The following is a 49,504-nucleotide window of genomic DNA, read 5'->3' as shown; positions in this document are numbered from 1 at the left end:
TGGAAAATTAAAATGAAGAATATTAAACCTAAACCAGTAAAAAAGGCACCCATCAAAAAGGCCATTTGTTTATTTTGTTCTTCAATCTGTCCGGTGTAATCAATCTTTACACCATCTGGTTTTTCAGTAAAACCTTGCATCTCATTTCGAATCTTAGATACAATAGCGCCAGCATCCGTAAAACCTGGAGCTAAAGCGGAGTAAAGTGTAACAACACGCTTAACATCTTTATGTTTTATGGCACTAAAACCAGAGTTATTAGATTGTTTAGCAACAGTAGAAACAGGTATTTCCTTTATCTGTCCAGAAGCCATATCTCTAAAGGTTATTTTCTGATTGAAAATAGCACTAGTATTATATCTGTTTTCTGCATTAAAGCGCACATAAATATCATAATCTTCGCCGTCTTCTTTGTAAATACCTGCTTTTGCACCAAAAATAGAATTACGTAATTGTTGTCCAACCTGACCCGAGGTTACTCCTAACTCTCCAGCTTTTTTTCTATCAACAATAACCTGCATCGAAGGCTTTGATTTATTCACGTCGATTTTTAATTCATCAATACCTTGGATATTCTTAGAGTTTATAAAATCACGCATTTTTTCAGCAGTCGTTATGATCTCTCCATAATCTTCACCTTCTAATTCAACATTTATGGGATATCCGGTAGGCGGACCAGCGGCATCCTTTTCAACGGAAATCGATACCCCTGGATAAATATCCTTAAGGCCTTCTTGAATCTTTTTAAGCAATTCCTGACTATCTGCTCCTTTTCTAAATTTAAATTCACGCATGCTAGCGGTAATTTTTCCTCTATGCGGCATTTCTGCAGCGGAGCCACCATCTGTTTGTGGATTCCCTGCACCTTCTCCAACTTGAGAAACAGCACTTTCGGTTAAGAAATTAAAATCTCCATTTTTATAAACGTCTTCATTAATGATATTATAAAAACGTTCTTCAATCTCTTTAGTAATGGCATTAGTTTTCTTAATATCTGTTCCCTCTGGGTATTCTATATAGGCAATAATCTGATTAGGTTTATTTTCTGGAAAGAATTCAACTTTTGTACGCTGACTTCCAACGGAAGCTCCAAAACCAACAAATGCTATAATTAATAAAACAGAGGTTCCTATAGTAATGAATGCCGGTTTTTTTCCACTTAAAGCAGCACGAAGGGTTTTTTCATAGAAACGCTCCCATTTAGGTAAAATATTGTTTTGAAAACTGTTGGCCCATTTTCTTAGGAATAATCTATATATCCATAATAAACCAACATTGACTATCATTAAGGTTCCTAAACCTCTATATGCACCACCAAAAATTAGAATTAACAAACCGAGACCTCCAATAATTGCTGAAATTTTAATTATGTTTTTTAAAGGCATGTCTTTATCTTCAGTGGTCATAAACTGAGATACCAAAACGGAGTTAAAGAATATGGCAACAAATAAAGAAGACCCTAAAACAACAGATAGAGTAATTGGAAAATATTTCATGAACTGTCCCATAACGCCTGGCCATAGGCCTAACGGAATAAATGCAGCTACTGTTGTTGCTGTTGAAATGATGATAGGAAATGCTATTTCGCCAATACCTTTTTTGGCAGCTTCAATACGGCTCATGCCTTCTTCACTCATTAATCTATAGGCATTTTCTACCACAACAATACCGTTATCTACTAACATACCTAGGCCCATAATTAACCCAAATAGAATCATGGTGTTCATGGTATAACCCAGTAAGTTCAATATCATTAGAGACATAAACATGGACATAGGTATTGCAAAACCTACAAACAGGGCGTTTTTAAATCCTAAGAAGAACATTAAAACGGTTACAACTAGAATAATTCCGAAGATAATGTTATTAACTAAATCATCTACTTGACCAATAGTTTTTGAAGACTGATCGTTAGCAATGGTAACTTTTAAATCTGGCGGAAATTTATTTTCAATAGCATTTTCAACAATTACCTGAATTTGTTCTGCAGCAGCTACCATGTTTTTTCCCGCTCGTTTTTTTACATCCAGCATGACAACAGGCGCGCCAAACTCTCGGGCATAAGTTGTTTTATCTTCGTCTTTAAATGTTACTTTGGCAACGTCTTTAAGATAAATAGGGTTATTCTTTTCAGACTTTACCACAAAACTTTCTAATTCTTTAGGGTCCTCTATTTCTCCTATAATTCTGATAGTTCTGCGTTGGCCGCTAGTAATTAAATTACCTGCAGACATCGTCATGTTTTCTCTACTTATGGTATTGATAATATCATCAAAACTGACTTGAGCAGCCATCATTTTATAAATATCTACAGCTACTTCTACTTCTTTTTCTTGAGCCCCACGAATATCTACTTGTTTAATTTCTTGAAGCCCTTCAATTTCATCTTCAAGATATTCGCCGAATTCTTTAAGTTTATCTACGGGATAGTCTCCAGAGATATTAATATTAAGAATTGGGATTTCTTCAGACATACTTAAGTCGAAAACATTTGGTTCCACTTTAGCACCATTAAATATTGGCCAATCTTCACCTGAGGTTTCCGAATCTACTTCGTCTTTAATTTTTTGTTTTGCAGCTTCAACAGGAATATTTTCATCAAACTCAACTATTACAATGGAGTAATCTTCTTGCGAGGTTGAGGTGATTTCAACCACATTACTAACCGTTTTAAGTTTGTCTTCAATAGGGTCTGTAATGAGTTTTTCAATATCTTCCGCTGTGTTTCCAGGGTAAACCGAACTAATGTAGATTTTAGTTTCTTTAATCTCTGGAAAGCTTTCTCTTGGCATACTAAAATAGGCACTTGCACCAAGAAATAATATTAGCGCAATCAACACATACATGGTTGTTTTGTTGTTGATGGCCCAAGAGGATAAACCAAACTCCTTATTTACTTTTTTATTCTTTTTATTTTTGGTCATTGGTTTTAGTCTTTTTTCATCCTCTTAAAAAAGATGATTTTTAATGTTATTAAACGGAATTAGTATAATCTGGATTTATGTCTGCTCAGCAATTCCAAGTTTATTCAACTACAAGAATTTTAACTTCTTGACCATCTTTTACACTACGAGCACCTTCATCAATAATTTCTTCGTCATTTACAATGCCGGATAGTACTTCAATATAGTCGCCTTGAGTTCTACCTGTTTCAATAAACTCACGTTTTACCCTAGCTTTATTTTCAACCTTATTAGTAATGGTGTAAACATATTGTTGTCCTTCTGCATTTTCTGATATAATACTTTGCGGAATTAAAATGGCTTTTTTATTAGTATAATCATTGATTTTAAGTTTTGCTGTAAGATTAGGTTTTATAGCAGTATCCTTATTAGGAATAGCAACTTCTACCCTAAATGTTCTGTTTGCAGGATTGATAAAATTACCCGCTTGACGTACTTTAGCATTTATTTCTTTACCTAAAAAAGGAAAAACTACGTTTACTTCTTTTCCTTTAATAATATCTGAAACATAGCGTTCAGGAACATCAGTTTCAATGTACATATCATCTAAATTTACAATTCTAAATAATTGGGACTGACCCGGTGCAACAACACTACCTTGGTCTGTTATAACATCGTCAATAGTGCCTGAAAATGGTGCACGAACAACTGTTTTTCCTATTTGTTGTTGTAATTGTTTTGTAGCTTCAAGCTGTGACTCATAGGCTGCTTTTGCTTGTAAATATTGAATTTCACTACCTATTTTTTGATTCCATAAACGTTCTTGACGTTCAAACGTTGTTTTTGCTAAATTTGATTGAATTTTTAATTGTGATAATTGTTGACTTAAACCGCCATCGTCAATTTTAGCTAATACTTGTCCTTTACTTACTTTTTGTCCTTCTTTAACATAAACACCAGATAGTACACCAGAGAATTCAGGGTAGATTACTAGATTCTGATTTGTATTTACATTCCCTTGAAGTTCCACAAAGTGATTAAAAATGGATTCTTTAGCATGAAAAGTAGTTATTAATGGGATTTTTTCTTGAGGATCTAAAATCTTAATTGTTTTTTCTAACTGTTTTAATTGTACTAAAATTTCTTGAGCTGAAGCATCTAATTCTGTTTTCTTTTTCCTGATAAGCTCTAAATTATTAGTAGCAATAATCTCTTCAACAGATTTTTTCTTAACGTTTTTGCAAGATGATAAAAGAAAGCTTACTAATATGAGTGAATATATATATTTCATGTTTGATTGATTTTAGTTGTTAATAGTGTTTAATACGGTTTCTAATTCAGCTTTTTTATTAATAACATCAAGCATCGCTTGAAGGAATTCTTGTTGAGAACTGTATAATTGTATTTGTGCTTGCCTTAAATCAAAACTTGATACTATGCCTTCAAAAAACTTGATTTGATTTTTTTGTTCTATACGTTCAGCGAGGTTTAAATTTTGTTTTTTGTTGTCATAATCTTCTATGGCGAACTGATAATCACTTTTAGAGGAAGCTATTTGAAGTTTCAGTCGTTGTTCAGTTTCAATAAAATCGTCTTCAGATTTAGCAAGATTAATTTTAGCACGTTGCGTTGCTGCACTTCTTCCTAAAGAACTAAAAACGGGAATGTCCATACTAACTCCAAATAGTGAGGATCCAAACCATTTTTGGTTTTTACTGGTAAAATTAAAACTGTCATCATAACCTTGGTAGCCTCCATTAACAAAAGTATTTAATGTTGGAAGTGCCTTGCTTTTTTCGAGTTTAAGCAATAGTTCTTTTGATTTTTTATTGTTTTCAGCAATAAGATAGTCAACCGTATTCTCCACATTAGCATCCGATTCAATTAAATCCAATGACATGTTTTTCAAAGACAAATTTTCCAGACTATCGGTAACTACTGTATTATTATAAACATCAAGCCCTAAAGTAATGTTAAGCATTTGGTAGGCCAAGGTTTTTAAACGTAAGGTGTTTTTTAAAGCGCTTTCAACACCAGATAGTGTGATTTGTAATTGCTCGACGCTTTCTTCTTCTTCTAATCCATTTTCATAAATTTTGGTCAAGTCATTAAGATTGTTTTTAAGTACTGCTTTGTTTCTCTCAAGAATAAGAATGCTTTGTTCGGCTAGTAATACGTTACCGTAGGCATTAATCACTGATTTTCTAACTCCTAAGTCTGTTTTTACTTTAGCATTTTTAGAGATTTCTAAAAATACTTTAGCCGCTTGTAAACCAACTAAATATGAGCCATCAAAAATCTTTTGATTTAACGTAGCAACAGCATTTACACTTTGTTTTGTACCGAAGGTTACTTCTGAGAATTCACCTGGATTACCGCCAAAAAATTCCGCAGGAATCAATGATACCTGTTGTTTTAAAAAGTTTTGATAACCTATTGAAGCATCAATTTGGGGTAAACCAGTTGCCGTAGTTTCCCATTTTTGTTGTTTAGCTGCCTCGATATCACGTTGAGCATTTTTTGATGTCCTATTGTTTTCTAAAGCAAAGATTATTGCTTCTTTTAAAGAAAACCTTTGTTTGTTTTCTTGAGAAACGACCGTTATAGAAACTAATAAACTAAAAATTAAAATTAGTTTGTTCTTCATTTTTATGATTGATTTGATGTTATAAATTTGTTTAATATTTGTAGTCCTTTTTCAGTAACTATAGCTCTTAAATGATATTCTAGGTAGCTTTCCATTAAGTAATCCATAGTATATGTCTCTTGCGGAAAAATAGAGTGGTCTTTTATCCCTGTCATCCCATTAAAATACATTCTAGAAATAAAATCAACGTTAATTTTGGGTCTAAATAGTGTGGTGTTAACGCCTTTTTGAAGGCTCTCTTTTACCGATTCATGCATCTTTCCAAACTGTTTCTGTTTTAAGACATCATATATTTGTGGGTAATATTTTTTAAGCTGAAATTGAGGTGATGATTTCTCATTCTTTAGATGATGCATTACAAACATTTTAATATCATATAATTCTTCAATAGGATTGTTTGACTCATCACAAATACCATCAATACCATCACAAATAGTTTCAAAGAGCCCAAAAGTAACTGCTTCTACAAGCTTTGTTTTGTTTGAAAAATGAACATAAATGGTTTTTTTAGATATGCCCATTTCTTTTGCGATATCATCCATAGTAACACTTTTAAAACCAAGTGTTATAAACAGATCTGCTGCTTTATGTATAATATTTTCTCTCATATTTCGGGCAAATATACTCATGGAAACTTTAAAAACAAAAAAAGTTTCCAAAGTTTTATGTTTTTTTTAACACTTAAATTAGTTTGATACTTTTTAATATGATGAATTACTTTATTTTTGTTTTATGCTTTCAATAGAAAAATACCAAGAAGAGTTTGTAAAATATTTAGAGGAATATTCTAATTTTAAAGAACCAAAAGGTCTTTACGAACCCATTGATTATATATTAGGTTTAGGAGGAAAAAGACTAAGGCCAGTTTTAACCTTAATGACTGCTGATATTTTTAACGGCGACTATAAGAAAGCATTAAATGCAGCTCTAAGTGTTGAAGTGTTTCATAACTTTTCTTTAGTTCATGATGATATTATGGATGATGCGCCATTGCGTCGAGGAGAAAAAACGGTGCATGAAAAATGGGATATAAATACGGGGATTCTCTCTGGTGATGCCATGTTAATTATGGCGTACCAGCTTTTTGAAAATTATGAATCCACGACCTTTCAATCGCTAGCAAAATTATTCGGTAAAACGGCTTTAGAGGTTTGTGAGGGCCAGCAGTACGATGTGGATTTTGAAACAAGAAACGATGTTACTATACCCGAATATTTAAAAATGATTGAGTACAAGACAGCAGTTTTGGTTGGTGCTGCCATGAAAATGGGAGCTATTGTGGCTCATGCATCAGAGGATGACCAAAATAACATCTATGAATTTGGTAGAAATTTAGGTATTGCATTCCAGTTGCAAGATGATTATTTAGATGCTTTTGGAGATCCTAAAACGTTTGGAAAACAAGTTGGTGGTGATATTATTGAGAACAAAAAGACTTATTTATATCTTAAAGCTTTAGAATTTTCAAATGAAAGTGACCGCTTAGAATTAAGTCAATTATTTGAATCTAACCCTGAAAATGTTAATACCAAGATTGAGTTGGCGAAACAGTTTTTTGTTTCTACAGGATCAGCTCAAGCCACAAAAGAAGCTATTGAAGAGTTTACAAAACAAGCCTTTTCAGGATTAGAAGCATTAAATATTTCAGAAGATAAAAAACACTTGTTAAAAACTTTTGGTAATAATTTAATGAATAGAACAGTCTGATGCAGTTACCAAATACGTTTGAAAGTTTAATTGAAGAAGCCAATCAATTAGATCTGTATAGAAAATTAATTCTTCAGCTTAATAAAGATTTTCTTTTAGCTAATATTGATTTAGATTTTCACGAAGAAGTCTTGCCATCAAGTTTAAAACTGATACTTCATGATACGGTTTATAAACTCATACAAGAAAAATTTACCGAATATTTAAATTTACTTTATATTATTGATGTTCCAGAAAAACAAGTAAAAGCTTTAGACGGTGATGATGTCTTTAAATTATCTGAAGAGGTCTCCTTTTTAATATTAAAACGCGAATGGCAAAAAGTGTGGTTTAAAAAGCACTATTAATTTTTAAGTAGGATAAATTTGTCCTATTTAAAAATTCTTTATATATTTGTCTCAAATAAATTAGCCGAATGTTTTCAAAAGCTTGCGAATATGGTATTAAAGCTGCAATTTTTATTGCAACAAAATCTTATGAAGGTAAGCGTGTAAGCCCTAAAGAAATTTCTGCTGAAATTGATTCGCCTCAAGCGTTCACTGCTAAAATTTTACAAGCCTTAGTAAAACACAACATTATAAACTCTGTAAAAGGGGCTTATGGTGGTTTTGAAATTGATAAAACAAATATTGGTAACGTTAAGTTATCCCAAATTGTAAATGCTATAGATGGAGATAGTATTTACAGTGGATGTGGTTTAGGCTTGGAGAAATGTGATGAGAATCATCCGTGTCCTGTGCATGATAAATTTAAAGGAGTTAGAGATGAACTTAAACATATGTTGGAAGAAACTAATTTAGAAGAATTAGCACTGAATATAAAATCAGGAGCTTCATTTTTAAAGCTTTAAAAAAAATTTGAATATAAATAGGATAAATTTATCCGAAATAAATAAAATAGTCATGGTAACATTACAAAAAAATTTAGAAAAACAAATAGGGCAATTCGTAGCCGAAGATTATAGAACAGCGGCTGTTTTTTCAAAATATAAAATTGATTTTTGCTGCAACGGTAATAGAACAATTAATGAAGCTTGCGAAAAAAAAGGACTAGATAGCAACGTTTTATTAGATGAGTTGGATAGCGTTTTAAATGCTAAAGGAGAACAGTCCATAGATTACAAATCGTGGCCGCTAGATTTATTAATTGATTATATTGAAAAAAAACACCACCGTTACGTAGAAGCAAAAATTCCAGTTTTACGTCAGTTTTTAGATAAATTATGTAGTGTTCATGGAGAGAATCATCCAGAATTATTTCAAATAAATGAACTGTTCACAGCATCGGCCAGCGAGTTGGCAGCGCACATGAAGAAAGAGGAGTTAATACTATTTCCTTTTGTTAAAAAAATGGTGAATGCTAAATTAGAGCAAGGGGCAGTACAATCGCCACAGTTTGGAACCGTTGAAAGCCCAATTGCGATAATGATGCAAGAACATGATAATGAAGGCGAACGTTTTAGACAAATTGCAGATCTCTCCAACAACTATAATCCACCAGCTGATGCTTGTAATACCTATAAAGTAACATTCGCTATGTTGGATGAATTTGAAAAAGATTTGCACTTACACATTCACTTAGAAAATAATATTTTATTCCCTAAGGCCATAAAACTAGAGCAACAATTTGTTTAAATAATAGCTAGAATGGGTTAAACCGTTTTGCTAGTTTGTGATTTATAAATTCCAGAAAGGGCAACTTTTCTGGAATTTTTAATTATCAATATATTGTATCGGGTGACTGTATTTATTATTTAGAAAAAGATTAAAAGTCTTTCTTTTTTGATTTGAATACAATTCTTAAAACAGGTAATATCACCCAAGCTGTTAGCATTATAAAGGACACAATTAAACCAAAACTAGTGCCGAAGAATTGTTTAAAAATTGCTCCGGTATAACCAAGTAATGCAGAAATATCGAGTTTTAAAAGAATAAGTGTTCGTGATAAATCTATGGGATTAAGCATGGTGCCAACTAATGAAAGTTTATCTAACGGATAGTCTTCAAATAATATAAGAGACATTAAAAAAATGCCATCGTAGATAATAGCTAGAAATAGCCAAAGCAAGATAGCATACCCAAAACCTTTAATTTTATTTTCATTAGATAAGGCTATGTTAAAAGCGAGTGCTGTAAATATTAATGTTAGGAATGTTCCTGTAATAAGTAATAAAGAGAAATCCCAAATAGCAGATGATTTAAATAGACCATAAAAAATAAACGGAATGCCTAACCCTAAAATTAAACTCATGGACAGAGAAATGGCGACACCAAGATATTGTCCTAAAAATATGGATGATCGTTTTAAAGGTTGTGCCAGTAATAACTCCGTAAATTCTTTAGAATTATAGTAGTACATGACGCCAAAAATGGTTCCTATTAATGGGACTAAAACAATAATAACATTCATTAAAGTGATAACTGCTTTGGAAAGGTCATTGTTTAAAAATAACAGTACACTACCAAGCAATAAATAGAATGAAAAATACACGTAACTCCAACGGCTACGAATTAAATCGTAAAAACTATATTTTAATATTTTAAGCATGGTTTTCTGTGAGTATTGATGCTATTGCATGTTCGAAATCTTGTTGATTGGTCTTGGTTTTTAATTCTGAAATTGAGCCTTTAAAGTAGATTTTGCCTTCTAGAATAAATACAATTTCATCTGAGACTTCTTCAACAAAACTCATAATATGAGAGGTAATGAGTATGGTTTTGCCTTTGGCTTTTTCAGCTTGAATTAAACCCTTTAACCTTATCAAAGAAATGGGGTCTAATCCTGTTGTAGGTTCATCTAAAATAATTAATGGACTATCAAACATAAAGGTTAGGACTAGGTTTACTTTTTGTTTAGTTCCTCCGGAAAGATTACCTAGTTTTTTATCTAAAAAGGGTTCAAGCTTAAAAAGTTGTATTAAGCGTTCATCTTCATGAGTAGGTTTGCGTAAATCTTTAATCATTTTAATTAATTCCTTAACCCGAAGATTACTAGGGAAGTTGGCAATTTGGGGTAAATAATCAATTTTATGTCTATAATCTGAATGCTGCTTAATGTTTTCTCCTAATACAGTAATATTGCCTTTGTTAGGAATTACCATGCCTAAAATTGATTTTATCAGTGTGGTTTTACCGGAGCCATTTGGTCCTAGAACTGCAAAAATTCCGCCATCAGAAATGGTTAAATCAACACCACTTAAAACTTGATTCTTTCCAAATTTTTTATGTACATTTTCAATTATTACCATGTTAATTTTTTTATTTGTGGGTTGTTGTCCAATAAATCATCTGGTGTAAATACAGGTGATACTTTTTCTGAAAAATCAATAATATCTATAAACATACTGCGCAATAAAATGATAGTTTCTGGTGTACGATTTACAATGTATGAAAATAGTTTTACTGGTCGGTAAGGCACATCCCCAATGCCGTTTTTGTCTAGGTCGTAACCCGTGTAATTACTCCAATAATTTTTATCAAATTCATTGTCGTTCACATTGCTATTGTAAGCAATATCAAAAGAGTTGTACAAAAAGTTGTTTTCTGTAAATTTATTAGTGTAACATGCACCTTTTACCTTAACTGCCCAACCATTATTAATAAAAGTATTTTGCTTATAATTGATACGGTTTGAGCCTTCTATATTAATGCCAATGGTATTGTCTTCAAAAGTGTTGCCTTCAATTTCGCCGTCATTTATTTCTTTAAGTAACATACCGTAAGAGGCCGTCCCCCAATTTTCTTTAAAAATATTGTTGTACATTTTAATACGTTTTGAAAACATTACAGCTACACCAGCTCCATTATTTTCGAACGTGTTATCTTGATAAGTATCGTCGTTAGAAAACATAAAGTGTAATCCGTAACGCACATTTAGTGTACTTACATTATTTTTAATTAAACAATCATCAGAAAATTCTAAATAAATACCATCTCGAACATGCTGTACAAAATTATGTTCTATTTGCACATTTTTACTATACCACAACTGTATGCCATTGCCTGAATTGTATTCTTCCACAGCATCACCAATTATTTTATTATGAAACACTTTTCCGTTTCTTGATTTTTCAATATAAATTCCGAAGAACAATTTCTCTAAAACTAAATTCTGAATGAGAAAGTTTTTGCTTTTTCGAACTCTAATGGCTGCATAGTCTTCGGTATAACTTGTGCCTACGTTAATTATGAATAAGCCATCAACCGTAACATTATCGGAAATAATGGTGATAATTTCACCTTTTAGTTCACCGTCAATTACTGGGTATTTCTCACCAATAATAGTTAATGGTTTATTGACAAGAATATCATGTTCTTTATAAGTCCCTTTTTTAACTATAATGGTATCAAAATCTTTAGCTTGTATTATCGCATCTTTTATAGACGAAATAGGGCAGGTTTTGCAAACCTCAATAGTTTGGGCAATAGTGGAGCTAGCCATTAAAATGGCAGTTAGAAAACTGAATAAATTTCTCATGATTACTAGTCTTTAAATTTTACTAGTAAAGTTTCCCATGTATACAAATCACCTCCTTTTTCAGCTTGAAATGTCTCAGCATCTGTCTTGTTTTTAAATGCACTAAGAAACGCTCCCATTGGACTTGGGATATTGTCGCTTATTAAAAACGTAGCTTTTGTAGCATCAATTAAAGCTTCAGGTTCTGTGTAATTGTTAGACAAGTACAATTCAATTTCAGAAGTGTCAAAATCTTCCATGAAGTTAATCAGGCATTCGGTGGCATCGAATTTATAGACTTTCCCTTTTTTGGTAACTACTTCTGCAGCATGAACCTTATCGACTATGGTCATTTTACAAAAGTGACAGCCATCGCCACCATAATCTATGGCCTTTGGAGACACATTACAATTTAAAAATAACAAGAGTAATGCAAGAGTTGAATAGTGTTTTGGTGTTTGCATTGTTTTAGTGTTTTATTGTTTTTTTTGACATCTATGCCGTGGATTTATTTTTCTTACCTACAAAATAAGCTAAAAATCCTGAAGCAATACCTAATCCTAAAAATAATGCACCAAATTGTGGATAAGAATGTGCTTTAAAGTTTAAGATGTCTTTAGTTCCAAAAAGCGGAGGTTGAAAGCCCATAACAGTGCCATCTTTGTTGGTAAACTTCATAATGGCTTTGGGGTCTAAATTATGTCCATAGTCATGTTCCCATAAATAGAAATCGTACATGCCTGCAGCACTTAAAACAAGCATTAGTATAAACCATCCTAAAAACCATTTATAGTTGCCTTTCCAACCAATAAGCAAGCCTATAAAACTTGTTATTAGTATTCCTGTTGGAAAAATTTTGAATTCGGGAATAGCCTCGGGAATATACTGCATACCCACATAATGATTCATTAAATTAATGTTTTTAATGTCGTGTGGATGAACATCAGAAAAATCATTTACATGGATATTCATTGCTAATGGTGTAGGATACTGAGGTGCTTCTAGAGTAATTCTCCAAAGCGGAAAAAGAAACAATCCTAGAGGTAGCAATGCGGCTACAATCATAATTATATTTTGCTTTTTCATAATTCTAAGTCTATGGTATTTTATATTTTTAGCATTAAATGATAAAGGCGAGAGCGAAAAGTCCACTCTCGCCTTAGTTAGAGAAATAAACACTAAAACAAAATCCCTCTAAGCTTTAAAAACTGTTTACTCTATGTCTTCTCCCATTGACCAAATTAATGGTGTGTTAGCATTTGCAGCCGATACTCTTATGTAACCTTGCATTTCTTGGTGTAATGCAGAACAGAAATCAGTACAATAGAATGGCCATACACCAACTTTTGTTGGTTCCCAAACTGAGGTTTTAGTTTGTCCTGGCATAATTAATAATTCAGATGTATTTTGTCCAAGTACAGCAAAGCCGTGAGGTACATCAAAATCTTGTTCTAAATTGGTGACGTGGAAATAAACTTTATCTCCTAATTTAATACCTTCAATATTATCTGGTGAGAAGTGACTTCTAATAGTCGTCATATAAATATGAACTTCATTACCTTTTCTCACTACTTTAGTGTCGTCATCAGATTTAGCAGCATAAGGGTGCTTGTTGTCTTCTAAGTCGTAGATTTTCTGAGAACGTTCCTTTATAAGATCTGCTCGCATGGCTGCAGCATAGTGAGGCTCTCCGTGTGTTGGGAAATCTAAAAGTAATTCCATTTTATCACCGGAAATATCATATAATTGTGCAGAGTGCTCCATTTCTGGACCAGTTGGTAAGTATCTATCTTTTGTGATTTTATTCATGGCAAACATGTATTTACCTTGAGGTTTTCCAGAGTTTCCTCCAGGAATGGTTAAGTGACCAACAGAGTAATAGGTAGGTTTTCTATCTATAACTTCCCAAGTACCTAATTTCCATTTTACAACTTCAGAAGAAATAAAGAATGTTGTGTAAGCGTTTCCTTTTCCATCAAACTCGGTATGTAAAGGTCCTAATCCTGGTTGCTCTACTGAACCTGCTAAAACATCTTCAAATTTTAAAATTGGAATTCCATAAGCTTCACCATCAAACTTTTCACCTTCAATAGCAGCTAGCATTTTTGTAAATGAATGAACCGTTAAGTTGGCAGATAATTTACCATTACCTACAATGTACTCTCCAGAAGGATCAACATCACAGCCGTGAGGTGATTTTGGTGTTGGTAAGAAATATACAGCTCCAGGAACTTCTGAAGGATTAACTACACGTACTTCTTTTTTCATAGTAGAGGTTGCTGTGTGTGTATGCTCATCATATACATTATGTGCATAATCAGCTGGCATCATAGTTCCACCGCCATTATTTACGTATTCTTCAATTTTTTTCCAGTTTACAGCAGCAATAAAATCTTTATCGTTTTGAGATGCGTTAACCTCCAATAAGGTACTTGCTTCTTCCGTGTTATAAGTCGTGAAGAAGAACCATCCGTGAGATTTTCCACGTCCAGGGTGTGATAAATCATAGTTGAAACCAGGCATTAGTACTTGGAATTTTATATCCATATTACCCGTTTCTGGTGCTACACTAATAAATGATAAGGCCCCTTGAAAATTACCCTTATATTCTTTTATTGGCATATCGCGTTGTGGAATTGGTACAGAAAAACGTGTACCTGCAACTACATACTCTGTATTTTCAGTAACAAATGAAGAACTGTGGTTACCTGCACTATTTGGCACTTCGATAATTTCAGTGGTTTCAAATGTTTTTAGATCAATTTTTGCAATTCTAGGTGTGTTGTTTTCATTTATAAAAATGAAACGACCATCTATTTCTCCCGCAGTTTGCGAAATGTCTGGATGGTGAGAATCTCCCCAAGGTATAAACCCATGAGAAGTATTCAACATTGGTTTTGTTTCTTCTGAATAACCATACCCAGAGGTTGGAAATTGAGAAAACACAGGGATTTCCTTAAACATTCTTCCAGATGGTAAACCGTAAACTGTTAAGTTACCGCTATAACCACCAGAGATAAAGGCATAGAATTCGTCGTATTCACCCGGTGCTACATATACTTTTTCTGCTACGTTACTAGATAAGGCACCAGATTGACCGTTAGTTTTGCCTGAGTTATTACAACTTGTAAATGCAGCAAAAATCATTGCAATTGCAATAGTTGATGTTAGTCTTTTTTTCATTTTAGTATAGTTTTAATTAGTGTTTATATTATTCAGTTGGTGGTAATAGAACTTTATCGATGACATGAACTATTCCATTTCCAGCTTTTACACTTCCAAGTATTTTTGCGCCTCCAATCATAGGTTCACCATCTACAACATCAATTTTTACATATTGGTTGTTGGCCTGACCTAGTTTTTTAAATTTCTTTAAAAAGTCTTTAGAATAGTTTCCAGGAGTAACATGATACTTTAAAATATTAGCTAGAGCATCTTTGTTTTCTGGTTTCAATAAATTTTCGACGGTACCTTCTGGTAAAGCTGCAAAGGCATCATTAGTAGGTGCAAATACCATTAAAGGTCCAGCATTTACTAAAGCGTTTTCTAGAGATGCTGCTTGCACAGCTGCAACCAAAGTAGTATGGTCTGGAGAGCCAATGGCTATGCTTAATACTGTTGGTGTACTTTCATCGTCTGTAATAAATGCCTGCCCCGTTTTTTTATTTGCCGTGGTTTCAGCCTCTGTAAACAATGAGTTCGTTGAAGCATCTTGGGTTTCGTTTTTGCACGCAGCAAATGCTAATAAGCAGAATACGCATATAAAAATTTGTTTAAGTGTTTTCATCTATCTTGGTTTTTAGTTGGTTTTAGTTGTTCCCGTTATTATAATGTTCTAAAATATTCTAATACAGCTCTGGCATCTTCTTCTGATAAGTTTTGATTTGCCATTGGTGATCCATTAAACTCCATAAGTAATTCTTTTGCTAATGGGTCTTTTTTAACCATCTCGTCGGGGTTTAAAATCATATTCATAACCCATTCTGGAGATCTACGTTCAAAGATCCCTGCTGGTGGAGGGCCAATGAATTTTTTATTAGTTCTGTGGCAAGCTGTACACATTTTTTTAAATACATCAGCACCGTGAGTTACCATGGTCTGATCTATCTCTGCGTTTAAAGCCATAGATGTAATAGGGCCAATACCTTTATTGGATAAGTCTACTCTTTTTGAAGCTGGAATAGTTTCAGCTTTTTTTACAACTTTTTCTGTGGCTTCCTTTTTTTCATAAGAGAACCCTTCCTTCTTTTTTTCTTCTTTACCACCGCAACTAATTAGCAGTAATACAAATAATCCCGTTACAATGTTTAGTGCTTTTGTCATAAGTATTAATTTTATGAAGCAAAATTATGGTGTATTCACAGAAAATAGTATGATAAAAATCATATTTAAGATGAAAATATCTTTTTTAATTTGTACTTAATTTAAAATATTAATTGATGCTCTCGAAATCATCAAAATATGCTATTAAGGCTGTATTGTTTTTAGCGATACACAGTAGTGAAGAAAATAAAGTTATAGTTAAGGATATTGCTAAACCTACTAATGTTCCGCAAGCTTATATTGCCAAATTATTGCAAGAATTGGTTAAAGCGGAAATAGTGACTTCTGTTAGAGGCCCAAAAGGAGGCTTTTATTTAAATGAAACCAATTTGGGGCATTCAATCATGAGTATTGTAAATGTAATAGATGGTGAGGATAAGCTAAATTCTTGTATGATGAGTTTAGAAAAATGTAATGAAGAGAAACCCTGTCCTTTACATTTTGCCTTAAGCGATTCAAAAAGTCAAATATTAAAAAGTTTAAGATCTAAGACTATTAAAGATGTTGTAAAAGAAGTTAAATTAGGAGCATCTTTTCTTCCGCTCTAAAAATAGAATCTAACAAAAGGCGCCCAAGCGTCAGCATAGATGCTTTTTTCATCGTCATATAAAACGTCATATCTAATTCCAAAAGTGACATTGCCATTTCGGTAACCTGCACCCAGATATAAAGCCGGTATCCAGTAATTATCATCAGTAATATTCAAATTACCATTGTAGCGTCTATTAACATTAAGTTGTTCAAATTCTGCTGAAAGTTGTAGGCCTTGAATTGGATTATAAAGCCCAATTAAACTTCCTCCCAAAATAGTTGATTTGTAAAAACTTTTTTGATTGTTAAAAGTGGCATTTAGCCCCAAACCAAGTGAAACGTTTTTGTCAAATTCATAAATGCCACTAGGTGCAACAGTTGCACTGAAAAAGTTGTCTCCAAAGTTTAACCCTAGTCCGCCACCAAAGCGCACATGATTCCAGAAATTGCTTTTGATTTCTTGAGCTTTGATATTTTGAAAGCAACAAGAGATTATAATTAAAATAAGCGCTGTTTTTTTATTAATTGATAGAATTAAATTCATGAGAATGAGTGATAGTTAAAAACTTAACAAGTAAAAGTGAATTCGTTAAATATGTGATATAGGCCATAAATATAGTTAAAGAAACATGTAATTTTGGTAAAAGTTGTATTTTTGAAAAACATTTTGACTAACCTACACGGGATTAAAAATAGCAATGGATAAATTTTCATTTTTAAATGCAGCACATACAGCATATTTTGCTGATTTATACGAGCAATATCTACAGAACCCAGATGCGGTAGAACCAAGTTGGAGAGCCTTTTTTCAAGGGTATGATTTTGGTAGTGAGAATTCCGGTTTAGATGGCGAGTTTATTGAAAGTGTTTCAACCGAAATACCAGAACAAGTTCAAAAAGAATTCAATATTGTAAGGCTTATTGATGGATACAGAATGCGGGGGCATTTGTTTACAAAAACGAATCCTGTTAGAGAGCGAAGAAGCTATTCCCCAACTTTAGAGATTAGTAATTTTGATCTTTCTGAAAGTGATTTAGATACCGTTTTTAATGCGGGAGAAATATTAGGAATCGGCGCTAAAACCTTACGTCAAATCATTACGCATTTAGAAAATATTTATTGCAGTTCTATTGGAATGGAATATATGTATTTGCGTAATCCTGAGGTTATAAAGTGGTGGCAAGAGCAATTAAACAAAAATGATAATCAGCCTAATTTTTCAGTTGAAACTAAAAAATATATTCTTTCAAAACTAAATCACGCGGTTACGTTCGAAAACTTTTTGCAAACTAAATATGTGGGTCAAAAGCGATTTTCGTTAGAAGGGGGAGAATCTTTAATTCCAGCTATTAGCAACGTACTTTTTTATGCCGTTGAAAAATTTGGTGTTAAAGAATGTGTTTTAGGAATGGCACATAGAGGGCGTTTAAGTACACTTGTAAATATTTTTAGAAAACCAGTAAATGAACTTTTTAGCGAATTTGATGGTAAAGATTTTGAAGACGAAAGCATTGATGGTGATGTAAAGTATCATTTAGGATTGACTTTGGATAAAACCTATCAAAACGGAAAAAGCATTAAAATGAATTTGGTTCCAAATCCATCTCATTTAGAAACTGTTGCTCCTGTAGCCGAGGGTATTACTCGAGCAAAAATTGATGCTGATTATGGTGGTGATGATTCTAAAATTTTACCAATAATTGTGCATGGGGATGCTGCTATTGCTGGACAAGGAATTGCTTATGAAGTGGCACAAATGAGCCAATTGAATGGTTATAAAACGGGAGGAACTATTCATATCGTTGTAAATAATCAAATAGGCTTTACAACTAATTATTTAGATGCCCGTTCAAGTACCTATTGTACCGATGTTGCTAAAGTAACCTTATCGCCAGTATTGCATGTTAACGCCGATGACGCTGAAGCAGTTGTTCACGCGGTGGAAATGGCCTTAGAGTATAGAATGCGATACAAAAAAGATGTTTATATTGATTTATTGGGTTATAGAAAGTATGGACATAACGAAGGTGATGAGCCTCGTTTTACACAACCAAAATTATATAAGGAAATAGCTAAACACGCTAATCCATTTAAAATATATTCAGATAAATTAATTGCTGAGAATACAATTGATAAGGCATATTTAGATAAAATTGTTTTAGATTTCAAAGCCACTTTAGAACGTGAATATGAGAAATCTAAACAAGTAAAGTCTTCTAAAGTTAGAGAGTTTATGCAAGAGCGTTGGACAGATTTTGAGCGCGGAAGTTTAGAAGACATGCTTGAAGTAGAAAATACGTCTTACACAAAAGGTAAATTGGAAAATATATCTAAAATAGTTTCAACCGTACCAAAAGGTGTTAAGTTTTTGCGTAAAGCCGTAAGGATTTTGGATGGTCGTGCAAAAATGGTTTTTGAATCCGATACACTAGATTGGGGAATGGCTGAAACATTAGCTTACGGAAGTTTACTTGAAGAAGGATTTAATGTGCGCATTTCAGGTCAAGACGTAGAACGCGGAACGTTTAGCCACAGACATGCTATTTTACGTGATGAAATATCTGAAGAACGAATCAATCTCTTAAACACCAATCCAGAAAATAAAGGTAAAATGGATATTTATAATTCCTTTTTATCAGAATATGGTGTTCTTGGATTCGACTATGGATATGCTATGGCCAATCCTAATACCTTAACTATTTGGGAAGCTCAATTTGGAGACTTTAGTAATGGTGCTCAAATTATTTTTGATCAATACTTATCAGCAGCAGAAGATAAATGGAAATCACAAAACGGTATTGTTGTATTATTACCACATGGATATGAAGGACAAGGGTCTGAGCATTCATCTGCAAGAATAGAACGCTATTTGCAGTTATGTGGGAATGATAATATGATTGTTGCAGATTGTACTACACCTGCTAGCATCTTTCATATATTACGACGTCAAATGAAACGCGATTTTAGAAAACCTTTAATAGTTTTTACACCTAAGAGTTTATTGCGTCACCCTAAAGCCACTTCATCAATAAATGAATTAGCTAATGGTAATTTTGAAGAGGTTATCGATGATATAATCGATTCAAAACATGTAAAGAAGTTAGTTTTTTGTACAGGTAAGTTTTATTACGATTTACTAGCCGAAAGAGAATTGTTGGAAAGGAACGATGTGGCTTTAGTAAGAATAGAACAACTATTTCCTTTGCATTTGGAAAGAATTCAAGAAGTCATTAACCGGTACCCAAATGTTGAGAATTATATATGGGCACAAGAAGAACCAAAGAACATGGGAGCTTGGAGCCATATGGTACAACGTATGGATTTGGTTAAATTAGAAGTTGCATCTCGACCATATAGTTCAGTACCTGCGCCAGGATCAAGCACTAGGGACAAAAGAAGACAACGTCGCGTTATTGATGAAGTGTTTAAAAATTAAAAGAAAAAGAGAATCTAATTGATATACAATTAAAATTATAAAGAATGATTTTAGAAATGAAAGTGCCTTCGCCAGGGGAATCTATTACAGAGGTAGAAATAGCAGCATGGTTAGTTGAAGATGGAGATTATGTTGAAAAAGACCAAGCAATTGCTGAGGTAGATAGTGATAAAGCAACTCTAGAATTGCCAGCTGAAGTCAGTGGAATTATAACCCTTAAAGCGGAAGAAGGTGATGCTGTAGAGGTTGGTGCAGTAGTATGTTTAATTGATACTAGTGCTGAAAAGCCTGCAGGTGATGAAGCTCCAAAAGAAGGATTGAAAGAAGAAGCACCTAAGGCTGAAGCACCTAAAGTAGTAGCTGTTGAAACTAAAACCTATGCAACTGGTTCTGCGAGTCCGGCTGCTAAAAAGATTTTAGCTGAAAAAGGCATGGATTCTAGCTCTATTTCTGGAACAGGTAAAGATGGAAGGGTGACTAAAGATGATGCTGTAAATGCAGTACCATCTATGGGAACACCTGCAGGAGGAAGCAGAGGTGCTTCAAGAAGTAAAATGTCTATGCTGCGTCGTAAAGTAGCAGAGCGTTTAGTAGAGGTGAAAAACACAACAGCCATGTTAACTACGTTTAACGAGGTTGATATGTCGCCTATTTTTGCATTACGTTCAGAATACAAAGAAACTTTTAAAGCAAAACATGGTGTTAGTCTAGGGTTTATGAGTTTCTTCACTTTGGCCGTAGTTAGAGCTTTAGAGATGTATCCAGCAGTAAACTCCATGCTGGATGGAAAAGAAATGTTGTCATATGACTTTTGTGATATAAGTATTGCCGTTTCTGGGCCAAAAGGATTAATGGTTCCAGTAATTAGAAATGCTGAAAACTTAAGTTTTAGAGGTGTTGAATCTGAAGTTAAACGTTTAGCAATTCGTGCAAGAGATGGTCAAATTACGGTTGACGAAATGACTGGAGGAACATTTACTATCACAAACGGAGGGGTTTTTGGAAGTATGTTATCTACACCAATAATCAATCCACCACAAAGTGGAATTTTAGGAATGCATAACATAGTTGAACGCCCGGTTGCTATTGACGGTAAGGTTGAGATAAGACCAATTATGTTCGTAGCATTATCATATGATCATAGAATTATTGATGGAAAAGAAAGTGTCGGTTTTTTAGTAGCTGTTAAGGAAGCTTTAGAAAATCCAGTTGAATTATTAATGAATAATGGTGTTAAAAAAGCTCTAGAGCTTTAGTTTTAATAAAACTTTATAAAAAAGGGTGTTGCATTATTTGTGCAACACCCTTTTTTAGTCAAGGCCTAACGCACCAAGTCGAGCTATATAAAATATACAGTAACATTAATAGTGATAACTATTACAACTAGAATGGTTAATCCTATAAATAAATATTTATTAAAAGTATTATCCTCTTTTCTCATTTTGAGTTTTTAAGTATTGGATTAAATTTAAAAAACTCATCACCATTATAGTGCAGAGTAACTAAAAAATTCTCTCTCAAAAGAATTAATTAATAGCAACTGTAAATCTAGTATGTATTAAGGAGAAAAAAAATACGCACTTCTGCATATTTTTGAGGCTTCTTTGTTGTGAAAGAAAGTTATATACAAAACGAAAGCTCTAAATCATTACAATTTAGAGCTTTCCTAATTCTCCCTAAGAACTAATTAATAGCATTGTAAAGATAAACTGTTTAAGTGATATAGGAAATACGTACTTCTACGTATTTTATAATTTCAATGGTCAGTATTACAAAAAATCCTTATTTTAAGTAGCCCAAATAGAAAGGGAGGTAGCTTTATTCTCTAATTTAAGTTTATGTATAATATTACTGCGATGTTTATCTACAGTTCTAACAGAAATTGATAATTCATCAGCAATATCTTGACTTGTTTTATTTTGTGAAATCAGCTTAACAATTTTTAATTCAGCTCTGTATGGCATTCTTAAGTCAAGAATGGCGATTTCTGGTTTAAATTTAACAATAGATGTTTCATTTAGATTTAGAGAGCCGTTTAAATTACTATTAATTTATAATTTTAAATATAGATACTTCTTTTCATAATCTATAACCCCTTTTGCTTTTTTTAAAATATCTGCACCAATAATGCCGTCAACAGGTTTTGAGTTATGATTAACAAGCGCAGTATTTACATGAGTTAGATTAAATAAAACTAAAACAACTTTATTGTTGGTCCACTTTCCAATTTTAACTTTATTTTTATTTGATGTTTTAGTCTCCATATCAATAGCTCCGGCCCCTGCAGCTTTAATTAAGGAGTCTTCTGCTTTAAGTTTAAATGTTTCAATAGCTTCAAACCCGACACAAGAACTTGATGCTCCTGTATCTAAAATAAACAATCCCTTTTTTCCATTTATGGTGGCTTTTATTTCAAAATGATTTGTTTTGGTGAGGTGTAATTTTACCTTGGTATAGCCTTTTTGCTCAAGAAATTGTTGCAGCGTTTCCATGTAATTAGTTTTAAACAAATATAATCATGTAAAAACGATTATTTTTACAGAATGGTATAACATAAAATTTTGACTTTGATTATTACAGATACCCACACACATTTATATAGCGAAGCTTTTGATGAGGATAGAAATGAAATGATTAATCGTGCTATTGAACAAGGTGTTTCTAGGTTTTTTATTCCAGCTATAGATTCTACATATACAGATTCAATGTTTCAGCTTGAAAAAGATTATCCTGAACATGTTTTCTTAATGATGGGTTTGCATCCAACACATGTTAAAGATGGTTATAGAAAAGAGCTTAAACATGTGGAGGACATGCTCGCAAAACGAAAATTTTATGCAGTAGGTGAAATTGGAATTGATTTGTATTGGGATAAATCAACCTTAGATATTCAGAAAAAAGCATTTAAACATCAAATTCAATTAGCGAAGCAATATAAACTCCCAATTGTTATTCATTGTAGGGAGGCTTTTGATGTCATTTTTGAAGTTTTAGAAGCCGAAAAAAGTGATGATTTATTTGGGATTTTTCATTGTTTTACAGGAACTCTTGAACAAGCACGTCAAGCCATTTCTTATAACATGAAATTAGGAATAGGTGGTGTGTCAACTTTCAAAAATGGAAAAATAGACCAGTTTCTAAATCAAATAAATGTAAATCATATCGTTTTAGAGACGGATGCACCTTATTTGGCTCCTGTGCCCTACAGAGGTAAACGTAATGAAAGCAGTTATATATTGAAGGTTTTAGAAAAGCTATCAGATATATATAATATTTCTCAAGAGGACATTGCAGAAATAACGACTCAAAACTCAATAGATGTTTTTAAAATTTAAATCATGATTAAATCTAAAACAAGTATACTCCTTATATATACAGGTGGAACCATTGGGATGGTAAAAGATTTTAAAACGGGCTCTTTAAAAGCCTTTAATTTTAAAAACCTTTTAGACAGAATTCCAGAATTGCAACTTTTAGATTGTAATATAGATACAGTAACTTTTAAAAAACCAATAGATTCGAGCAATATGAAACCAGAGTATTGGGTGCGAATTGCCGAAATAATTGAAACTAATTATAACAAGTTTGACGGTTTTGTAGTATTACATGGAAGTGATACCATGAGTTATACTGCATCGGCTTTAAGTTTTATGCTGGAAAATTTAGCAAAACCTGTGATATTTACCGGGTCTCAATTACCTATTGGTGATTTACGCACAGATGCTAAAGAAAATTTAATCACATCTATTCAAGTGGCTTCAATGCAATATAAAGGTAAGCCCGCAATTAAGGAAGTATGTTTGTATTTTGAATATAAATTATACAGAGGTAACCGGACAATCAAACTTAATGCAGAACATTTTCAGGCGTTCGCTTCCTTGAATTATCCCGATTTAGCTGAATCTGGAGTGCATCTAAAGATTAATTATGAATATTTATTTAAACCAAATCTTAGAAAGAAACTTAAGGTTAATAAAAATTTAGATGAGAATATTGCAATTTTAAAATTATTTCCAGGTATTTCTAAGGCAGTTATAGAAAGTGTGCTTAATAGTGCAAATTTAAAAGCAGTTATTCTTGAAACGTATGGTGCAGGAAATTGTACTACCGAAAAATGGTTTATTGATATTTTAAAAATAACCATATCACAAGGCATACATATTATAAATATTACGCAATGTTCTGGTGGAAGTGTTATGATGGGGCATTATGAAACGAGCAGTACCTTGCTAAAAATTGGTGTAATCTCCGGAAAAGACATCACTACAGAAGCTGCTGTCGCTAAATTGATGTATATGTTGGGACAAAATATTTCTGGTAACACCTTCAAAACCATATATGAAGCTCCTTTGCGTGGAGAAATGACTTAAAATTAACTCTTAAAATTTTAGTCTTCAAAGTTTTTTTTGTTATTTGAACCCCGGTAATTAAATTTAGAGAGGTGGCCGAGTGGCTTAAGGCGCACGCTTGGAAAGCGTGTATGCGTTAATAGCGTATCGAGGGTTCGAATCCCTTCCTCTCTGCTGTTTTTTTTATTTTTAATTACTTTTTTTTTATATCTTTAACCCTTTAACTAATAAAATTAAGATCGAAACATGAAAAGATTATTTTCTATCCTTGCCATAACAGTAATGGTGGCATTCGGAACTGCTAATGCAACTACAATTGCTAACGCTAGTACATCTGTAACAACAGTTACAACAATGACACAAGATGACGCACCCGCTGAAGAACTTGGATTTCATCAAGAATTAAAAAAGAGATTTATTGAGGGGGGACCAGGCTTTATGGGTATTGTATTATTATGTTTAATTCTAGGATTGGCAATTGCTATAGAGAGAATTATCTTTTTAAACTTATCAACTACAAACACTAAGAAATTAACTCAAGATGTTGAGGATGCTTTATCTTCAGGTGGTGTTGAAGCTGCTAAAGAAGTTTGTAGAAATACAAAAGGACCTATCGCATCCATTTACTATCAGGGTTTAGATAGAACAGATGAAGGTTTAGATGCTGCTGAGAAAGCTGTCGTAGCTTACGGTGGTGTTCAAATGGGTCAACTAGAGAAAAATGTATCTTGGATTTCGTTATTTATCGCACTTGCACCAATGCTTGGTTTCATGGGAACGGTAATTGGTATGATTCAAGCATTTGATAAAATTGAGGCTGCCGGAGATATGCAACCATCACTTGTTGCTGGTGGTATTAAAGTAGCACTTTTAACAACGGTATTTGGTTTAGTAGTAGCCATCATACTTCAAATTTTTTACAATTATATTATTGCTAAAATTGATAGCATTGTTAACGATATGGAAGATGCTTCTATCACGTTAATGGATCTATTAATTAGAAACAAGAAATAATAATATAATTAAATAAAAGAATTATGGGTTTACATAAAATTTTAAAAATAGTAGCTTTTGCCCTAGCTATTATTGGTGCCATTGTTGCACTAATAATTATCGCGGGAGATGAAGATACAGCTCTAAGTATGAGCGGTAATATGCTATTGATAGCTTATGCAGTATTAAGCATAGTGCTTCTGTTAGTTTTATTATTTGTAATCAAAGGATTGTTTGCTGGAGATATTAAAAAGACTTTAATGACAGTTGGTGCATTTGCAGCGGTAATCATCATATCTTATTTTATATCATCAGGTTCAGATTTAGATTTACAACCTTTTAATGATAAAGGATTGGGAATTACGGAATCGATATCAAAAAATGTAGGAGCAGGATTAAATGCTTTTTACATTCTTGCTGTAGTTGCAATCGGCTCTATGCTTTTTGGTGGAGTTAAAAAAATGTTTAATAAATAAATTATGGCAAAAAGAGCAGCACCAGAAGTAAATGCAGGCTCCATGGCCGACATTGCTTTCTTATTATTAATATTCTTTTTAGTAACAACAACTATCGAAACAGATTCTGGTATTAACAGAAAACTTCCTCCTATGGAAGACTCTGACGAAGATGTTATTATCAAGCAAAAGAACATCTTTACGGTTTTATTAAATGGTAAAGATCAATTACTTGTAGAAGATAATATAATGGAACTGAAAGATTTAAGAGAAGCAGCCAGAGAGTTTTTGGATAATGGTGGAGACGGATCATGTAATTACTGTCAAGGTAAAAAAGACCCTTCATCTTCAGATAATCCTGATAAAGCTATTATTTCTTTAAAGAACGAACGAGAAACATCTTATAAAACATACATTGCAGTTCAAAATGAATTGGTTGCTGCATATAATGAGTTAAGAGATGTTAGAGCCGAAGCCGAATATGGTATGCCATTTACAGAAATGGAAGCTAATTATAAGGATGTAAATTGGCCAGGGAATAAAGTCAAGCTTAAAGAGAAAATTGATCAAATAAAGGTTGATTATCCTCAAAAGCTTTCAGAAGTACAATAGATTAAAATTGAACATTTATAGATATGTCTAAATTTAATAAGAAAAAAAGTGGCGATCTGCCAGCGGTTAATACAGCATCATTGCCTGATATCGTATTTATGTTATTGTTCTTTTTTATGGTTGCCACAGTGATGAGGCAAAACACCTTAAAAATTGCAAATAATTTACCTTTCGCCGATCAAGTTGAGAAACTTGACAAAAAAGATTTGGTAATGTATATATACGCAGGTCAACCGAGTCAAAATTACAAACAGTATGGTACAGAAGCTAGAATACAGCTTAATGATGACTTTGCTAGTGTAAAAGATATTGCTGCTTTTATTGCCCAGGAGCGCGCTTCCAAGCGTGAAGAGTTAATTCCATTTTTAACTACAGCCTTAAAGGTTGATGGTGATGCCAATATGGGATTAATTGGTGATATAAAGCAAGAACTACGTAAAGTTAATGCGCTTAAATTAAACTACACAACCAAAAAGGGTAGTGTGTTTGGAAGAGATTAATTTTATATTCTTAATTTTATATAAAGGCGCTTTGAAATCTCAAAGCGCCTTTAATTTTTTTGGATACTTCACAATTTTAATTAGTATTGTGAGGTGATATAATAACTCTCGTAATAGTAGTCTTAGATGAGATATCTTTTTTTTGTCTTGTTTTGTTTATCAAGTATTTCTTTTTGTTATACTCAAGAGAATACGGTTAAAGAAGTTGATTCACTTTATAAAGAAGATCAATTTTATGCAGGTGTCACCTATAACTTATTAGGGAGAAAACCTGAAAAACTTAATCAGAGTGGTTTTTCATTAGGTTTCCATTTAGGGTTCATTAAAGATATGCCTATTAATAAAGATAGAAATATTGCCATAGGCATCGGTTTGGGTTATTCAACAAATTCATTTAATCAAGACCTTTTTATTAATAAAAATAACGCAAATGTATTTGAGTACAGCATTATAGAGGATAGGCAAACGTACTCAAAAAATAAATTTTCAATTCATTTAATAGAAATACCCATAGAGTTTAGGTGGCGGTCATCAACACCCACTGATTACAATTTTTGGCGTATATATACAGGATTTAAGTTTGGTTATACCATAGCAGCTAATTCAAAATATGAAGGTGATTTGGGACGCATTAAATATACCGATAACACCGATTTTAACAAGTTTCAATATGGACTTACGCTAAGTGCCGGATATAACACTTGGAACATTCACGTATATTATGCTTTAAATTCAATATTCTCCGAGAATGCGAAAATAAATGGCGAGAACTTAGATGCCCATGCTATTAAAATAGGACTAATGTTCTACATATTATAACCAATAGCTAACTAGTATGAGTTGGGGCATTAACCCTATAAAAACTCCTAAAATTAACTCTTTATAAGTATGTGCTTTTAAATGTAATCTGGATGTGGCAATAGCTCCCATTATTATACACATTAAAGCGAGTGTTCCATTTATATTAATGCTAAAGTGAATACTAAGGGCTATGAAAAACATAAATACTCCAGAAACAGCTATCATGTGAATACTTGCTTTAAACTTCATGATAACAAGTAATAAACAGGCCATGTTAGATATAAGAATCCCCACAAAGAAAAAGTAAAGCTCAATGGCCTGAGTTGGTGTTAAAATACGTTGCAAAACTATTAATATAACAATGCCATTAAGTAATAAAGGATAAATACGCTCTTTAGTTGTTTCAAGGTTAATGGTATTAACTACTCCAACTGTTTTTAATAACAAATACAGCAAAATAGGAAGTATAACAGTTAATATAAAAAGAGACACCATTTTTGCTTGAATAATATCAAATGGAATGTAACGAGGTGATTTTGAAAAGTAGAAAATGACGCCCAATAAAGGCATTATTAAAGGATGGAAAACATATGAAATACTCTTTAATAGTTTATCCATTATATTTTTTTACGTAAACGTGCTACAGGAATGTCTAATTGTTCTCTATATTTTGCAACAGTACGTCTGGCTATAGGATACCCTTTTTCTTTTAAGATAGAAGCTAAATTCTCGTCGGTTAAAGGCTTTTTCTTATTTTCTTCTTCGATAACAGTCTCTAGAATCTTCTTTATTTCTCTTGTAGAAACGTCTTCTCCCTTATCATTTTTCATCGATTCAGAAAAGAATTCTTTGATCAACTTCGTACCATATGGTGTGTCAACATATTTACTGTTTGCAACTCTTGAAACCGTGGAGACGTCCATATTTATTTCATCTGCAATATCTTTAAGAATCATAGGCCTTAAATTGCGTTCATCACCAGAAAGAAAATATTCTTTTTGGTAATGCATTATGGCGCTCATGGTTACAAATAAAGTTTGCTGACGTTGTTTTATAGCTTCAATAAACCATTTGGCAGCATCCAGTTTTTGTTTAATAAAGATTACCGCATCTTTTTGTGATTTCGACTTGTCTTTGGCATCTTTATAGCCCTTGAGCATATTATTGTATTCTCTGGAAACATGTAGCTCTGGTGCGTTTCTTCCGTTTAGTGTTAACTCTAATTCACCATCAACAATCTTAATTGCAAAATCTGGTACAACATGTTCTACAATTCTGTTATTTCCAGCATAAGAGCCTCCTGGTTTGGGGTTTAAATGCTCAATTTCAGATATGGCATCTTTTAACTGAATTTCAGTAATATTAAATTTATGAAGTAACTTTTTGTAATGCTTTTTTGTAAATTGATCAAAGGCATTATCAATAATATTAACAGCTAATTCTGTGTCTGCTGTTTTTTCTTTTCTATGTAATTGAATACTTAAACACTCTTGTAGATTTCTTGCACCAACTCCTCCGGGGTCTAGTTGATGTACTATTTTTAAAACGTTTTCAATTTGTTCTTCAGTAGTATAAACGTTTTGTGTAAAGGCCAAATCGTCCATAATATCGCTTAGTTCTCGTCTTATATAACCGCTTTCATCAACACTCCCAACTAAAAACTCAGCAATATCGCGTTCTTCATCAGAAAGTCGATACGTGTTTAATTGATTTTTTAAATGTTGCGTAAATGAGGTTCCCGCTGCATAAGGCATTGTTTTTTCTTCATCATCACTACTGTAATTATTGACTTGCGTTCTGTAATCTGGGATTTCATCATCACTTAAATACTCATCAACGTTAATGTCTTCTGTGTTTATTGATTCGTTGTCATCATAGTCGTCAGTAGAATTATCAAAATCCGAATCTAAGTCGTCTCCTTGACTCTCTTCTTTACCACCTTCTAATGCAGGGTTTTCCTCTAGTTCTTGCTTTAAACGTTGCTCAAAAGCTTGTGTAGGCAACTGTATCAATTTCATTAATTGAATTTGCTGCGGCGACAGTTTTTGTGATAATTTAAATTGTAAATATTGTTTAAGCATGCGGTTTATTCAGATTGTTTCTCAAAGATATAAAAAGGGATTAGTGTACCAAAGTCGTACCAAGATTCACTTTTCTTTATATTTTTTAAAATTCTGCGTTTTGTGGCGTTCTAGGGAACGGAATAACATCTCTAATATTACTCATGCCTGTAGCAAACATAACTAAACGTTCAAAGCCTAAACCAAAACCTGAATGAACTGCAGTTCCAAATTTGCGTAAATCTAAGTACCACCAAAGTTCTTCTTCAGGAATATTTAAAGCAGCCATCTTTTCTTTTAAAACATCCAGTCGTTCTTCGCGTTGTGCTCCACCAACTATTTCTCCAATACCTGGAAAAAGAATGTCCATAGCCCGAACGGTTTTACCATCTTCATTTAAACGCATATAAAAGGCTTTAATATTTGCTGGATAATCAAACAAAATAACCGGACATTTAAAATGTTTTTCTACTAGAAAACGTTCGTGTTCACTTTGTAAATCTGTTCCCCATTCATTTATTAAATATTTGAATTTCTTTTTCTTGTTAGGTTTAGAATTTCTTAAAATATCAATGGCTTCAGTATAACTAACACGTTTAAAATTGTTGTCTGTAACAAAGTTTAATTTTTCAATTAAAGTCATATCGCTACGCTCTACCTGAGGTTTTGTTTTTTCTTCATCTTGAAGACGTTTGTCTAAAAACTCTAAATCTTCACGATTGTTATCTAAAACATATTTAATAACAGATTTCATAAAGTCTTCTGCTAAGTCCATATTTCCAGCTAAATCCATAAAAGCGACTTCGGGTTCAATCATCCAGAATTCAGCTAAATGGCGTGATGTATTTGAATTTTCAGCTCTAAATGTTGGTCCAAAAGTATAGACTTTACCTAAAGACATGGCATAAGTTTCGGCTTCTAACTGTCCTGAAACGGTTAAATTGGTTTCTTTTCCGAAGAAGTCTTTTGAATAATCAATGTTTCCGTGATCATCTAGCGGCGGGTTTTTAGCATCAAGACTTGATACTTTAAACATTTCGCCAGCCCCTTCAGCATCACTACCAGTAATAATTGGTGCATGCATATAATAAAATCCATTATCATTAAAGTATTTATGAATACCGAATGAAAGTGCTGAACGTAATCGCATTACTGCACTAAACGTATTTGTTCTGGTACGCAGATGTGCATTTTCTCTAAGAAATTCAAAAGAATGTTTTTTTGGTTGAATGGGATAAGTGTCAGGGTCAGAGTCTCCTAAAATTTCTAATTCACTAACTTGAATTTCAACTTTTTGTCCCTTACCTTGACTCTCAACTAGTTCGCCTTTAATATGAATTGCGGCTCCAGTTGTAACTCTTTTTAATAAGGATTCGTCAAAGTTTTCAAAATTAACAACACACTGAATATTATTAATTGTTGAACCATCATTTAGAGCGATAAAACGATTGGCTCTAAAGGTTCTTACCCAGCCTTTAATTTCTACCTCTGGTATAATAATATCTTCTGATAATAATTCTGAAACAGTTTTCAAAGTCACACATTTTTAAAATTAATAGTGTAAATATAAAGGTTTCATTTATCAAAATTCAATTTCTAAATTCCAAAATTTAAAGGAGTTGAAATTTGAAATAATTTTCAAAATATTAGAATTTAATCCTCTACCTCATCTTCTTCTGGGATAATATTTATTGAAGGTTTTCTAAGCACTTGTTTGTTTGCGATGTTACGTTCTAGAGAAAGTAATAAAGAAGGTAAAAGCAGTAAATTAGATAACATAGCGAATAATAATGTGGCTGAAACTAAAGCTCCTAAAGCTACGGTGCCACCAAAACTTGAAATCGTAAATACGGAGAAACCAAAAAATAAAACAATAGAAGTGTAAAACATGCTTACACCAGTTTCGCGCAAAGCACCATAAACAGATACTTTAATTTTCCAATTATTAGCTTGAAGTTCTTGCCTGTATTTTGCTAAAAAGTGAATGGTATCATCAACAGATATACCAAAAGCAATACTAAATACTAAAATAGTGGAAGGTTTTATAGGAACTCCTAAATAACCCATTAAACCAGCCGTTACAAGAAGAGGTAATAAGTTTGGAATGAGGGATATGATTATCATTCTTCCAGACCTAAACAAATAAGCCATAAATAAAGCGATTAAAAATATGGCTAATGAGAGTGATATGACTAAGTTTTTAACAAGATATTTTGTTCCTTTTTGAAACACTAAAGCTTTACCCGTCATGGTTATGTCATAACTTTCCTTTGGAAAAACCTTGTCTATTTTTGTTTGAAGATTTTCTTCAATACGTTCCATCTTATCGGTACCTATATCTTTCATAAAGGTAGTAATACGAGCATATCGTCCAGTATTATCTACAAAGTTTTTTAGTAAGTCTACATCTGAAGATGAGTTTTTTGCATAGGATAAAATAAAACTATTTTCTTGTGAGGTTGGCAACTGATAAAATTTAGTGTTGCCGTTGTAATAGGCTTGTTTAGAATATTTAACCAAACTGACGACCGAAATGGGCTTTGAAAGCTCGGGAATTTCGATAATTAAATCTTCAAGAGCATCCATTCGCTTAAGCGTGGAAAGTTTCATTACACCCTTTTTACGCTTGGTATCGACCAGGATTTCTAATGGCATAATACCATTAAACTCCTCTTCAAAAAACCGAATATCGTTTACGAAGTCAGATTCTTGAGGCATATCTTCAATTAAGCTGCCAGATATTTTTATTTGATAAATCCCAATGATACTTACTACCAGTAAAACTAAAGAAGTTATATAGATAGCAATTCTTTTTTGCCTCACCATACGTTCCATCCAATTTACAAAACCACCAATCCAACGCTTATTTAAGTGTTCTAAGTGGCGGTCTTTCGGATATGGCATAAAGCTATATATGATGGGAATAATCAATAAACAGAGAATAAAAATGGCCAAAATGCTTAATGATGCCACAATACCAAACTCTTTTAAAAGTTTACTCTCGGTTAAAATAAATGTTGCAAAACCAGAAGCTGTAGTAACATTAGTCATCAGAGTCGCATTACCGATTTTTGTGATAACACGTTGTAATGATTTTACTTTATTGCCATGTAGTTTTACTTCATGTTGATATTTATTAATTAGAAAAATACAGTTTGGAATACCTATTACAATAATTAAAGGAGGAATTAGTGCGGTTAAAACACTTACTTCGTATTCTAACAGACCTATAATTCCCAAGGTCCACGCTACACCAATACAAACTACAATAAGCGAAATGAAAGTGGCTCTAAACGATCTAAAAAAGAAAAAGAAAATGATAGATGTTACGAGCAGCGCAGCAATAACAAATAAATTAATTTCGTCAACAATGTTTTGAGAGTTTAAAGTTCTGATATAAGGCATACCTGATACTCGGACGTCTAAATTATATTTATTTTCAAAAGTTTTAATCTTTGGTATTAAAACATCAACAACAAAATCTTTTCTTGCGGATGTATTTACAATGGCTTTATCCATGTAAATTGCTGTCCGTATTGTTTTTGTTTCTTTATTGAATAAGAAATTATCGTAAAAAGGGTATTTTTTGAAAAGCTCGTCTTGAAGTGTTTCGATTTGAGCTAAAGATGTAATGGAGTCTTTTATAAAAGGTTCTAAGTTGAACTTTTCATTTTTAGTGTCTTTTATTAATTTTTGAAGGTCTTTTATTGAAATTACTGTTTCAACTGCTTCATTGCTTTTGAAGTCTTCTGAAAGTTTATTCCAAGCATTTAATTTTTCTACCGTAAAAAGCGAGCTGTCTTTTACACCTAAAACAATAAGGTTTCCCTCTTCGCCAAAGGTTTTCAAAAAATTATTATAAGTAATATTTACTTCATGATCGTCTGGCAACATATTTGCCTCGCTATAGGCTAAACGCATGTTCTCCCATTGACGGCTAAAGAATATGGTAACCAAAAGAATACCAACAAGAATCAAAATTTTATTACGTAAAATTAATCTTGCGGTAACATCCCAAAAGTCTTTTGTAAAAAGTTTAAACATGTTTAGTTAAAAGATGGGCAAAGGTAGAAAAAACAAGTATAATACCTCATAATGAGACGTTAAATGTAAACTTTATTGCAACGTTATCACCAAATTCTGGTAAATGATAACCACCATATCGATAAGTAAAGCTTAAACCAAAACCAAATAGTAATTTATTAAGTTCAAAACCAGATTCTGTATAGCCTTTTTTTAATGAACCAAACGAAATGTTTTGATGCCTCTCAGGGTTATCCATATCTCCAAGAGCAAATCGGGTAATTAAAACCAATTGGGGTTTATATCGTACTGAAATATTAAAAGGTTTTATAAAGTGTTTTAGTTGAAACGTGGCAAATTTATCTGAAAAGAATTCATTAAAATACATGGTTTCAAAACTATTTAACCCAGCCACAGAAAAACGTTGCAATATCGTTTCTTTGTTAATATTGTTGGGATAGGCATGATATAAATGAGTAATAGGCGTATTTCCGTTAGCGATTCCAGAAACGATTGTGATTTTTGAAAACGAATCATCATCTTTTCCAATTTTATGAATGGTTCTAAAATCGAATTTTGAAAAACCAAAATTACTACCAAAAACATCATTAAAACTTTTGGTGTACTGAACTGTAAACTTAGGGTAACCATCTTTGGTTTCTTTAATTCCTTTTTCTGAAGATTCAAAGGTGCTAAATGGACTCCATTGAAAGGCCACTTTAGCCGTGCTTAAATGAAAAGAATTAGTAGTTGCATTGTCTAATACGTAGCTGTAACCATATGTAGGATCTATGTTACTTATTGCTAATTCTGTTTCAGATAACAAACTGGGTAAAAGTTGATGTTCTAATGTTATGGCTTTTGTAATGTGTTTGTGAAATAAATTAATATTCAATAAACGGGGTTCAAAAAACTGAAAAAACCGTTTGTCTGTTAGAAATTTTGTGCTCCCGGTTTCTTGTAAGTCATCTGTATAAGATAGGTTTATCCAAGTATTAGTTGTTTCGGCTAATCTAAAACCTCCTCCAATACTATATTTAAAACGATGGTCTCTAAAACCATATACTAGGTAGCTATTAATTCTATATTTTTCTGAAAAAGCAGAATTAGTAACGCCACCAAGACCGGTTCTTACGCCTTCATATTGGTTAAACTTTATTAAATATCGTAAATCTAGATTAAAATATTTTGAAGGAAGGAATCCATTTCCAATACTTTTTAATAGTTCCTTCTTTTTAATGGTATCTTGTCTAGGTTCTATGTCTTTTTCATGGAATGATTGTCCTTGCACTAAAGTTGTACAAATAATTAAAATAAAGAGACAACAACTTTTCAGCATTTTTAAAATTCTATAAACTAAATATTTATAAAAAAAAGCGACGAAAGTGTCGCTTTAAAACCAATTTATTTGGTAAGGTATTATACGGTCATGATTTCTTTTTCTTTACTATCGAAAAGATCATCGACTTTTTTAACGTACGAATCTGTCATTTGTTGCACATCTATTTCAGCATTTTTCTTTAAGTCTTCTGACACATCATCATTTTTTTTGATGTCGTTATTCGCATCTTTACGAGCGGTTCTAATACTTACTTTAGCATCTTCAGCTTCACTTTTAGCCTGTTTAGCAAGATCTTTACGGCGTTCTTCAGTTAATGGCGGAACATTAATAATAATTGTTTCACCATTGTTCATAGGATTAAATCCAAGATTTGCATAGGCAATACCACGTTCTATTTCTTGAAGCATGCTTTTTTCCCAAGGTTGTACTGTAATGGTTCTACCATCAGGGGTATTCACATTTGCAACTTGACTTAAAGGTGTTTGCGAGCCGTAGTAGTTTACCATAACGCTACCAAGCATTGCAGGACTAGCTTTACCTGCTCTTATGTTTACAAATTCTTTTTCAAGATGCTTTATGGCATTAACCATAGCTTCTTTTGTTGCATCTAATATAAATTGTATGTCTTCGTCCATTGTTTTAAACTTTTATTTCAAATTATATATATTGATTCAAAAATTACGCCAAGAATTATACGTTAACTACGGTTCCAATATTTTCTCCAGAAACCACTTTAAGTAGATTCCCTTTTTTATTCATATCAAAAACAATAATTGGCAATTTATTTTCTTGACTCAAAGTAAACGCTGTGGTATCCATTACTTTTAATCCTTTTCTTAATACATCATCAAATGATATTGAATTAAATTTAATAGCCTTATCGTCTTTTTCAGGGTCAGCATTATAAATCCCATCAACTCTAGTACCTTTTAAAATCACATCAGCTTCAATTTCTATAGCACGCAAAACAGCTGCAGAATCAGTAGTGAAATAAGGGTTTCCTGTTCCTCCACCAAAAATAACAACACGACCTTTTTCTAGATGACGCATCGCTCTTCTTCTTATAAAGGGTTCAGCTACCTCATTAATTTTTATCGCTGTTTGCAACCTTGTTGGAATATTAGCGTCTTCTAAGGCGCCTTGCAGTGCTAAACCGTTAATAACCGTAGCAAGCATACCCATATAATCTCCTTGAACACGATCCATACCTTTACTTGCTCCGGCAACACCTCTAAAAATATTTCCACCACCAATGACTATGGCAACTTCAATACCTTTATCTGTAATTGTTTTAATGTCTTGAGCATATTCTGCTAGTCGATCTGGGTCTATACCATATTGATGGTTTCCCATTAATGCTTCACCAGATAGTTTAAGGAGTATTCTTTTGTATTTCATGTGTTATTTACTGAGGTTGGACAAAGCTACACAATTTTTTTATTTTTTTATTTTATATGAAAGTCGAATTTTTGAATAAAAAAAACCACTACTCTTTTAAAGAATAGTGGTTTGAATTATATGTTATTTTTGCTTTCGCAATAATTTGTTATCCTACTGTAGCACGTTTGAAACCTGAGATTTCAACTTCACCGTAAGTAGAAACGTATGCTGCAACAGTTTGCTTATCATCTTTAATAAACTTTTGATCTAATAAACATTGTTCTTGATCTAAAGTTGTATTATCAGAAATAAAACGCTCCATTTTACCTGGTAAAATTCTATCCCAGATTTGTTCTGGTTTACCTTCAGCTTTTAATTCAGCTTTTGCAGCTTCTTCAGCTTCAGCTATAACTTCAGGAGTTAATTGAGCCATAGAAATATAACTAGGCACATTTTTAAGTGTTTTACCTAAACGCCCTAATTCAATATTATCTTTTTCAATCACTGCGATTCTTGCTTCAGTTTCTGATGCTACAAAAGCAGGATCAAAATCTTTGTAAGATAATGAAGTCGCTCCCATAGAAGCTACTTGCATTGCCACATCTTTAACTAAAACATCAGCGTTATCAACTTTTGCAGTTATTCCTACTAAGGCAGCAATTTTGTTGATATGAACATAAGAACCAACATAAGGAGCTTCTAATTTCTCAAAAGCAGTGATGTCTAATTTCTCACCAATAACCCCAGTCTGTTCAATTAATTTTTCAGCAACACTCATGCCACCACAATCAGCAGCTAAAAAGGCTTCTTTTGAGTTGGTGTTTAATGCAATGTCAGCCAACTCATTAGCTAATGCTATGAAGTTTTCGTTTTTACCAACAAAGTCTGTTTCACATCCTAAAACAATTGCAACACCTTCAGTTTGGTTTGCGTTAATTTTTGAGACAGCAGCACCTTCAGATGAATCTCTATCTGCTCTTTTTTCTGCTACTTTTTGTCCTTTTTTACGAAGAACTGCGATAGCTTTATCAAAATCGCCTTCAGCTTCAACTAAGGCTTTTTTGCAGTCCATCATACCTGCACCTGTAGCTTGTCTTAATTTATTTACTTCAGCGGCTGTTACTTTTACTGTAGTACTCATAGTTGTTGTAATTTAAAAAAGTCGTTCAATATGTTTTCAATGAAGAAAAGAACTAAACGACTTATTTGTGTTGTATTAATGTTTTTTATTCTTCTTCTTCAGCAGCAGCTTTTTTAGCTGGTGCAGCTTTAGCTTTAGGAGCAGCTTTTTCAACTACAACTTTAGCTTTTGGAGCCTCTTCTTTAGCTTCAGTTTTTACTTCAACTTTAGCTTTTGGAGCTTCTTCTTTAGGTGCGGCAGCCGCATCTTTTTCAGCTTTACGTTCTGCTAATCCGTCAGATATTGCAGATGTTACATGCGTTAAAATTTTATCTATCGATTTAGAAGCGTCATCATTTGCAGGGATAACATAATCTACTTGACGTGGATCTGAATTGGTATCAACCATTGCAAAAATTGGAATGTTTAATTTTTGAGCTTCTTTAATCGCGATATGCTCACGCTTAATATCTACAACAAATAAAGCACCTGGTAAACGAGTCATATCGTTAATAGAACCTAAGTTTTTTTCTAACTTCGCTCTTAAACGATCAACTTGTAAACGTTCTTTTTTAGATAATGTCATGAACGTACCGTCTTTCTTCATTCTATCAATAGTAGCCATTTTTTTAACAGCTTTTCTAATAGTAACAAAGTTAGTTAACATTCCACCTGGCCATCTTTCAGTGATGTAAGGCATATTAATGTTTCCAGCTTTTTCAGCAACAATATCTTTTGCTTGCTTTTTTGTTGCAACGAATAAAATTTTACGACCAGAAGCTGCAATCTTTGCTAATGCTGCTCCGGCTTCATCAATTTTAGCCGCTGTTTTGTAAAGGTTTATAATATGGATGCCATTACGCTCCATATATACGTAAGGAGCCATGTTTGGATCCCACTTACGTGTAAGGTGTCCGAAGTGTACACCTGCTTCAAGTAATTCTTTTACTTCTACTGCCATTTTGTAATAGTTTACGTTCTGTTGAATTAGCAATGATTAAGTGGTCATTTTTTAAAATTCGCCTTAACCATTTAGATGCTAAACTTTTAGTCCTGAACTCGTTTCAGGAACTTTTTAAATAATACTTTAATTTCGACAAGATTGAGAGAACTGATAAACAGATTCCCAATCAAGTTGAGGATATTAACGTTTAGAGAATTGAAATTTCTTACGAGCTTTCTTCTGACCGAATTTCTTACGTTCAACCATTCTTGGATCTCTTGTTAATAAACCTTCTGGTTTTAAGATTAATCTGTTTTCAGCATCAATCTCACACATTACGCGAGAAAGGGCTAAACGCACAGCTTCTGCTTGACCAGTAATACCACCTCCGAATACATTTACTGTAATATCAAAGTTGGCGTCATTGTTAGTCAAAACTAAAGGTTGTTTTACTTTGTACTGTAAAGTAGCAGTAGTAAAATAATTAGCTAAGTCTTTTTTATTGATTGTAATGTTACCTTTTCCTGGGGCAACATAAGCGCGCGCAACAGCCGTTTTTCTACGGCCGATTTTGTGAATTACATCCATTTATTTGAATTCGTTTAAGTTAATTGTTTTTGGTTTTTGAGCTGCATGAGCATGCTCTGTACCAACAACAACTGTTAGGTTACGGAATAAAGCGGCACCTAATTTGTTTTTAGGTAACATTCCTTTAACTGATTTTTCTACTACTCTTGCAGGATCTTTTCCATACAATTCTGTAGCAGTTAGACTTTTTTGACCTCCTGGATATCCGGTGTGACGAATGTATGACTTGTCAGTCCATTTGTTACCAGATAACGTGATTTTTTCTGCATTGATAACAATAACGTTATCTCCGCAATCAACATGAGGTGTGAAGTTTGGCTTGTGTTTACCTCTTATAAGTTTTGCAACTTTAGAAGCTAAACGACCAAGCGCCTGACCTTCAGCATCAACTAAAACCCACTGCTTATTTGCAGTAGCTTTGTTTGCTGAAATCGTTTTGTAGCTTAATGTGTCCACACTATGATTTTTTAATTATTAAACATTCCTCTCTCAAAAAGAGTTTGCAAATTTACGATAATCTATTGGATTACCAAACCTAGTTTAATGTTTTTTTGTAGTTGAAAATCAGGCAGCTGCAACTAGAAATATTTAACTGCTAAAGGTAGCGCGTTGCAACCTATCATTGATAGATTTTCCTAAGCCAAAATCCGGAAAACGTTCAGCAATAATTACATCGAGATTTTGATGATCTAAATCGTGCATGGCATCATAAAGTTTTGATGCGGCTTCTACCATATCACCATCTTTTGATAAGATGATTTGAGTTGTAATAGTCGGTTGTTTTAAATCTGATTTAAAAACAAGAATTCCAATGCGTTTACCTATGTGTTTTTTAATTTCTTCTAAAATAGTATCGGTTAGAAACGTTTGTGTTGATGGTGCATAATGTCTGTCTAACATCCCAGGTGCATCGGGACTGATTTCTTTACTGTTTTTGATCGTTACTTTGCCAACTACTGCTTCAATATCTTCTATAGCTAAAGCACCTAAACGATAAATGATAAGTTCATCATTTTCAAACCCAATAATAGTTGATTCTATTCCGCTAGAACAAACTCCACCATCTAACACTTGATCAATATCGTTTTTAAAATATCGGGCTACATGTTCTGGTTTTGTGGGACTAATGCTTCCAAATGGATTTGCACTTGGAGCAGCCAAAGGAAATGGTAATTGTCTTAAAAGTTTTAAAGTTATAGGATGGTTTGGAACGCGTACTGCGACCGTGTCTTTTCCTGCAGTAATTAAGTCTGGGATTATAGATTGCTTTTTAAGCACCAATGTCATTGCCCCAGGCCAAAAGGCTTTGGCTAATAATTTTGCTTTTTCAGGAACGTGACTTACAATATCTTCTAATTGCTTAACCGATGCAATATGAACGATAAGTGGATTAAAAAACGGACGTTTTTTAGTTTCGAAAATGCTTTTAATAGCCTTCTCGCTATATATGTTTCCGGCAAGGCCATAAACGGTTTCGGTAGGAATCGCTACAAGTTTGTCGGCCTTTAAAAGGGCAACCGCTTTTGATATGTCTTTTGAAATAATACTCATCGTTTGTGAAACAGTTTGTAAAATTACTTAAAAAAATGATGTGATTACTATTTGAAAGCTTAATCCTAGCAAGAATGGCCGTGTTAGAAATTAAAACTTTTAGATTGGTTTACTTACCTATCACAAACAAAAAATTGAAAATACGTGGTTGGGATGTGCTAGACTTGATTTTATTTAACTGTAATATTTATGTGGGTTATCCATCGTTGGGACCTAGAGAACTTTATAACGAGTAAGGACTTTTTGACATGTCTTTAGATACAATACTTAAGGTGTTATTTTTTAATAACTGATGAATATCATTTCTAATTTTAAAGTAGGAATATACTTTAGCTTTTAATTAATAAAATTGACACAATTAACTTTTAAATTAAAGAATTATGAAAAAATTTATACCTTTAATACTCGTAGTACAGATATGCTGTTTTTGCTCAAAATCCTATGGGCAAGTAGCCCAATTCCCTTATTTAGAAGGCTTTGAAAATGAAACTTTTGTGCAAGGCGAAAACCTATATTTTATAAATGATTGGTTTGGAAATTATGTTGATAATAGGAGGGTATTCCAAGAGAATATCAATTTAAGAACAGGTGCTTTTGCAATGGGACTATGGCCTGTTGCTGCCGAGGGTGAAGAAGAAGAAGAGATAGAGGTTTTTGCCCAAGTAGATCTTGACCTTACAGGACTTGAAAATGTTGTAACTAAATTTTGGGTAGCAACAGTGGCAACAGGCGAAATGAAACATGTTAAACTTTATTTAAAGTTGTCTGTTGATGGTGGGCTTACCTTTGGGCCAAAAATTTTAATGGGTACAGATGAGCGTGGATTTCAAAATATTGATACTGTATATAAAGAATTTACACATGCCTTTCACCCTAATGCCTTTTCTAATCCTGATGTTGTATTGCAATTCATGGCTAAATCTGGAGCGAAAAAAGGAACAGCAGCAAAAATTCTCATTGATGATATTACTATATATGCAGAAGACGAAGATATATTTCCACCTCTAGCCTTAGAACCATCCGTAATAAATGTGAATGAAATTGATATCCTTTTTAGTGAACCAATAGATGAATCAGCATTGGATCCGACAAACTATACTTTTATAGATGCATCCCCTTTTGTGGATTCAATTACACTTACAGATTCAGATTTAGTTAGATTAAACTTATCTACACCAATAAGTATTGGTAAATACTATGATCTTGAAATTGCCAATATTAAAGATTTAGTAGGCAATACTATGGTAACGAGTATTGCTGAATTAATTTACAATCCTCTTACTGAAGGGTTAGTTATTACAGAGATTATGTATGATGAACCTCCTGTTGAACAGAATGATGATCTCGAATTTATAGAGCTATATAATGTTACTGATCTACCTATCGAATTGGGGGGTCTTAGAATAAAAGGCGGTATAGCCAGTGGAAAATTACCAGAATACACCTTGCAGCCAGGCGATTATTGGATTACAGCTAAAAATACGACTGTATTTAACTCTTTTTTTGGAGTAAATGCCTATAAATGGATAGGAGCTAACCTAAGTAATGACGAAGCCGAATTGATTTATATTCAAAATACAGATCATCATTCTGGAGTGATGGTAGATTCAGTAACCTATACCATAGGTTTACCATGGCCAGAAGGTGCAGCAGGTCAAGGGTATTCCATGGAACTTATTGACCCTTTATCAGATAACAGTAATCCAGTAAATTGGAAAAATTCTAGTAATTATTTTGGTAATTATAAAGGATATGATATTTATGCTAGTCCGGGATCTGCAACTCTTGGTACTGAAGATAAGCTTTCACAAAATGTTTTGAAGCTTTATCCAAATCCAGTAACAAATGGCATCCTTAATATTGAAAGTACAACGGGAAATTTAGTAATTATATATAATGCTTTGGGTCAAAAAGTCTTTTCAACTAAAGTAGATGATTCATATAATATTCAAACATTTAATTTAAGCGGATGGCAGTCAGGTGTGTATTTTGTACAAATTAGTGATGGGAGAAATACGTCTATAAAAAAATTGATTTTAAGGTAATGCATTAAAAAAACCATAAAAATGTAATTAATATATAAAATCTGAATAAATCCTGATAGTATTAAATCTATCAGGATTTATTTTATTAAAGTGTAAAAAGAAGTATTTAAGCGAAACATATATAATTAAAGTTAACTGAGCGAGTCTAAAAAAATGATATACTTGTATTAATCGAAGTTTACGAGACGAAACACATATAGAATTTATAGAGAAGTAATAAAACCAGTTTCTTTAGATAAATAAGAGTAATAATTAAATTTTTACCCCATTCAAAATAATGCTATTATTTCTTTTGTAGTATCATATTATCCTCATAAAATTTAAAAATATCAATGTGCTAATTTTAAAAACACAAAAGATGAACACTATTTAATATTTAGTTAATTCTAAAAGTAAATCTAATATCTTTTAAAACAAAAAGGGTGTGAAAACCCCAGTTGAAACTGATGGATATCATTTGTAATACAACAAATGGAAATTACTTTAGTTACATATTAATTTTAAATAATAAATACCATGAAAACATTAATTTTATTAGGAGCGTTGGCTATTATAGGAACTACAACTCTATCCGCACAGGACAAAATTCAAGATAGAGATCAGGATCGTGTTATGTTAGTTGATGGAGACGTGTTACAAATTAAAGACCAGGACCAAATTCGACTCAAGGACAAAATAGTATTAAATGATGGCACTACGGTAAACCCGGATGGATCGTATATGACTAGAGATCGTGATAGATTGCGTTTAAAAGATGGTGAATGCTTAGATAATGATGGCGTAAAATATAGAAATGAATACCAATATCGCTACAAAGTGCAGCAGGAGAATAAAGGGTTGTCACAAAGTCAAATTCAAGAACGTAACCAAAATAGATATCAAATTATGGTTATGGATGGTGAAGCTTATCAAATTAAAAACCAATCACAAAATCAGATTCGTGAACAATTAAAACTGAATAATGGCACAACAGTTAATCCAGACGGAACATATCAAACACGAGATCGTAAACAATTACGTTTGCAAGATGGTGAATGTTTAAATATGGTTGGTGACATGTATAAAAATACGTTTCAGTATAGAAAAATGATTAATAAAAAATTTATAAAGAAAAATAAAATTCAGAAAAAACCTCAAATTAAGAAACAGAAATCAAAAAAACCTGTTTATTAAACTAATAACTAAAAAGGGTTTTTTTTACTAAAAACCCTTTTTTAATAACTATATACCATGAAATCTTATAACTATAAATTAAGTAGCCTGCTGTTGATTCTTATATGCAATTATACAGTTTTTGGGCAAAACACATCAGATTCAGTTGAGCAGAGCCAAATGGAAGATCCATCTTATGTTTCTATAGCTGTAAATTTCATGAATGATGCGGTTTATTTAGGTAGAAAAGATTCCATTTCTGCTCCATATTTATATCCTTCTATTACTTATTTCAATAAAACGGGTCTTTATGCAACTGGGTCCTTTTCATTCCTTACTAAGTCAAATGAAAGTAGGATTGATTTATTTTTAGGCACCATTGGGTATGAAATTAATTCTAAAAAATTTAGTGGCGATATATCATTCACAAAATACTTTTTTAACACAGATAGTTATAATGTAATTTCTGAAGTCGAAGCAGATTTAACAGGTACCTTAGGTTATGATTTTGATGTTTTTAATTTAAACCTATCATTAACCAATTTTTTTAATGAAAACAGCACTTCAGATATCTTTTTATCTTCTGAAATAAGTCACGATTTTGTTTCTACAGATAGAAAGTTTCAAATCTCTCCTACTATGGGGGTTTTCTTAGGTTCTCAGAATTTCTATAAAGAATACTATGTATACAATAGGTTTGGCAGCGAAAGAAGCACAGGGTCAGGTCAAGGGTCAGGTCAAGGTACTGGAAGCACGGCAGATCCTATTGAAACAACTACAACCACTGTAGTGCTTGAGGAAAGTGAAAAGTTTGACCTTATGGCAGTAGAATTTAGTATTCCTATTTGGTATATGGCGAAGCCTTTTACTGTGTCATTTTTACCCGTTTTAGTAGTTCCGCAAAATCCAGCAACTTTAACTGTAGATTCGGCCATCTATGAAGAGGATTTGGAAAACACCTTCTATTGGATGGTAGGCGTTAGTTATAGATTTTAAAAAAAAAACATACGCTTAATTAAAATAGGAGATGGTTACATATAAGGTGTTTAAAACACCTTATATGTTTAAAAGCACATAAACGTCTTCCTGTTTAAAACTCCTCATGTATTCTAAATTGAGATTTTGTTGTTTATGAGCTATTTAATACGTTTTACTTTATTTATATAAATGATTTATATCAGTTATCTCTTAAATCTGATAGGTATCATTGACATCTTAAAACTGATAGGTATCATTTCCTTCTCCTATTAAGATTTATAAGTTTATTTAGTTTTTAAAAGTTAAGTTTTCAACTTACGAAACGCTTAACATTTAAAAACATTAACTAATTGTTTAATTAAATCATGTAATCATGAAAAAATTAATTACTTATTTACGGATAATGGTTTTTTTACCATTTATATTTATTTGTTCTAGTCAGACTATGAACGCGCAAGGTAACGGTGGTGGCGGTAACGGCGGCGGTGGCGGCGGCAATGGTGGCGGCGGCCATAATGGCGGCGGCGGCGACGACGGTGAAATAGGGGGAAATAACCTATCATTTCCAGTTATTTTTGCAGATGGAGGATCTAAAGTGTTACCCGGCACATTAGAAGCCTATTCACTAGAAGGAGTATGGTGGTATGTGTGGGGTGAAGATCCTGTTGACCCAGATTCACCACTTTATAGTTGTGAACCGCTAGATAATAATAGTGGTAAATGTATGGATGGCAAAGAACCTGGTGATGGAACCTCGGAGGTGTATAAAGCTTATATACAAAAAGATTTAAAGAATGTTTGGCAAGCCCACAATGCTCCCGTACCAGCTGGAGAAACTCTAAATGTTGATTGGGTTGACTGGGGTGATAACCTAGAATCTTTAGCCTGGAAAATTAATTCGAAGGTAAGAACAGAAATAGTTTTATTGCAAGATATAGATTCTGTAACTCAATTTAGTATGAGACATGTTGATAGTTGGGGTATAGATGAGGTTCATGGTTTACAAACTACACTTGATGATGAGCCTGTATACGCTGCAGGAACTCAAGCTACTATTTTTACTCCAAAGGCCAGATTAACTATGCAAAAATTGAATTACACAAGTTCAAATATTGATCCGTCTAGACTTATCTGGGTACCAGAAACTGGATGGACAGAAGCAGAAGGTGAAAATGTTGATATTATAAATGAGCCTATATTAAATCAGGCCATTTCTGAAGCTGGAACTGGTCCTGACTTCTTTAATGCCGAAATTAATGTAAAAGGTAAAATAATGTTTGGATATACGTGGGACGTGGGTAGTAAGAATCAAGGAGAAGGTTACTACAGATTGACGTTTAGTTTTGATGAAGGTGATGAAGCAATAGGAACTGCTAAATTTGATGAATTTACCCAAATAATAGTAGCAGAAGAGGAAGAGGGAGAAGACCACGAAATAGCAAAAACTACTGAAATTACCGAGGAAGGGGGGCCTGGTAGTGGCGGCGTTCCAGTGATGGATCCATCTAATAATTTAACCTATATAGATGTGCTTATTGGAGAAGATATGAGTGATTATCTTCCTTGGGTAGCAGTAACAGGTCTTGAACTTATTGATGCAGTTAATGATGTGTCTCTTGGTTCACTTACAGATGGGATGTGGATAGATATCAATGAAGTTCCTATATCAAATCTTAGTGTTGAAGCAATAGCAACAAGTGATGTTGGTAGTGTTAAATTCGAACTAAGCGGAGAGCATTCTACGTCAAGTAGCGAAAATATTGAGCCTTATACGCTTTATGGTCACACAAATGGTGATTATTCTGGAAAGGACTTTACAAAAGGAAATTATAACTTAACTGTGACACCTTATGCTGAGGATGATTTGACTGGTGAAATAGGAATACCAATTACAGTTTCATTTGAAATGGTATCCGAACCACCTGAAGGCGCAGGAAATAACTTATCCTTCCCAGTAATTTGGGCCGATGGCGGTTCTAAAGCATTACGTGGTACTATGGGAGATTATACAATTAATGGTGAATGGTGGTATGTTTGGGGCGAAGACCCTATTGACCCACAAGCAACACTATATAGTTGTAAACCATCAGACAATAACCCAAATAAATGTGAAGATAATTCAGAACCTGGTGATGGAGTCTCTGAAGTATATAAAGCTTACATACAAAAAGATGCAGACAATACCTGGCAAGCTTATAATGCAGCGGTTCCAGCAGGGGACACTATATATATTAATTGGGTTGATTGGGGCGATAATCTTGAATCTGTACCTTGGGATATCGGTAAGAAGGTAAGAACTGAAGTGGTTTTAGTGCAAGACATAGATTCTGTAACGCAATTTAGTATGAGACATGTTGATAGTTGGGGTATAGATGAGGTTCATGGATTACAAACAACACGTGACGATGAAGTAGTTTATGGTTTAGGAACTCAAGCTACTGTTTATACTCCAAATGCCAGATTAACAATTCAAAAATTAAATTTTACAAGAGAAAGCATTCCTGCTTCAAGACTTTCTTGGTTAGCTGCTGAAAAAAAATGGACAGAAGCAAACCCGGAGGATGTTAACATTATAAATGAACCAATATTAAATCAGGCTGTTTCTGAAGCTTCAGACGGAAGTGGATATTTCAATGCTGAAGTTAATGTAAAAGGTAAAATAATGTTTGGATATACATGGGACGTGGACAATAAGAATGAAGGAGAAGGAAGCTACAGATTAACATTTAGTTTTGATGAAGGTACTGAAGGAATAGGTACCGCTAGATTTGATGAGTTTACTCAACTTGTTGTACCTATTGAAGAAGATACTACTGAAGAAGGTAAAACCGCTGAGGACGGCCCTGGTGGTGGTGCTGGTGGGATAATGGATTCAACTAATAATCTTACTTATATTGATGTACTTATTGGAGAACCAGGAATAACATTAAGTACAAAAAGCACAGAAAATTCTAAAGTTGTACCTTTCAATATATATCCAAATCCAACAACTGGAATTATTAACATAAAAAACACAACCGGTAATTTGGTGAATGTTTTTGATGTACTAGGTCATAAAGTATTTACAGCTAAATTAGATGGCTCATCTAATACTAAAACATTGGATTTAAGCGCATTGCAAGCAGGTTTGTATTTTGTGAAAATTAGCGACGGTAGAAATGCTTCCGTGAAAAAAATAATTTTAAAATAGTAGGTTAATAAGATTATAAAACCTTAATAAATCCTGATAGTTTTAAAACTATCAGGATTTATGTATTTAAACACAGCATAAAAGTTAGAGGGCCTAGAGAAGTTGTTTGCGAAATAACACGTTAAAATTAAGTTTGCAAGACCCTTTAAAATGATGTGCATAGTATGTTATATGGCTATGTAGTTTAATTAAAAAACTCATAATTAACCATTGCATCTGCGTTAGGGATTGCAGTGAAAAGCCCACAACGAGGTACGAGCGAGGACTTGAAAGGTAAAGCCCGACCCTTGGGGAACGCCCAAAATAAAAAACTACTCTTTTCACTAAACTTATTATAACTGCATAAGAGGCAATTTTTGTCTATTTTTGCAGCGCTATGCAAGAATTACAACTTTCAGATTGGTTACCTACCACAAACAAAGAGGTGAAAATACGCGGTTGGGATGAACTGGACGTTATTTTATTTAGTGGTGATGCCTACGTGGATCATCCATCGTTTGGACCTGCAGTTATTGGGCGAATTTTAGAAAGTTATGGTTTACGTGTTGCCATTGTACCACAACCTAATGTTAAAGACAATCTTCAGGATTTTGTAAAAATGGGTAAGCCAAAATTGTTTTTTGGTGTTACTGGTGGTTGTATGGACCCGATGCTTAGCAATTATAATGCGAATAAAAAGCGAAGAGATAAGGATGCCTATACACCTAATGGTGATATTGGTTTTAGACCAGATTACGCCACTACGGTTTACTCGAATATTTTAAAAGATAAATGGCCAGATACACCTATTTTAATTGGTGGTATTGAGGCATCATTGCGTCGTGTGACGCATTACGATTATTGGAGTGATAAGCTGATGCCTTCTATTTTAGAAACATCAAAAGCAGATATGTTAGTTTATGGTATGGGCGAACAACCCTTGCGCGAAGTGGTGCGTTTAATGCAAAAAGGGGTGCCTTTTTCTAGTATTACGACGATTAAACAAACGGCTGTTTTATTGGATGCTGGTGCAAAAATCCCAAAAAATAGTAATTGGGAAGATGTTGAAATAGCATCGCATGAAGTTTGTTTAACGGATAAGAAAAAATATGCGTCTAACTTTAAGGTTATAGAACAAGAATCTAATAAGTTAGCGGCAAGACGTATTTTTCAGAAAGTTGGCGATAAAACGTTGATGATTAATCCGCCTTGTTCTACGATGACGGAAGCTGAAATTGATGCGTCTTTTGAGTTGCCATACACTAGAATGCCTCACCCAAAATATAATAAGCGTGGACCTATTCCGGCTTATGAAATGATTAAGTTTTCTATTAATATACATCGTGGGTGTTTTGGTGGTTGTAGTTTCTGTACGATTTCTGCACACCAAGGCAAGTTTATTGCGTCTCGTAGTCAGGAATCTGTATTAAGAGAAGTGGA

46 protein-coding genes and 1 tRNA gene are annotated in these 49,504 nt (G+C 33.1%); 20 read left to right on the top strand and 27 right to left on the bottom strand.

The annotated features are described in order from the left end of the window. The 4 genes from QZ260_RS01095 to QZ260_RS01080 all read right to left on the bottom strand — a co-directional run. On the bottom strand, positions 1–2,924 hold a 2,924-nt coding region (locus QZ260_RS01095), incomplete at its 3' end, for an efflux RND transporter permease subunit (protein WP_295981795.1). Between the two features lie 100 nt (positions 2,925–3,024). Further along, positions 3,025–4,194: an efflux RND transporter periplasmic adaptor subunit gene (locus QZ260_RS01090; RefSeq protein ID WP_295981793.1), complete on the bottom strand. Its 1,170-nt coding sequence runs from the start codon at positions 4,192–4,194 to the stop codon at positions 3,025–3,027. Positions 4,195–4,206: 12 nt separating this feature from the next. Continuing rightward, complete coding sequence (locus tag QZ260_RS01085) at positions 4,207–5,550, bottom strand: TolC family protein (protein WP_295981791.1); 1,344 nt, start codon at positions 5,548–5,550, stop codon at positions 4,207–4,209. Positions 5,551–5,552: 2 nt separating this feature from the next. Next, positions 5,553–6,158, bottom strand: a complete 606-nt coding sequence (locus tag QZ260_RS01080) for a TetR/AcrR family transcriptional regulator (RefSeq protein ID WP_295981797.1) — start codon at positions 6,156–6,158, stop codon at positions 5,553–5,555. A gap of 124 nt (positions 6,159–6,282) precedes the next feature. Here QZ260_RS01080 and QZ260_RS01075 point away from each other — a divergent pair, with 124 nt between their 5' ends. The 4 genes from QZ260_RS01075 to ric all read left to right on the top strand — a co-directional run bounded on the left by QZ260_RS01075 (position 6,283) and on the right by ric (position 8,891). Next, positions 6,283–7,257, top strand: coding sequence for a polyprenyl synthetase family protein (locus QZ260_RS01075; RefSeq protein ID WP_295981786.1), 975 nt, complete (start codon positions 6,283–6,285; stop codon positions 7,255–7,257). Then, a complete protein-coding gene (locus QZ260_RS01070) occupies positions 7,257–7,604 on the top strand; it encodes a hypothetical protein (protein WP_295981784.1) in 348 nt (115 codons plus the stop codon). The genes QZ260_RS01075 and QZ260_RS01070 overlap by 1 nt, the downstream gene beginning before the upstream one ends. 68 nt (positions 7,605–7,672) lie before the next feature. Continuing rightward, positions 7,673–8,107, top strand: coding sequence for an Rrf2 family transcriptional regulator (locus QZ260_RS01065; protein ID WP_295981781.1), 435 nt, complete (start codon positions 7,673–7,675; stop codon positions 8,105–8,107). Positions 8,108–8,159: 52 nt separating this feature from the next. Next, the gene (gene ric, locus QZ260_RS01060) at positions 8,160–8,891 is read left to right on the top strand and encodes an iron-sulfur cluster repair di-iron protein (RefSeq protein ID WP_295981778.1); all 732 of its coding nucleotides are present in this window, start codon (positions 8,160–8,162) and stop codon (positions 8,889–8,891) included. Between the two features lie 130 nt (positions 8,892–9,021). Here the strand turns inward: ric and QZ260_RS01055 are convergent, their stop codons facing one another. From QZ260_RS01055 to QZ260_RS01020, 8 genes are all read right to left on the bottom strand, one after another. Further along, positions 9,022–9,804, bottom strand: coding sequence for an ABC transporter permease (locus QZ260_RS01055; RefSeq protein WP_295981776.1), 783 nt, complete (start codon positions 9,802–9,804; stop codon positions 9,022–9,024). Next, positions 9,797–10,504 (bottom strand): ABC transporter ATP-binding protein, encoded by a 708-nt coding sequence (locus tag QZ260_RS01050; protein ID WP_295981773.1) that lies wholly within the window; start codon positions 10,502–10,504, stop codon positions 9,797–9,799. The genes QZ260_RS01055 and QZ260_RS01050 overlap by 8 nt, the downstream gene beginning before the upstream one ends. Further along, entirely contained in the window at positions 10,498–11,733 is a 1,236-nt protein-coding gene (locus QZ260_RS01045; RefSeq protein ID WP_295981770.1) for a nitrous oxide reductase family maturation protein NosD, read from the bottom strand. Before QZ260_RS01045 ends, QZ260_RS01050 begins: the two co-directional genes overlap by 7 nt. Positions 11,734–11,738: 5 nt before the next feature. Then, positions 11,739–12,176 carry a nitrous oxide reductase accessory protein NosL gene (locus QZ260_RS01040; protein WP_295981767.1) on the bottom strand — a complete coding sequence of 146 codons (438 nt, stop codon included), beginning with the start codon at positions 12,174–12,176 and terminating at the stop codon, positions 11,739–11,741. 31 nt (positions 12,177–12,207) lie between these two features. Then, positions 12,208–12,798 (bottom strand): hypothetical protein, encoded by a 591-nt coding sequence (locus QZ260_RS01035; RefSeq protein WP_295981765.1) that lies wholly within the window; start codon positions 12,796–12,798, stop codon positions 12,208–12,210. 126 nt (positions 12,799–12,924) lie between these two features. Next, positions 12,925–14,895, bottom strand: coding sequence for a Sec-dependent nitrous-oxide reductase (nosZ, locus tag QZ260_RS01030; RefSeq protein ID WP_295981762.1), 1,971 nt, complete (start codon positions 14,893–14,895; stop codon positions 12,925–12,927). A gap of 28 nt (positions 14,896–14,923) precedes the next feature. Continuing rightward, the gene (locus QZ260_RS01025; protein ID WP_295981759.1) at positions 14,924–15,499 is read right to left on the bottom strand and encodes a fasciclin domain-containing protein; all 576 of its coding nucleotides are present in this window, start codon (positions 15,497–15,499) and stop codon (positions 14,924–14,926) included. 38 nt (positions 15,500–15,537) lie between these two features. Further along, complete coding sequence (locus QZ260_RS01020; RefSeq protein ID WP_295981757.1) at positions 15,538–16,035, bottom strand: cytochrome c; 498 nt, start codon at positions 16,033–16,035, stop codon at positions 15,538–15,540. Positions 16,036–16,151: 116 nt separating this feature from the next. Here QZ260_RS01020 and QZ260_RS01015 point away from each other — a divergent pair, with 116 nt between their 5' ends. After that, entirely contained in the window at positions 16,152–16,583 is a 432-nt protein-coding gene (locus QZ260_RS01015) for an Rrf2 family transcriptional regulator (RefSeq protein WP_295981754.1), read from the top strand. On the opposite strand, the gene QZ260_RS01010 is transcribed toward QZ260_RS01015, so the two are convergent. Next, positions 16,580–17,110, bottom strand: coding sequence for an alpha-ketoglutarate decarboxylase (locus QZ260_RS01010; protein ID WP_295981752.1), 531 nt, complete (start codon positions 17,108–17,110; stop codon positions 16,580–16,582). The two genes, QZ260_RS01015 and QZ260_RS01010, sit on opposite strands and share 4 nt — an antisense overlap. A 154-nt stretch (positions 17,111–17,264) precedes the next feature. Here QZ260_RS01010 and QZ260_RS01005 point away from each other — a divergent pair, with 154 nt between their 5' ends. Both QZ260_RS01005 and odhB read left to right on the top strand, forming a co-directional pair. After that, positions 17,265–20,003, top strand: coding sequence for a 2-oxoglutarate dehydrogenase E1 component (locus tag QZ260_RS01005; protein WP_295981751.1), 2,739 nt, complete (start codon positions 17,265–17,267; stop codon positions 20,001–20,003). A gap of 44 nt (positions 20,004–20,047) precedes the next feature. Beyond that, on the top strand, positions 20,048–21,259 hold the full coding sequence (gene odhB, locus QZ260_RS01000; RefSeq protein ID WP_295981749.1) for a 2-oxoglutarate dehydrogenase complex dihydrolipoyllysine-residue succinyltransferase: 1,212 nt from the start codon (positions 20,048–20,050) through the stop codon (positions 21,257–21,259). A 531-nt stretch (positions 21,260–21,790) separates the two neighbouring features. On the opposite strand, the gene QZ260_RS00995 is transcribed toward odhB, so the two are convergent. After that, positions 21,791–21,967 (bottom strand): helix-turn-helix transcriptional regulator, encoded by a 177-nt coding sequence (locus QZ260_RS00995; RefSeq protein WP_295981747.1) that lies wholly within the window; start codon positions 21,965–21,967, stop codon positions 21,791–21,793. An 87-nt stretch (positions 21,968–22,054) separates the two neighbouring features. Continuing rightward, positions 22,055–22,495: a retropepsin-like aspartic protease gene (locus QZ260_RS00990; RefSeq protein WP_295981745.1), complete on the bottom strand. Its 441-nt coding sequence runs from the start codon at positions 22,493–22,495 to the stop codon at positions 22,055–22,057. Positions 22,496–22,570: 75 nt separating this feature from the next. Between QZ260_RS00990 and QZ260_RS00985 the strand changes: the two genes are divergently transcribed. The 8 genes from QZ260_RS00985 to QZ260_RS00950 all read left to right on the top strand — a co-directional run bounded on the left by QZ260_RS00985 (position 22,571) and on the right by QZ260_RS00950 (position 27,731). Next, on the top strand, positions 22,571–23,338 hold the full coding sequence (locus tag QZ260_RS00985) for a TatD family hydrolase (protein ID WP_295981742.1): 768 nt from the start codon (positions 22,571–22,573) through the stop codon (positions 23,336–23,338). A gap of 3 nt (positions 23,339–23,341) precedes the next feature. Then, entirely contained in the window at positions 23,342–24,373 is a 1,032-nt protein-coding gene (locus QZ260_RS00980; RefSeq protein WP_295981740.1) for an asparaginase, read from the top strand. Between the two features lie 65 nt (positions 24,374–24,438). Next, positions 24,439–24,526: transfer RNA gene (locus tag QZ260_RS00975), tRNA-Ser, on the top strand. A 72-nt stretch (positions 24,527–24,598) separates the two neighbouring features. Then, positions 24,599–25,366 carry a MotA/TolQ/ExbB proton channel family protein gene (locus QZ260_RS00970; protein WP_271560348.1) on the top strand — a complete coding sequence of 256 codons (768 nt, stop codon included), beginning with the start codon at positions 24,599–24,601 and terminating at the stop codon, positions 25,364–25,366. A gap of 23 nt (positions 25,367–25,389) precedes the next feature. Continuing rightward, the gene (locus QZ260_RS00965; protein ID WP_271560350.1) at positions 25,390–25,821 is read left to right on the top strand and encodes a hypothetical protein; all 432 of its coding nucleotides are present in this window, start codon (positions 25,390–25,392) and stop codon (positions 25,819–25,821) included. Between the two features lie 3 nt (positions 25,822–25,824). Then, positions 25,825–26,412, top strand: a complete 588-nt coding sequence (locus tag QZ260_RS00960) for a biopolymer transporter ExbD (protein ID WP_271560352.1) — start codon at positions 25,825–25,827, stop codon at positions 26,410–26,412. Positions 26,413–26,435: 23 nt separating this feature from the next. Then, on the top strand, positions 26,436–26,912 hold the full coding sequence (locus QZ260_RS00955) for a biopolymer transporter ExbD (protein WP_271560353.1): 477 nt from the start codon (positions 26,436–26,438) through the stop codon (positions 26,910–26,912). Between the two features lie 126 nt (positions 26,913–27,038). Then, positions 27,039–27,731 carry a porin family protein gene (locus QZ260_RS00950; protein ID WP_295981735.1) on the top strand — a complete coding sequence of 231 codons (693 nt, stop codon included), beginning with the start codon at positions 27,039–27,041 and terminating at the stop codon, positions 27,729–27,731. On the opposite strand, the gene QZ260_RS00945 is transcribed toward QZ260_RS00950, so the two are convergent. The 12 genes from QZ260_RS00945 to QZ260_RS00890 form a co-directional block, all read right to left on the bottom strand. Continuing rightward, positions 27,726–28,331 carry a hypothetical protein gene (locus QZ260_RS00945; protein WP_295981733.1) on the bottom strand — a complete coding sequence of 202 codons (606 nt, stop codon included), beginning with the start codon at positions 28,329–28,331 and terminating at the stop codon, positions 27,726–27,728. The genes QZ260_RS00950 and QZ260_RS00945 overlap by 6 nt on opposite strands. Continuing rightward, on the bottom strand, positions 28,331–29,794 hold the full coding sequence (rpoN, locus tag QZ260_RS00940) for an RNA polymerase factor sigma-54 (RefSeq protein WP_295981731.1): 1,464 nt from the start codon (positions 29,792–29,794) through the stop codon (positions 28,331–28,333). The genes QZ260_RS00945 and rpoN overlap by 1 nt, the downstream gene beginning before the upstream one ends. Before the next feature lie 85 nt (positions 29,795–29,879). Beyond that, positions 29,880–31,313, bottom strand: a complete 1,434-nt coding sequence (asnS, locus tag QZ260_RS00935) for an asparagine--tRNA ligase (RefSeq protein ID WP_295981728.1) — start codon at positions 31,311–31,313, stop codon at positions 29,880–29,882. Between the two features lie 113 nt (positions 31,314–31,426). Further along, positions 31,427–33,817, bottom strand: a complete 2,391-nt coding sequence (locus QZ260_RS00930; protein ID WP_295981726.1) for an efflux RND transporter permease subunit — start codon at positions 33,815–33,817, stop codon at positions 31,427–31,429. 46 nt (positions 33,818–33,863) lie between these two features. Further along, a complete protein-coding gene (locus tag QZ260_RS00925) occupies positions 33,864–35,135 on the bottom strand; it encodes a hypothetical protein (protein ID WP_295981723.1) in 1,272 nt (423 codons plus the stop codon). A gap of 80 nt (positions 35,136–35,215) precedes the next feature. Next, positions 35,216–35,773 (bottom strand): ribosome recycling factor, encoded by a 558-nt coding sequence (gene frr, locus QZ260_RS00920; protein ID WP_295981720.1) that lies wholly within the window; start codon positions 35,771–35,773, stop codon positions 35,216–35,218. Between the two features lie 55 nt (positions 35,774–35,828). Continuing rightward, positions 35,829–36,536 (bottom strand): UMP kinase, encoded by a 708-nt coding sequence (gene pyrH / locus QZ260_RS00915; protein WP_295981717.1) that lies wholly within the window; start codon positions 36,534–36,536, stop codon positions 35,829–35,831. Positions 36,537–36,684: 148 nt separating this feature from the next. Next, the gene (tsf, locus tag QZ260_RS00910) at positions 36,685–37,659 is read right to left on the bottom strand and encodes a translation elongation factor Ts (RefSeq protein ID WP_295981713.1); all 975 of its coding nucleotides are present in this window, start codon (positions 37,657–37,659) and stop codon (positions 36,685–36,687) included. An 85-nt stretch (positions 37,660–37,744) separates the two neighbouring features. After that, complete coding sequence (gene rpsB / locus QZ260_RS00905) at positions 37,745–38,599, bottom strand: 30S ribosomal protein S2 (RefSeq protein WP_295981711.1); 855 nt, start codon at positions 38,597–38,599, stop codon at positions 37,745–37,747. A 183-nt stretch (positions 38,600–38,782) separates the two neighbouring features. Continuing rightward, positions 38,783–39,169, bottom strand: a complete 387-nt coding sequence (gene rpsI / locus QZ260_RS00900) for a 30S ribosomal protein S9 (RefSeq protein WP_271560375.1) — start codon at positions 39,167–39,169, stop codon at positions 38,783–38,785. Continuing rightward, positions 39,170–39,625 (bottom strand): 50S ribosomal protein L13, encoded by a 456-nt coding sequence (rplM, locus tag QZ260_RS00895; RefSeq protein WP_295981707.1) that lies wholly within the window; start codon positions 39,623–39,625, stop codon positions 39,170–39,172. A 132-nt stretch (positions 39,626–39,757) separates the two neighbouring features. Further along, the gene (locus QZ260_RS00890) at positions 39,758–40,720 is read right to left on the bottom strand and encodes an L-threonylcarbamoyladenylate synthase (protein ID WP_295981706.1); all 963 of its coding nucleotides are present in this window, start codon (positions 40,718–40,720) and stop codon (positions 39,758–39,760) included. A 380-nt stretch (positions 40,721–41,100) separates the two neighbouring features. Between QZ260_RS00890 and QZ260_RS00885 the strand changes: the two genes are divergently transcribed. The 5 genes from QZ260_RS00885 to QZ260_RS00865 form a co-directional block, all read left to right on the top strand. Further along, on the top strand, positions 41,101–42,765 hold the full coding sequence (locus tag QZ260_RS00885) for a T9SS type A sorting domain-containing protein (protein WP_295981704.1): 1,665 nt from the start codon (positions 41,101–41,103) through the stop codon (positions 42,763–42,765). A 516-nt stretch (positions 42,766–43,281) separates the two neighbouring features. Continuing rightward, positions 43,282–43,938: a DUF6799 domain-containing protein gene (locus tag QZ260_RS00880; RefSeq protein ID WP_295981703.1), complete on the top strand. Its 657-nt coding sequence runs from the start codon at positions 43,282–43,284 to the stop codon at positions 43,936–43,938. Between the two features lie 57 nt (positions 43,939–43,995). Then, positions 43,996–44,913 (top strand): hypothetical protein, encoded by a 918-nt coding sequence (locus tag QZ260_RS00875; RefSeq protein ID WP_295981701.1) that lies wholly within the window; start codon positions 43,996–43,998, stop codon positions 44,911–44,913. A 355-nt stretch (positions 44,914–45,268) separates the two neighbouring features. Next, on the top strand, positions 45,269–48,085 hold the full coding sequence (locus QZ260_RS00870) for a T9SS type A sorting domain-containing protein (RefSeq protein ID WP_295981699.1): 2,817 nt from the start codon (positions 45,269–45,271) through the stop codon (positions 48,083–48,085). A gap of 376 nt (positions 48,086–48,461) precedes the next feature. Continuing rightward, positions 48,462–49,504 (top strand): YgiQ family radical SAM protein (locus QZ260_RS00865; protein ID WP_295981694.1); only part of this gene is annotated, 1,043 nt, incomplete at its 3' end.

It is taken from the genome of uncultured Algibacter sp. (assembly GCF_905480415.1).
Taxonomy (GTDB): Bacteria; Bacteroidota; Bacteroidia; order Flavobacteriales; family Flavobacteriaceae; genus Algibacter_B.
This window is presented reverse-complemented; position numbering and strand designations above follow the sequence as displayed.

Coding starts and splice junctions, on each gene's coding strand:
- QZ260_RS01090 (WP_295981793.1), bottom strand. CDS start 4,194: ATGAAATATATATATTCACTCATATTAGTAAGCTTTCTTTTATCATCT.
- QZ260_RS01085 (WP_295981791.1), bottom strand. CDS start 5,550: ATGAAGAACAAACTAATTTTAATTTTTAGTTTATTAGTTTCTATAACG.
- QZ260_RS01080 (WP_295981797.1), bottom strand. CDS start 6,158: ATGAGAGAAAATATTATACATAAAGCAGCAGATCTGTTTATAACACTT.
- QZ260_RS01075 (WP_295981786.1), top strand. CDS start 6,283: ATGCTTTCAATAGAAAAATACCAAGAAGAGTTTGTAAAATATTTAGAG.
- QZ260_RS01070 (WP_295981784.1), top strand. CDS start 7,257: ATGCAGTTACCAAATACGTTTGAAAGTTTAATTGAAGAAGCCAATCAA.
- QZ260_RS01065 (WP_295981781.1), top strand. CDS start 7,673: ATGTTTTCAAAAGCTTGCGAATATGGTATTAAAGCTGCAATTTTTATT.
- ric (WP_295981778.1), top strand. CDS start 8,160: ATGGTAACATTACAAAAAAATTTAGAAAAACAAATAGGGCAATTCGTA.
- QZ260_RS01055 (WP_295981776.1), bottom strand. CDS start 9,804: ATGCTTAAAATATTAAAATATAGTTTTTACGATTTAATTCGTAGCCGT.
- QZ260_RS01050 (WP_295981773.1), bottom strand. CDS start 10,504: ATGGTAATAATTGAAAATGTACATAAAAAATTTGGAAAGAATCAAGTT.
- QZ260_RS01045 (WP_295981770.1), bottom strand. CDS start 11,733: ATGAGAAATTTATTCAGTTTTCTAACTGCCATTTTAATGGCTAGCTCC.
- QZ260_RS01040 (WP_295981767.1), bottom strand. CDS start 12,176: ATGCAAACACCAAAACACTATTCAACTCTTGCATTACTCTTGTTATTT.
- QZ260_RS01035 (WP_295981765.1), bottom strand. CDS start 12,798: ATGAAAAAGCAAAATATAATTATGATTGTAGCCGCATTGCTACCTCTA.
- nosZ (WP_295981762.1), bottom strand. CDS start 14,895: ATGAAAAAAAGACTAACATCAACTATTGCAATTGCAATGATTTTTGCT.
- QZ260_RS01025 (WP_295981759.1), bottom strand. CDS start 15,499: ATGAAAACACTTAAACAAATTTTTATATGCGTATTCTGCTTATTAGCA.
- QZ260_RS01020 (WP_295981757.1), bottom strand. CDS start 16,035: ATGACAAAAGCACTAAACATTGTAACGGGATTATTTGTATTACTGCTA.
- QZ260_RS01015 (WP_295981754.1), top strand. CDS start 16,152: ATGCTCTCGAAATCATCAAAATATGCTATTAAGGCTGTATTGTTTTTA.
- QZ260_RS01010 (WP_295981752.1), bottom strand. CDS start 17,110: ATGAATTTAATTCTATCAATTAATAAAAAAACAGCGCTTATTTTAATT.
- QZ260_RS01005 (WP_295981751.1), top strand. CDS start 17,265: ATGGATAAATTTTCATTTTTAAATGCAGCACATACAGCATATTTTGCT.
- odhB (WP_295981749.1), top strand. CDS start 20,048: ATGATTTTAGAAATGAAAGTGCCTTCGCCAGGGGAATCTATTACAGAG.
- QZ260_RS00995 (WP_295981747.1), bottom strand. CDS start 21,967: ATGCCATACAGAGCTGAATTAAAAATTGTTAAGCTGATTTCACAAAAT.
- QZ260_RS00990 (WP_295981745.1), bottom strand. CDS start 22,495: ATGGAAACGCTGCAACAATTTCTTGAGCAAAAAGGCTATACCAAGGTA.
- QZ260_RS00980 (WP_295981740.1), top strand. CDS start 23,342: ATGATTAAATCTAAAACAAGTATACTCCTTATATATACAGGTGGAACC.
- QZ260_RS00970 (WP_271560348.1), top strand. CDS start 24,599: ATGAAAAGATTATTTTCTATCCTTGCCATAACAGTAATGGTGGCATTC.
- QZ260_RS00965 (WP_271560350.1), top strand. CDS start 25,390: ATGGGTTTACATAAAATTTTAAAAATAGTAGCTTTTGCCCTAGCTATT.
- QZ260_RS00960 (WP_271560352.1), top strand. CDS start 25,825: ATGGCAAAAAGAGCAGCACCAGAAGTAAATGCAGGCTCCATGGCCGAC.
- QZ260_RS00955 (WP_271560353.1), top strand. CDS start 26,436: ATGTCTAAATTTAATAAGAAAAAAAGTGGCGATCTGCCAGCGGTTAAT.
- QZ260_RS00950 (WP_295981735.1), top strand. CDS start 27,039: ATGAGATATCTTTTTTTTGTCTTGTTTTGTTTATCAAGTATTTCTTTT.
- QZ260_RS00945 (WP_295981733.1), bottom strand. CDS start 28,331: ATGGATAAACTATTAAAGAGTATTTCATATGTTTTCCATCCTTTAATA.
- rpoN (WP_295981731.1), bottom strand. CDS start 29,794: ATGCTTAAACAATATTTACAATTTAAATTATCACAAAAACTGTCGCCG.
- QZ260_RS00930 (WP_295981726.1), bottom strand. CDS start 33,817: ATGTTTAAACTTTTTACAAAAGACTTTTGGGATGTTACCGCAAGATTA.
- QZ260_RS00925 (WP_295981723.1), bottom strand. CDS start 35,135: ATGCTGAAAAGTTGTTGTCTCTTTATTTTAATTATTTGTACAACTTTA.
- frr (WP_295981720.1), bottom strand. CDS start 35,773: ATGGACGAAGACATACAATTTATATTAGATGCAACAAAAGAAGCTATG.
- pyrH (WP_295981717.1), bottom strand. CDS start 36,536: ATGAAATACAAAAGAATACTCCTTAAACTATCTGGTGAAGCATTAATG.
- tsf (WP_295981713.1), bottom strand. CDS start 37,659: ATGAGTACTACAGTAAAAGTAACAGCCGCTGAAGTAAATAAATTAAGA.
- rpsB (WP_295981711.1), bottom strand. CDS start 38,599: ATGGCAGTAGAAGTAAAAGAATTACTTGAAGCAGGTGTACACTTCGGA.
- rpsI (WP_271560375.1), bottom strand. CDS start 39,169: ATGGATGTAATTCACAAAATCGGCCGTAGAAAAACGGCTGTTGCGCGC.
- QZ260_RS00890 (WP_295981706.1), bottom strand. CDS start 40,720: ATGAGTATTATTTCAAAAGACATATCAAAAGCGGTTGCCCTTTTAAAG.
- QZ260_RS00885 (WP_295981704.1), top strand. CDS start 41,101: ATGAAAAAATTTATACCTTTAATACTCGTAGTACAGATATGCTGTTTT.
- QZ260_RS00880 (WP_295981703.1), top strand. CDS start 43,282: ATGAAAACATTAATTTTATTAGGAGCGTTGGCTATTATAGGAACTACA.
- QZ260_RS00875 (WP_295981701.1), top strand. CDS start 43,996: ATGAAATCTTATAACTATAAATTAAGTAGCCTGCTGTTGATTCTTATA.
- QZ260_RS00870 (WP_295981699.1), top strand. CDS start 45,269: ATGAAAAAATTAATTACTTATTTACGGATAATGGTTTTTTTACCATTT.